The 57,671-nt window shown below is 37.1% G+C and carries 53 protein-coding genes and 2 pseudogenes (2 of these 55 only partly in view); 28 read left to right on the forward strand and 27 right to left on the reverse strand.

All coding sequences use genetic code 11. The annotated features are described in order from the left end of the window. Window positions 1-788, reverse strand: partial view of an ATP-binding protein gene (locus H4J41_RS14255; protein WP_182136843.1) — the 5' portion only. Its footprint begins 505 nt before the window's first position; the window shows 788 of its 1,293 coding nt (coding positions 1-788); the start codon lies at window positions 786-788; its stop codon lies off the left edge, out of view. Window positions 789-863: 75 nt separating this feature from the next. Next, window positions 864-1,580 (reverse strand): response regulator, encoded by a 717-nt coding sequence (locus tag H4J41_RS14260; RefSeq protein ID WP_146879497.1) that lies wholly within the window; start codon window positions 1,578-1,580, stop codon window positions 864-866. Window positions 1,581-1,971: 391 nt separating this feature from the next. Between H4J41_RS14260 and H4J41_RS14265 the strand changes: the two genes are divergently transcribed. The 4 genes from H4J41_RS14265 (at window position 1,972) to rlmA (ending at window position 5,541) form a co-directional block, all read left to right on the forward strand. Further along, a complete protein-coding gene (locus H4J41_RS14265; protein WP_182136844.1) occupies window positions 1,972-3,231 on the forward strand; it encodes an MFS transporter in 1,260 nt (419 codons plus the stop codon). Between the two features lie 116 nt (window positions 3,232-3,347). Next, window positions 3,348-3,629: a transposase gene (locus tag H4J41_RS14270; RefSeq protein ID WP_182136845.1), complete on the forward strand. Its 282-nt coding sequence runs from the start codon at window positions 3,348-3,350 to the stop codon at window positions 3,627-3,629. A 155-nt stretch (window positions 3,630-3,784) separates the two neighbouring features. Next, the gene (xthA, locus tag H4J41_RS14275; RefSeq protein WP_182136846.1) at window positions 3,785-4,594 is read left to right on the forward strand and encodes an exodeoxyribonuclease III; all 810 of its coding nucleotides are present in this window, start codon (window positions 3,785-3,787) and stop codon (window positions 4,592-4,594) included. 122 nt (window positions 4,595-4,716) lie between these two features. Then, entirely contained in the window at window positions 4,717-5,541 is an 825-nt protein-coding gene (rlmA, locus tag H4J41_RS14280; RefSeq protein ID WP_259364488.1) for a 23S rRNA (guanine(745)-N(1))-methyltransferase, read from the forward strand. A 79-nt stretch (window positions 5,542-5,620) separates the two neighbouring features. On the opposite strand, the gene yfbV is transcribed toward rlmA, so the two are convergent. Next, window positions 5,621-6,052, reverse strand: coding sequence for a terminus macrodomain insulation protein YfbV (gene yfbV, locus H4J41_RS14285; RefSeq protein WP_182136848.1), 432 nt, complete (start codon window positions 6,050-6,052; stop codon window positions 5,621-5,623). 671 nt (window positions 6,053-6,723) lie between these two features. Between yfbV and H4J41_RS14290 the strand changes: the two genes are divergently transcribed. From H4J41_RS14290 to H4J41_RS14310, 5 genes are all read left to right on the forward strand, one after another. Further along, the gene (locus tag H4J41_RS14290; protein WP_182136849.1) at window positions 6,724-7,104 is read left to right on the forward strand and encodes an ACT domain-containing protein; all 381 of its coding nucleotides are present in this window, start codon (window positions 6,724-6,726) and stop codon (window positions 7,102-7,104) included. 13 nt (window positions 7,105-7,117) lie between these two features. Further along, window positions 7,118-7,462 (forward strand): ArsC family reductase, encoded by a 345-nt coding sequence (locus H4J41_RS14295; protein ID WP_182136850.1) that lies wholly within the window; start codon window positions 7,118-7,120, stop codon window positions 7,460-7,462. 15 nt (window positions 7,463-7,477) lie between these two features. Continuing rightward, window positions 7,478-8,626, forward strand: coding sequence for a succinyl-diaminopimelate desuccinylase (gene dapE / locus H4J41_RS14300; protein ID WP_182136851.1), 1,149 nt, complete (start codon window positions 7,478-7,480; stop codon window positions 8,624-8,626). 1 nt (window position 8,627) lies between these two features. Continuing rightward, on the forward strand, window positions 8,628-9,305 hold the full coding sequence (locus H4J41_RS14305; RefSeq protein WP_182136852.1) for a M15 family metallopeptidase: 678 nt from the start codon (window positions 8,628-8,630) through the stop codon (window positions 9,303-9,305). Window positions 9,306-9,423: 118 nt separating this feature from the next. Beyond that, complete coding sequence (locus H4J41_RS14310; protein WP_182136853.1) at window positions 9,424-9,654, forward strand: hypothetical protein; 231 nt, start codon at window positions 9,424-9,426, stop codon at window positions 9,652-9,654. 51 nt (window positions 9,655-9,705) lie between these two features. On the opposite strand, the gene bamC is transcribed toward H4J41_RS14310, so the two are convergent. Continuing rightward, window positions 9,706-10,791, reverse strand: a complete 1,086-nt coding sequence (bamC, locus tag H4J41_RS14315; protein ID WP_182136854.1) for an outer membrane protein assembly factor BamC — start codon at window positions 10,789-10,791, stop codon at window positions 9,706-9,708. 561 nt (window positions 10,792-11,352) lie between these two features. Continuing rightward, on the reverse strand, window positions 11,353-11,592 hold the full coding sequence (locus H4J41_RS14320; RefSeq protein WP_182136855.1) for a CDGSH iron-sulfur domain-containing protein: 240 nt from the start codon (window positions 11,590-11,592) through the stop codon (window positions 11,353-11,355). 570 nt (window positions 11,593-12,162) lie between these two features. On the opposite strand from H4J41_RS14320, the gene H4J41_RS14325 reads away from it, so the two are divergent. Beyond that, complete coding sequence (locus H4J41_RS14325) at window positions 12,163-12,690, forward strand: glycine cleavage system protein R (protein WP_182136856.1); 528 nt, start codon at window positions 12,163-12,165, stop codon at window positions 12,688-12,690. Window positions 12,691-12,698: 8 nt separating this feature from the next. Next, on the forward strand, window positions 12,699-13,169 hold the full coding sequence (gene bcp, locus H4J41_RS14330) for a thioredoxin-dependent thiol peroxidase (protein ID WP_182136857.1): 471 nt from the start codon (window positions 12,699-12,701) through the stop codon (window positions 13,167-13,169). Window positions 13,170-13,329: 160 nt separating this feature from the next. On the opposite strand, the gene cobA is transcribed toward bcp, so the two are convergent. The 3 genes from cobA to H4J41_RS14345 all read right to left on the reverse strand — a co-directional run bounded on the left by cobA (window position 13,330) and on the right by H4J41_RS14345 (window position 15,948). Then, window positions 13,330-14,160: a uroporphyrinogen-III C-methyltransferase gene (gene cobA / locus H4J41_RS14335; protein ID WP_220460895.1), complete on the reverse strand. Its 831-nt coding sequence runs from the start codon at window positions 14,158-14,160 to the stop codon at window positions 13,330-13,332. Between the two features lie 484 nt (window positions 14,161-14,644). After that, a complete protein-coding gene (locus H4J41_RS14340) occupies window positions 14,645-15,718 on the reverse strand; it encodes an AI-2E family transporter (RefSeq protein WP_182136858.1) in 1,074 nt (357 codons plus the stop codon). Window positions 15,719-15,723: 5 nt separating this feature from the next. Further along, window positions 15,724-15,948, reverse strand: coding sequence for a sulfurtransferase TusA family protein (locus H4J41_RS14345; protein WP_182136859.1), 225 nt, complete (start codon window positions 15,946-15,948; stop codon window positions 15,724-15,726). Window positions 15,949-16,056: 108 nt separating this feature from the next. Here H4J41_RS14345 and H4J41_RS14350 point away from each other — a divergent pair, with 108 nt between their 5' ends. The 5 genes from H4J41_RS14350 (at window position 16,057) to H4J41_RS14370 (ending at window position 21,303) form a co-directional block, all read left to right on the forward strand. Then, window positions 16,057-16,659 (forward strand): hypothetical protein, encoded by a 603-nt coding sequence (locus H4J41_RS14350; RefSeq protein ID WP_182136860.1) that lies wholly within the window; start codon window positions 16,057-16,059, stop codon window positions 16,657-16,659. Between the two features lie 39 nt (window positions 16,660-16,698). Beyond that, the gene (locus tag H4J41_RS14355) at window positions 16,699-18,156 is read left to right on the forward strand and encodes a M48 family metalloprotease (protein WP_182136861.1); all 1,458 of its coding nucleotides are present in this window, start codon (window positions 16,699-16,701) and stop codon (window positions 18,154-18,156) included. Between the two features lie 57 nt (window positions 18,157-18,213). Further along, on the forward strand, window positions 18,214-18,564 hold the full coding sequence (gene arsC, locus H4J41_RS14360; protein WP_182136862.1) for an arsenate reductase (glutaredoxin): 351 nt from the start codon (window positions 18,214-18,216) through the stop codon (window positions 18,562-18,564). A gap of 2 nt (window positions 18,565-18,566) precedes the next feature. Beyond that, entirely contained in the window at window positions 18,567-18,959 is a 393-nt protein-coding gene (locus H4J41_RS14365) for a DUF2069 domain-containing protein (RefSeq protein ID WP_182136863.1), read from the forward strand. Between the two features lie 376 nt (window positions 18,960-19,335). Beyond that, on the forward strand, window positions 19,336-21,303 hold the full coding sequence (locus H4J41_RS14370) for a hypothetical protein (protein WP_182136864.1): 1,968 nt from the start codon (window positions 19,336-19,338) through the stop codon (window positions 21,301-21,303). A 427-nt stretch (window positions 21,304-21,730) separates the two neighbouring features. Here H4J41_RS14370 and H4J41_RS14375 read toward each other — a convergent pair whose 3' ends face one another. After that, window positions 21,731-22,084, reverse strand: coding sequence for an RNA-binding S4 domain-containing protein (locus H4J41_RS14375; RefSeq protein WP_182136865.1), 354 nt, complete (start codon window positions 22,082-22,084; stop codon window positions 21,731-21,733). Between the two features lie 722 nt (window positions 22,085-22,806). Here H4J41_RS14375 and H4J41_RS14380 point away from each other — a divergent pair. Together H4J41_RS14380 and H4J41_RS17845 are read left to right on the forward strand one after the other, a co-directional pair. Beyond that, window positions 22,807-23,691 carry a PEP-CTERM sorting domain-containing protein gene (locus H4J41_RS14380; protein WP_182136866.1) on the forward strand — a complete coding sequence of 295 codons (885 nt, stop codon included), beginning with the start codon at window positions 22,807-22,809 and terminating at the stop codon, window positions 23,689-23,691. Between the two features lie 127 nt (window positions 23,692-23,818). Continuing rightward, window positions 23,819-23,896 (forward strand): annotated as a pseudogene (locus H4J41_RS17845) (PEP-CTERM sorting domain-containing protein); the annotation flags it as partial. Window positions 23,897-23,979: 83 nt separating this feature from the next. On the opposite strand, the pseudogene H4J41_RS17850 reads toward H4J41_RS17845, so the two are convergent. The 3 genes and pseudogenes from H4J41_RS17850 to H4J41_RS14400 all read right to left on the reverse strand — a co-directional run. Continuing rightward, a pseudogene (locus tag H4J41_RS17850) lies at window positions 23,980-24,526 on the reverse strand (IS630 family transposase); the annotation flags it as partial. A 33-nt stretch (window positions 24,527-24,559) separates the two neighbouring features. After that, complete coding sequence (hda, locus tag H4J41_RS14395) at window positions 24,560-25,270, reverse strand: DnaA regulatory inactivator Hda (RefSeq protein ID WP_182136867.1); 711 nt, start codon at window positions 25,268-25,270, stop codon at window positions 24,560-24,562. Beyond that, a complete protein-coding gene (locus tag H4J41_RS14400; protein ID WP_182136868.1) occupies window positions 25,267-26,385 on the reverse strand; it encodes a DUF2066 domain-containing protein in 1,119 nt (372 codons plus the stop codon). Before H4J41_RS14400 ends, hda begins: the two co-directional genes overlap by 4 nt. 142 nt (window positions 26,386-26,527) lie before the next feature. Between H4J41_RS14400 and purM the strand changes: the two genes are divergently transcribed. The 3 genes from purM to H4J41_RS14415 are packed head-to-tail and all read left to right on the forward strand — an operon-like array spanning window position 26,528 to window position 29,000. Then, a complete protein-coding gene (gene purM, locus H4J41_RS14405) occupies window positions 26,528-27,574 on the forward strand; it encodes a phosphoribosylformylglycinamidine cyclo-ligase (RefSeq protein WP_182136869.1) in 1,047 nt (348 codons plus the stop codon). A gap of 3 nt (window positions 27,575-27,577) precedes the next feature. Next, window positions 27,578-28,225, forward strand: coding sequence for a phosphoribosylglycinamide formyltransferase (gene purN / locus H4J41_RS14410; protein ID WP_220460894.1), 648 nt, complete (start codon window positions 27,578-27,580; stop codon window positions 28,223-28,225). A 22-nt stretch (window positions 28,226-28,247) separates the two neighbouring features. Beyond that, complete coding sequence (locus tag H4J41_RS14415) at window positions 28,248-29,000, forward strand: DUF3108 domain-containing protein (protein ID WP_182136871.1); 753 nt, start codon at window positions 28,248-28,250, stop codon at window positions 28,998-29,000. A gap of 159 nt (window positions 29,001-29,159) precedes the next feature. Here the strand turns inward: H4J41_RS14415 and H4J41_RS14420 are convergent, their stop codons facing one another. Next, window positions 29,160-29,945 (reverse strand): class II glutamine amidotransferase, encoded by a 786-nt coding sequence (locus H4J41_RS14420; protein WP_182136872.1) that lies wholly within the window; start codon window positions 29,943-29,945, stop codon window positions 29,160-29,162. Window positions 29,946-30,295: 350 nt separating this feature from the next. Here H4J41_RS14420 and fadE point away from each other — a divergent pair, with 350 nt between their 5' ends. After that, window positions 30,296-32,713: an acyl-CoA dehydrogenase FadE gene (gene fadE / locus H4J41_RS14425; RefSeq protein WP_182136873.1), complete on the forward strand. Its 2,418-nt coding sequence runs from the start codon at window positions 30,296-30,298 to the stop codon at window positions 32,711-32,713. A 557-nt stretch (window positions 32,714-33,270) separates the two neighbouring features. Continuing rightward, window positions 33,271-34,323 (forward strand): aldo/keto reductase, encoded by a 1,053-nt coding sequence (locus H4J41_RS14430; protein ID WP_182136874.1) that lies wholly within the window; start codon window positions 33,271-33,273, stop codon window positions 34,321-34,323. Window positions 34,324-34,664: 341 nt separating this feature from the next. Here H4J41_RS14430 and H4J41_RS14435 read toward each other — a convergent pair whose 3' ends face one another. The 6 genes from H4J41_RS14435 to H4J41_RS14460 all read right to left on the reverse strand — a co-directional run bounded on the left by H4J41_RS14435 (window position 34,665) and on the right by H4J41_RS14460 (window position 40,192). Continuing rightward, the gene (locus H4J41_RS14435; protein ID WP_182136875.1) at window positions 34,665-36,485 is read right to left on the reverse strand and encodes an acyl-CoA dehydrogenase C-terminal domain-containing protein; all 1,821 of its coding nucleotides are present in this window, start codon (window positions 36,483-36,485) and stop codon (window positions 34,665-34,667) included. Between the two features lie 262 nt (window positions 36,486-36,747). Then, complete coding sequence (locus H4J41_RS14440) at window positions 36,748-37,275, reverse strand: hypothetical protein (protein WP_182136876.1); 528 nt, start codon at window positions 37,273-37,275, stop codon at window positions 36,748-36,750. Window positions 37,276-37,845: 570 nt separating this feature from the next. Continuing rightward, window positions 37,846-38,115 carry an Rcs stress response system protein RcsF gene (gene rcsF, locus H4J41_RS14445; RefSeq protein ID WP_182136877.1) on the reverse strand — a complete coding sequence of 90 codons (270 nt, stop codon included), beginning with the start codon at window positions 38,113-38,115 and terminating at the stop codon, window positions 37,846-37,848. 344 nt (window positions 38,116-38,459) lie between these two features. Further along, a complete protein-coding gene (locus H4J41_RS14450) occupies window positions 38,460-38,684 on the reverse strand; it encodes a hypothetical protein (RefSeq protein WP_182136878.1) in 225 nt (74 codons plus the stop codon). A 303-nt stretch (window positions 38,685-38,987) separates the two neighbouring features. Beyond that, on the reverse strand, window positions 38,988-39,527 hold the full coding sequence (locus H4J41_RS14455; RefSeq protein WP_182136879.1) for an isochorismatase family protein: 540 nt from the start codon (window positions 39,525-39,527) through the stop codon (window positions 38,988-38,990). 374 nt (window positions 39,528-39,901) lie between these two features. Next, window positions 39,902-40,192 carry a YkgJ family cysteine cluster protein gene (locus H4J41_RS14460; protein WP_182136880.1) on the reverse strand — a complete coding sequence of 97 codons (291 nt, stop codon included), beginning with the start codon at window positions 40,190-40,192 and terminating at the stop codon, window positions 39,902-39,904. Between the two features lie 468 nt (window positions 40,193-40,660). Here H4J41_RS14460 and msrA point away from each other — a divergent pair, with 468 nt between their 5' ends. Then, window positions 40,661-41,254: a peptide-methionine (S)-S-oxide reductase MsrA gene (gene msrA / locus H4J41_RS14465; RefSeq protein WP_182136881.1), complete on the forward strand. Its 594-nt coding sequence runs from the start codon at window positions 40,661-40,663 to the stop codon at window positions 41,252-41,254. A gap of 219 nt (window positions 41,255-41,473) precedes the next feature. Here the strand turns inward: msrA and H4J41_RS14470 are convergent, their stop codons facing one another. Continuing rightward, window positions 41,474-41,926, reverse strand: coding sequence for a DUF2127 domain-containing protein (locus H4J41_RS14470; RefSeq protein ID WP_182136882.1), 453 nt, complete (start codon window positions 41,924-41,926; stop codon window positions 41,474-41,476). 357 nt (window positions 41,927-42,283) lie between these two features. Next, window positions 42,284-42,406, reverse strand: a complete 123-nt coding sequence (locus H4J41_RS17640) for a hypothetical protein (RefSeq protein ID WP_259363343.1) — start codon at window positions 42,404-42,406, stop codon at window positions 42,284-42,286. 433 nt (window positions 42,407-42,839) lie between these two features. Here H4J41_RS17640 and H4J41_RS14475 point away from each other — a divergent pair, with 433 nt between their 5' ends. Continuing rightward, window positions 42,840-44,798, forward strand: coding sequence for a methyl-accepting chemotaxis protein (locus H4J41_RS14475; protein ID WP_182136883.1), 1,959 nt, complete (start codon window positions 42,840-42,842; stop codon window positions 44,796-44,798). Window positions 44,799-45,612: 814 nt separating this feature from the next. Here H4J41_RS14475 and H4J41_RS14480 read toward each other — a convergent pair. The 4 genes from H4J41_RS14480 to H4J41_RS14495 form a co-directional block, all read right to left on the reverse strand. Then, window positions 45,613-45,807, reverse strand: a complete 195-nt coding sequence (locus tag H4J41_RS14480; RefSeq protein ID WP_182136884.1) for a hypothetical protein — start codon at window positions 45,805-45,807, stop codon at window positions 45,613-45,615. A 128-nt stretch (window positions 45,808-45,935) separates the two neighbouring features. Next, the gene (locus H4J41_RS14485; RefSeq protein ID WP_182136885.1) at window positions 45,936-46,127 is read right to left on the reverse strand and encodes a hypothetical protein; all 192 of its coding nucleotides are present in this window, start codon (window positions 46,125-46,127) and stop codon (window positions 45,936-45,938) included. Window positions 46,128-46,269: 142 nt separating this feature from the next. After that, window positions 46,270-46,617: a hypothetical protein gene (locus H4J41_RS14490; RefSeq protein WP_182136886.1), complete on the reverse strand. Its 348-nt coding sequence runs from the start codon at window positions 46,615-46,617 to the stop codon at window positions 46,270-46,272. A gap of 123 nt (window positions 46,618-46,740) precedes the next feature. Further along, entirely contained in the window at window positions 46,741-47,175 is a 435-nt protein-coding gene (locus tag H4J41_RS14495; protein ID WP_182136887.1) for a hypothetical protein, read from the reverse strand. Window positions 47,176-47,305: 130 nt separating this feature from the next. Here H4J41_RS14495 and H4J41_RS14500 point away from each other — a divergent pair, with 130 nt between their 5' ends. Next, entirely contained in the window at window positions 47,306-48,205 is a 900-nt protein-coding gene (locus H4J41_RS14500; RefSeq protein ID WP_259364487.1) for an IS110 family transposase, read from the forward strand. 53 nt (window positions 48,206-48,258) lie between these two features. Here H4J41_RS14500 and H4J41_RS14505 read toward each other — a convergent pair whose 3' ends face one another. Together H4J41_RS14505 and H4J41_RS14510 are read right to left on the reverse strand one after the other, a co-directional pair. Then, on the reverse strand, window positions 48,259-49,032 hold the full coding sequence (locus tag H4J41_RS14505) for a rhamnogalacturonan acetylesterase (RefSeq protein WP_182136888.1): 774 nt from the start codon (window positions 49,030-49,032) through the stop codon (window positions 48,259-48,261). 32 nt (window positions 49,033-49,064) lie between these two features. Next, window positions 49,065-50,522, reverse strand: coding sequence for a polysaccharide lyase family 1 protein (locus H4J41_RS14510; protein WP_182136889.1), 1,458 nt, complete (start codon window positions 50,520-50,522; stop codon window positions 49,065-49,067). 226 nt (window positions 50,523-50,748) lie between these two features. On the opposite strand from H4J41_RS14510, the gene H4J41_RS14515 reads away from it, so the two are divergent. Together H4J41_RS14515 and H4J41_RS14520 are read left to right on the forward strand one after the other, a co-directional pair. Next, entirely contained in the window at window positions 50,749-53,685 is a 2,937-nt protein-coding gene (locus tag H4J41_RS14515; protein ID WP_182136890.1) for a TonB-dependent receptor, read from the forward strand. A 98-nt stretch (window positions 53,686-53,783) separates the two neighbouring features. Beyond that, a protein-coding gene (locus H4J41_RS14520) for a pectinesterase family protein (RefSeq protein WP_259364486.1) crosses the window boundary here: on the forward strand, window positions 53,784-57,671 show its 5' portion. The gene runs 3,357 nt beyond the window's last position; the window shows 3,888 of its 7,245 coding nt (coding positions 1-3,888); it begins with the start codon at window positions 53,784-53,786; the stop codon falls past the right edge of the window.

A 57,671-nucleotide genomic window follows, 5' to 3' on the forward strand; every position in this document is an offset into this window, starting at 1 on the left:
ATGAGTTGTTCTAACTCACAAACATCTTTACTAATGGCTTTGCGATATTTCTCTTGTTTGGCTTTATCATCGGTGCAGGCTAGCATTTCTAAGGCAAACTTAGTGCGAGCTAACGGTGTACGTAATTCATGTGCAACCGCAGTTGAGAGTTCTTTATGAGCATCGATTAAACGTTTAATACGACTGGCCATAGTATTAAACGCCGTAACCATAGGCGCTGCCATAGTCGATCTTGCTTCTGGTGCAACAACATCAAAACTTTCTTGACCAAACTCTATTGCCGTTTTTTGTAACTGATCCAAGTCTCGAGACAAAGGCCGTAACCAAAAAAACAATATACAGGCTAAGGTTGCCAGCAAAATAACACGAATGAGTGCCTCTAGCCTCGGGCGGGTTGGCATTTTAGCAGGCCCCAACACAATGACAGTGCCAGCATTATTGATCTGGTGATGAATTTCTACCGCGTTATTATCATAATAAATATGCGTGTTTTCTTCTTGGATGACGTCATGATTTTGATGGCTGATAGCTTTTACTTCTTGCGCTGACATTAATTTTAATGGCAGTTGCCACTGCTTGGCAGCTTTCGATAGTATTTCTTGCCATTGATCTTCTGGGTGCTTTTCTAAATAGTTAGATAGCGCCAACAGCATACTTTTATAACCAGTGTAAGACTCTATGTCTTGTTCAAGGTATGAACTCCATGCTTCATCAAGCATCCATGAGAATACGATGAATATAGAAATAATAAGGAAGTATAAGCTGAAGAATGAGCGACCAAGTTTCATAAAATGCCTAAAAAAAGGAAATAAATACTGATGAGTCGCTATAACAGCTCACCAGCTTACACACTAAAATAATAGTTAACTCCATGCATCTGGAACAAATAAATAGCCTTGTCCCCAAATGGTTTTAATACGAAAAGGTGTTTCATTACTATCGTGTAATTTTTTACGCAAGCGTGATATACGCACATCAACACTTCTATCCATGCCGTCGTATTCGCGACCAACAACCGCTTTATAAATATAATCACGATTCTGCACTTCGCCTGAACGACTAGCTAATAACCAGAGTAAGTCAAACTCTTGGCTAGTCAGGTCAACATTTTCGCCATGCAATGTCACTTGTCTAGAACCACGGCTAATATGCAGTTCACCACAATTAATTTTAGCATTTTCTTTACCATCCGTTGGCAACTGGCCACGACGCAATAGCGCATTGACACGGGCAAGCAGTACTCTTGGCTCAACAGGCTTAATCACGTAGTCATCCGCACCAATTTCCAAACCTAACACTTGGTCAAAGTCTGTGCCTTTGGCGGTTAGCATTAAAATTGGCCCTTTAAAGTTAGGACGTAAATCTTTACAAACAGCAAATCCATCTTTACCCGGTAGCATAATGTCTAAAATAATCAAATCAGGAACGAATTTATCAACTCGCTTTTCTACCGTATCGCCTCTAAACTCTTGCTTAACGTGATAACCTTCATTTTCTAAAAACTCAGTCACTAGATCCGACAACTGACGGTCATCCTCAACGAGTAATATCTTTTTAACTAACAATTCACTATCTGACATTAACTGCTCCTACTTTATTACGCTGTATTAACAGCATTTTCACGGCTGGTTGATGAACACGGTTAATGTTTACTCTAGCCAATAAATAACAACCATTGAAAATATGACTCATCACACAAGCATAAAATGTTTATTATTAATTAACAACACTATGTACAAGGTGTTACGGCAATAGTACAACTTATTACCCTGAAATTACAATTAATTACACTAGGACTAACAAGGCGATTTTTATGATACTTTGCTCATAAAAGTGCTTCTCGTCACTATTGATGCGTTGAGATAATTAGACGGTGCGTTAAGAAAAATAGAAACTTTTTACTTAGTTATCAAGCTAACTTATTATATAATCAATAGGCATTATCCCCACTGTATTATATAAACATTCGTTATGACGATTCACGCTGCTAAAGTTAAAATACCTGCAAAAAACACCTTAATGACTGAACAGTTAAAGGCAAAGAAAATCTTGTTTTCTGTCATGCTGGTGGTGCTGTTTAGTAGTGCCGGCATTGCCTTACCTTATCCTGTATTAGCACCTCTTTTTCTTAATGAAGTTAGCCCTTTGACCACTTTTGCTGATTTACCCAGTAAAATATTACTCGGCATTATACTGGCGATATACCCTTTAGGAGTTATTCTAGGAAGCTCAGTTTTAGGTGCTGCTTCAGGTATTTATGGTCGCAAAAAAACCTTAATCATCACCTTGATTTTAACTGCTGTTAGTTATGTGTTATCGGCTTTAGCGGTTATGGCTGAAAGTTTTTTACTGCTCATTTTAGCGCGTTTTGTTACAGGCATTTTTTCAGGTAATATCAGCATAGCCAAAGCGATAGCGGTAGATTTATCGCCCACGCTAGATAAAACCCACACCTTTAGTCTGGTAAACGCCACCAGCTATTTAGGCTGGTTGCTCGGCCCTTTAGCCGGTGGATTACTGGCAATATACGGTTTAGACACCGTATTCTACTTCGCCGCCGGCGCGATAGTTATTGCCCTGATCAGCGTTGCTTATGTATTACCTGCTGGCAATAGTAACTCCAGTCAGCCAAAGATAAAATTTTCGCAACTTTTTAGTAAACAAAACTCATTTGCCTTACTCGCTAATAAAAAAATTAGACGTATCTTTTTAATTTATTTATTAGCAACACTTGGCCTAAATGCCTATTACGAATTTTACCCCGTTTGGTTGGTGGAAAACTTTGACTTCACTAGCCCCGACATTGGTTATATAACAGTTGTTTTAACCTTATTTATGACCATAACCAGTGTGTTTTTTGTTAAGCAATTAAAATACTTATTGGGGCTTAAATTGGGTGCCATTGTTGGCATGATGTTAATGGCATTGTTGTTTAGCTTACACCTTGTCTTATCAGCAACCAGTGTTTGGCCTATTTATGCCGTAATAGGCATCGCCATCGCTATTTTTAATGGTTTATTACCGGTTTATATTTCCGAGCAATATGCTGATATTGAACAAGGGCAACTTATGGGCTTAATTACCACCACCTTCAGTTTAGCTAATATGCTGATGGCGCTTATTGGTAGTGTATTAGCCTTATTTGGCGCACACTGGGCCATATTATTTGGTGCCTTGTTACTTATCATTGCCTCCATCGACTTTCACTTTAGTCAAGAAGATATTCGCTAGCTCATTTCGCGCTAAAATTATTAGTTACTTACGCACTAACCCCATTGTAAATTGATGATTGGACTTCCCTTAGTTGATTAGACTCCAAACTAGTTTCATTTTAACTTCAACCAGAGGTGTTTATAAGTAAAGGCAAACGATATACCGAAGAATTTAAAATTGGAGCAGTTAATCAAACGAATGAACGTGGTTATTCAGTTGCTGAAGTATATAAGCAGTTAGGTATTGCTACTAAAACGTTATATCACTGGCGAAGTCAATTATCGGATAAAACTAAATCGGTTAAAGCTCCAGATGATGAATATGAACCTTTATCCAAAAGTCTAACCGTTACAAGCTGCACTTACCTTCAAGATAATACGAAACAGCGTTGCCAAGCTATCTTAATTAGTTTCTAATACTACCCATCTTCAATTTCGGTTATGAAAAATAATTTATCAAAGCGCACTTGATTATGCCTATAACTATTTTAGTCTGCTCAAAATAACAACTTAGTATGCCGATAAATAAACAAAGCCAATTAACCCACTGTTATACAAGTATATATATAATTATGAAAATCATCTCTTTTAATATTAACGGCCTGCGCGCTCGTTTGCATCAGTTACAAGCTATTATCGATAAACATCAACCCGATATTATTGGCCTACAAGAAATTAAAGTTCATGATGAAGTATTCCCACTCGCTGATGTTGAAGCGATGGGCTATCACGTTTATTTTCATGGTCAAAAGGCGCATTATGGTGTTGCTATGCTGTGCAAAAAATCCGCAGACGTGGTCACTAAAGGCTTTCCAACCGATGATGACGAAGCGCAAAAGCGCATGATCATGGTGCAAACAACTGATGAGAATGGTGAAAAAGTCACCGTATTAAATGGTTATTTTCCACAAGGTGAAAATATTGCCCATGAAACAAAATATCCTTACAAACGTCAATTTTATAAAGATTTAATGCAATACTTAAATGAGCACCATACCCCTGATGAAAATATTGTGGTGATCGGTGATATTAATATTTCACCTGCTGATTTAGACATAGGTATCGGTGAGCCAAATAAAAAACGCTGGTTAAAAACGGGTAAATGTAGCTTCCAACCAGAAGAAAGACAATGGTTAGCCACCTTAATGGATTGGGGCTTTACTGATACTTTTAGGTCATTACACCCAACTCGTGAAGAAAGATATTCATGGTTTGATTATCGCTCGCGTGGCTTTGATGATAATCGTGGTTTACGTATTGATGTTGTCTTAGCAACCAAAAAGTTTGCTAGCCGCTGTATTGAATCAGATATTGATTATGAACTTAGGGCCATAGAAAAGCCGTCTGATCATGCACCCATTTGGTCTACGTTCAGTAAATAAAGCTTTCCAAGTAACATACTAATTTTAATTTTAATTTTAAAATCAAAATTATTCTGTTAACACCATACTTGTAAAAAGGGGCTAGTCCCCTTTTTTGTTAAAAATAGACATTAATGATCCCTATGACTGCAACCCACTATGCTTGCCCTATATGTAGTTTTCCTCTGCAAAATCAAGAAAAGCTGTTTCGCTGTGAGAATAATCATAGCTTTGATCGCGCGAAAGAAAATTACTTAAATTTATTGCCCGTGCAATTTAAGCATTCAAAAAATCCTGGTGATAACAAGGCGATGGTCAATGCTAGGCGAGCATTTTTAGAACAAGGTTATTATCAACCCTTGGTTGATAGACTCGTCGCTTTATACCAAGAAAAAGTGCTTACTGATGCTAACAAGCCAACTATTGTGCTCGATGCCGGTTGTGGTGAAGGCTTTTATACTCATCAACACAAAAATACTGAAAATACTGTTTATGGTGTTGATATTGCAAAAGAAGCAATAAAAAAAGCTGGCAAAAAATATCCACAATGTCACTTTAGTGTCGCGACGTTATCAAAATTGCCTTTTAGTGATAGTCTATTTTCTTGGATTATATCGGTTTATGCGCCTATTTTAGAAAAAGAGTTTACGCGCGTATTATCAGCCGGTGGTTTTTTGTTAACGGTTACGCCAGCAAAACAGCATTTGATGCAATTAAAGCAGCATATTTATCATGACGCTAAAGAACATGATGAAGAAAAATTGCCCATTGAACATTTAACACTGGTGCACCAAGAAAATATATCTTATCAAATGCACTTAAAAACGGGTCAAGACACGCTAAATTTATTGGCTATGACACCCTTTGCTTTTAAAGCCAGTAAGGAAGCCAAAGAAAGCTTATTAAGTCAGCATGACTTTATCTGTCAGGCTGACTTTCTGATCAGGCTTTATCAAAAATCGAACTAAAAAAATGCGCTACAGATTAACTGTATCGCATTATTAGTCATAACCTTTCCAGATCAACTTTACTTATAAGCCTAGAGAATTAAGAGGTTTTATAGCTATTTTTAAAGCTTAAGCTTAATAAGTGAGCCAAGTCTAAATAACGTGGACGTTGAGTTGACAACTTGATATCACCACCGCTTTGGTTAACACGCGCAACACTTTCTTTGTACCAATTAGCTAACGCAGGCGGAAGAAATTTATCGGCTTTAATCCCCATAAAAATCAACGCTTGTAATGGAAAACTCATAATACAAAGTGTATATAATAGCGCTTGAGGTAAGGCAGCCATAGAGCCAAAATACAACTGTAAGATTAAACAAAACACTGCTAAGCCGGGCATCACTTTACACACCAAACGGCTCACTTTAACCGCATGATACTCCATAAAGTATTCACCAAGTTCAACGCGTGAGGGCCATAAATTCATGTACTTTCGGCCAAGCAAAATAATTTCTAATATAGATAACTTCATAAGCGATACCCTACAACAGCGGTTGATTAAAAGATAGTACCTTTTTATATACGATGGTATTAAGTAAAATGACCACAGTTGATGACATTTTATTGCACTGCATCAAAATTCTGCAGTAATTCCTAGTATTTATGAGGCTATAGCGGGTGTATTGGTTGACGATATAGCCTACCCCATTACATTGGTTGTAATTTCAACACACTTGTAGTCTTCCAACAGTATAATCAGTAATTACAAAGATCTGCCCTATAAATAAGTAGATCTTTAGCTGTTTTACGCCTTAATACGACATTTTAACAACTTATCTATGACTTTTAACACAGATTATTAGCTGGTATTTTTTAACCAGTAAAATAAATAAATAAATAACAACAACTTAACCAATTAAACAATAGTTATGCACAATGATATCCACAACTTATGTGGATATCATTAAACGTACAATATTATAATTTATACAATTAATTCGCTTTATATACTCAAATAGACTTAGAAATACACTAGTTTGATAGCAATAATCAATTTAATGCGCAGTAAATACAGGTTAACCAGTTTACTTAAACATAATATTTAGTTATTACATTCAAACCCGCGCGAGTATAAGCCCTAGAGTTAAACGCTATTAAACGCTATAGTGTCGACATTAGCATTTAAACAAGCGAAGTCGATTTATGAGTAACTTTACCCTACGGCGCTTATCTGAAACGTTTGCTATTCATAGTTTACGACGTGAGAGCTCAATACCCGACGTGGTATTTAATGCCCCGATATTTTTTTTAGCAAAAACCTATGACGAAATTTCAATTGTTATTCCAGAGCATATAGAAATTGACAGTGAAGAAGTCGAACTTGGCTGGCAAGCATTTGAAGTTGTTGGTCCACTCAACTTTACCTTAACCGGTATAATGTCAAATATATCAACAGTGCTAGCAAATGAAAAAATCAGTATTTTTGCCATTTCTACTTTTGACACTGACTACGTTTTAGTAAAATCAGATAAGTTTGCCGCCGCTAAAGCCGCGTTAATAAAACATAATTACCAAGTGATATAATTCAGGAAATAAAATGACAATACTTTATGGCATTAAAAACTGCGATAGCGTAAAAAAAGCAAAAAAATGGTTAGAGCAACAAAATATCCCTTATCAATTCCACGACTTTCGTAGCGATGGCCTCAGCCCACAATTGCTAGAGGAGTTTATAAAGTCTGCCGATTTGACTCTGCTATTAAATAAACGCAGTACTAGCTTTCGTAATTTAACTGACGAGATTAAAAACAACCTCACTGACGACGTGATGACCGAGATTATTTTAGCGCAACCCACGCTAATTAAACGACCACTACTTAAACACAACCAAGCATTTTTGGTTGGCTTTAAAGATAGTCAATATCAAGAAATTTTGCTTTAGGTAAATAGTATTCTCATGATAAAACATAACAATTGCACCATTTCATTAGCACAAGCACTGATTGAACGCCCTTCTGTTACCCCTGAAGATTTTGGCTGCCAAGAACTCATGTCTGAGCGTTTAGCCAAGTTAGGTTTTAATAATGAAAGCATGGTATTTGAAGATACCACTAACTTATGGTCTCGAAGAGGCAGTTCAGGGCCAGTATTTTGTTTTGCTGGCCACACCGATGTTGTGCCAGCGGGCAATTTAGAAAGCTGGAACACACCGCCATTTGATCCCGTTATTATTGACGGTATGCTTTATGGCCGCGGGGCCTCTGATATGAAAGGCAGTTTAGCGGCGATGATAGTAGCAACCGAACGATTTGTTGCTGACTATCCTAAACACCATGGCTCTATCGCATTTTTGATCACCAGTGATGAAGAAGGCCCTTTTATTAATGGCACAACACGTGTTATTGATACGCTTGAAGCCCGTAATGAAAAAATTGACTATTGTATTGTTGGTGAGCCTTCTAGTAGCAATAAATTAGGCGACGTGGTTAAAAATGGTCGTCGTGGTTCAATTTCTGGCGAATTACACATTCATGGTAAACAAGGCCACGTGGCTTATCCTGATCACGTTATTAATCCCATTCATAAGGCCATGCCGGTTTTAGCCGAGTTAAGTGAAATGCATTGGGATAATGGTAATGAATATTTTCCGCCAACGAGTTTTCAAGTGTCGAATATTCAATCTGGCACTGGCGCTACCAATGTCGTACCGGGACATTTAACCGCATTATTCAATTTACGTTATAGCACTGAATTAACAGCCGAAATGATCGTTGATAAAGTTGAAGCCTTATTAACTCGGCATCAATTAAACTTTGAAATTAACTGGATATTTAACGGCCAGCCATTCATTACAGAACCAGGTACATTGGTTGATTCTGTTGTACAAGCAATTGAAACTTGCTGCAATATAACCACCGAGCTTTCTACCAGTGGCGGCACTTCAGATGGACGATTCATTGCACCTACTGGCGCACAGCTTGTTGAGCTTGGTCCTTGTAATGCTACTATTCATCAAGTTAATGAATGTGTTGCGGTACAAGATTTGATTTTATTAACCGATGTCTACTATCAAACCTTGGTTAATGTTTTAGCCAACGATAAGTAAAATGACAGAACTTGAGTTAATATTGACCGGGAAAACTGAAAGTCATATTCATTGGCTAGCCCCTAATGTTGGTATTCATACTGAAATGTTGTCGGCATTCAAACAACTACAGCTGGCCGCAAAAGCTGCGGGTATAGAGTTGAGCATTGCCAGTGGCTTTCGCAGTTTTGACCGACAACTCATGATTTGGCAAAATAAGTTTTCTGGTAAAACAGCTATTAAAGATGGCTCAAATCAAATTTTAGCGGTTAAACAACTCAGTGACGCTGAAAAAATACACGCCATTATGTTATTCTCTGCGCTGCCGGGAGCCAGCCGCCATCATTGGGGCTGTGAAATTGACGTTTATGCGAAAAATTTATTACCCGCAGAGCAGTCTTTAGCATTAGAGCCATGGGAATACCAAGCTTCAGGGCACTTCTATCCCTTAACCGTTTGGCTAGCTGAACATGCGAAAACGTATGGTTTCTTTTTACCTTACGATAAGTTTCGTGGCGGTGTTGCCCAAGAGCCATGGCATCTTTCATACTTGCCATTATCTAAACACTACCAACAGGCTTATACTGAAGCACTTTTAGCAGAAGTATTATTAAATAGCGAGATTCAAGGTAAAACCTTACTGCTCGCGTTGTTACCTGAGCTTTATCAACGTTATATTCTCAATGTAGCCGATGCTTAACTCGTATTAGCTATTTACTATTAAGCGTTTTTTGAAACTAACATTAAAGGTTTAATTATGAGTATGATTGAGCCTATTGTAGACATTTTATTTACACATTTAAGCGGAGCGTTATTTTATGACCAGTATATTAAATGAAGATTGGGTTGCCCCAACCATCGTTATTATTGCATTCGTTATTTTAATTGGTAATTTAAGTACTTTTCAAAAAAGTGCAAAAACACCTTTACGTAAGAAAGGGTTAAACGATTTAAAAGAAACCGTACCAAGAACGCAAAAGTCGCCTCATAAAATGGCAACCGTTAGTAAGACTAATGATATTACCCATAAAATAAAAAACTCCGATTAACGGAGTTTTTTTATTGTTCTATAAGTAACAGCAGTTGCTATTATTCGACTATTAAAAAACGTCTTTAAATGACAAGCCCGCTTCCATTACCTTAAATATTTTCTCTAAAGTTGCCTCAGATAACGCTGTACCATCGGCATCATATAAAGTAACAACAGATTTTTCCGCCATTTTCTCTAGCTGAAATTGATACTTACCATTAGGTAGATCTATAACCTGTATACTGTCTCCCCAAATGCTATCCCACAAACTAGATTCAGGTTTTACGTAATCAACATAATAAATTTTAGTGGTTTCATTAAGGTCGGTAATGCTAAAACCATGATCTTCAAAAAACAAAGGTAAGTTAGACCAAAATAGCTCTATATCCATTTCTACAATATAGGCCGGTTCCCCAGAAGCATTCTCACCTAAACTAACAAAGGTTTGATTAGCACGTAATAAGCGATTTTCTTGTTGTTTTAAACGATATTGAAAATCAACTTGCGCTATAACTTCATTAAGCATATTCATTTCAGCACGTTGTTGATCAATAATATCGATAACTTTACTGCCACCTGCTGCATCTGTTTTCAGGTAATCAAGTAATTCAACAACTAACGCGACACTTCGACCATGAGATTTACTTTCAAGTGTGTAGCGGTAACGAATACTTTCTGATATTGCTATTGATTTAAAAGGCCAAGTGCCTGTTTCTACTTCTTTGTTATACCAATCTGACTCAAAAACTAAACCTTCATCGTCTACTTGTTTTAATTCAACATTGTCTGTGGTTAACTGGCCTTTTAAGGCTTTTAAAATAAAACCTTTTAGATCATCGTCATCAATTACTTGGTCAAACCATACCTTTGCTGCAGCAGAAGTGCTCTCTGTGCGTGTTGACGCCGCGATAGGTAAAACTAGTGATGGTGCACGTACATCTACATCACCACCAACCGGACCTTCATGGTTTATTTCGTCACTAACAAAAAAGGTATCAACTTGTTTAGGTTTATCTAATCCTGCAGGTATTTTTAACGCTGTTGCTTCTTTTTGTTGCGCGTATTCAAAATCGCCTACCGCTTGCTTATTATTTACAGTACCGCAGCTAGCAACAGCGACACTTAATAATGAAAAATAAAATATCTTGCGATTCATTAACACTCCCGAGGATACAAATCTGAATCTTTCTAATTTAATTTTGCTTGTTTAGTTTTATTAATACTCATTGGTATAAGTATTATTTTTAGTCCTTACGACAAACTAAGAAGTTCACATCGTAAAGTTCAAGCAATACATCAATAACGTCGTTTTGATTACTGAATCCGGGCTAAGTTCCCCAAAATCATCTGATTTATTTAAAAGCCGCCAAATTCATGGCAATAGCGCTAAATTGAGCAGCGCACCATGGTACTTGCCTGAAAATACAAACACAAGATATTGCCGCATATTTATCATAAAAAATAGTAAAATAGTGACGTATGTTGATGGTTACTGGTTTGCACTTCTGATCTAAAAAGAGTAACAGTGTCTGCGTTATACTTGTTATCTTGCTAACGGCATTATTACGGTTAACGACATTAAAAATATTAAGTAACTATTAATGATCCCTATATTCGATTATATGCTTCATCATTATAAAAGGCCCTTAAATAAAAAAAGTTGATTACAAAGCAAAGCGCAAATAACCAACTATTCAAAGTGTGACTATCGTTAGTATTAATTACTCTTATGGCTACCGTCACACATAGGCTGATTTTCGGTTAATTTACAGCCACAAAAAAAGACTTTACCCGATTCTTTTGCCGTATATTTTACCGGTGTAAATTCAGAGCCTTTATGTGAACCATCACAAAAAGGTTGTTTGTCACTTTTGCCACATGCACACCAAAAATAATTTTTTTCTGCCTCAACTTCAACGCCATAAGGGGTATTTGAAGCACGTTCTGGTTTACTCATAATATATTCTCCATGATTTATTCTTCAAAATTTAAAAAATTCAGTTAGAGTATCAATTCAGTTTGGTCATAATATACCAAGTACCAAGCAACCATGTCTCCTGCATAAGCGGGTAGGTTCTTTCACATTATCGTAAATTCGACTGCATGTACATTAGTTAGCTTCACCTGTTATTTTAACCGTGAAAAATCTAATTTCTTTAAAGTGGAACAGCTATATCGCCAACCAACTTTACCCTACTCAGCCTAACACTTTAGATAAAGCTATTATCATTTCATCGGATATTGCTCTCAGCGCTTTAAGCACATAATTTATTAAAACAGGACGAGCACTGGCAAAATAAAATCAATATAAAATCAATATAAAAAATAGTTATACACGCCTAATTAACCCTGATCATTACAGCATTTTCTCTTTATATTGCTCGCATTCTTTTAGGACAACTATCCTTATCCTATGTCAATAAATCTAGTTTTTTCAAAGGGCAAAATAAACACTAAGTATGCTGTTAGCTTTAGTCCCCTAACATGCGTTACAATAGCGTTTTTAGCATGATGGCTAGGTTTATTGATGAGCGAATATTTAGTATTAACGGCAATGGGGCCAGATCGCACAGGCAGTGTCAGTGACTTAACCAAATTAGCCAGCGAGTGTGGCTGTAATATCTTAGACAGTAGAATGGCAATATTTGGCCTAGAGTTCACCTTAATTATGCTGCTTACCGGTAGCAACAAAGCTATTCATCAATTAGAAAGTAAATTACCGGCTGTCGCCCATGAACTTGAGTTAATCACTATGATGAAAAGAACCTCAGGTTATCGAGAGCAAGATTATGTTCATCATTACCAAGTTGATTATGCAGGTATCGATCAACCCGGTATTTTAAAGGCTGTTACGGCATTCTTTGCGACGCGTAATATCGATATATCGTCATTAAAATCTGAAATTGATCAGAAAAATAATCACACGAGTGCCGCCATATTAATCGCGCTGATGGAAGAAACCAGTATCGAACAACTTGAAAACGACTTCTTGCAGTTGTGTGAACAATTTGATGTGCAGGGTTGCATAAAAAAAATTCAATCAAACTTATTGTAGAGGCTTAAATGAAAACATTAATTGCCGGTGATAACGCGCCACTTTTCACCTTAAAAGATGAAAATGACCAAGACATTAAACTCGCAGAATATATTGGTAAAAAACAAGTATTGGTTTATTTTTACCCTAAAGCGATGACACCGGGCTGCACGGTGCAAGCACAAGGTCTACGTGACCATAAGGCCGAGTTAGATAAATTAAATACTCAAGTGTTTGGTATTAGTCCTGATGAACCAAAAAAACTGGCCAAATTTTGTCTGCGTGATGAACTCAACTTTAGCCTATTATCAGACCCTGATCATAGTGTTGCTGATGCCTTTGGTGTGTGGGGTTTAAAGAAATTTATGGGCCGTGAATATGATGGCATTCACCGTTTGAGTTTTTTGATTGGCTTAGATGGAAAAATTAGCCATGTTTTTAACAAGTTCAAAACTAAAGATCATCATCAAGTCGTTCTTGATTTATTAAACAAGCTATAATTTTTAAATTCTAGCGGCTCAAACAAGCGAATAAATAGCAAAAAAGGCTTAACAACAAACTTGTTAAGCCTTTTTAATATCAATAAATTAACTGCCCTTTCATGGCTTATCTCATTAATCTACCGTCTTTAATCAGTGTTAATATGCTCAAAATATCAACTTAGCTTTGCTCTGCTGATAAGGGTAACTGTTGCTGATAGTTTTTTGCATCTAAAAAACCTGGTGTTGTTAACGCGATATCGGTTAACTGGTTAACAACATCGCCAATAACGATTAAAGTAGGCGGTGTAACTTTATGCTCTGCCGCTAAATCAGCAAGTGAAGATAATTTACCACGAAAAATTTGTTGTTCCGGTTGAGTGCCTTTGCGTATCAGCGCTGCCGGTGTATTTTTGTCACGGCCATGCTTAATTAATTGCTCAGTAATACTAGGCAAGGTGTTAATGCCCATATAAAACACCACGGTTTGACTACTACAACTCAAGCTTTGCCAAGGTAAATTAAGTTGGCCGTCATTTTGGGTATGGCCGGTAATAAAGGTACAGCCTTGCGCTACACCTCTGTGTGTTAAAGGAATGCCCGCATAAGTTGTGCAACCTGATGCCGCCGTAATACCCGGACAAAGATGACAGCTAATACCATTTTTTAATAAAAACTCAGCTTCTTCACCACCGCGACCAAATATAAACGGGTCGCCACCTTTTAAGCGTAATACTTTTCGACCTTGTTGTGCATATGTCACCAACAATTCATTAATTTTATCTTGTGGCACACAATGCTTTGCTTGTTCTTTACCGACATATAAACGTTCACAATTTGGCGGTAAAAGCGCCATAATTTCATCACTGACTAAACGATCATAAATGGCAACGTCTGCCTGCTCAATAAAACGTAAGGCACGAATAGTTAATAATTCTGCGTCACCTGGGCCTGAGCCAACCAGTGCTACTTCACCAGGTTGTAAAGTGGACTTTCTATTTATGTTATTCAAAACATTGCTACTCAATTTATTTTCATTAGATAACGGTGTTATTTATAGCGCACCTTATCGACCCTTATTCTATTATAATATAAAAATCATCAGGCTTATAAATTTTATTTTAATAACTTAGCGTTAATTAACCTAAGTTATTTTATTTACAATAAGAAAAAATCACGCTGCATTAGCTTACAACTAACGTAAAAAAAGCATTTATACTGAAATTAATCAAAATATTACAACTACGATAAGTTAAAGAGCTTAACAAAAGTGTTCTCAATTAATCACCCGCCTTAAAACGCTCTAACGAGTAAAAAGTAAAGGGTGGCATTCATATTCAAAGGTGAGGAGAAAAATAAATATACAATTGATGTGAAAGGTCAACACGCATCATTAAATGTTGAACCACTCCATTAAGCTAAAAGCTACGTTAAAGTCAAAGTCAAAGTCAAAAACTAAAGCCTAAACAACTAGGCTTTAATAAATGAATAAAGAGCTAACTGGCTTTTATCACCTCATGCTGAGTCGTTGTTGACCAAGCATTCAGCACGGCTTTAACAAGCGTTGCTAATGGAATAGCGAAAAATACGCCCCAGAAACCCCATAAGCCACCAAATAATATCACGGCAATAATAATCGTTACTGGGTGAAGGTTTACCGCTTCAGAAAAAAGCAAAGGCACCAGCAAGTTGCCATCAAGCGCTTGGATAATGCCGTACGCTATCATCACATAACCAAATTCAGCACTGGTACCAAATTGGAACAAAGCAACGAGCAAAACAGGCAATGTAACAATCGTCGCGCCAACATAAGGCACAAGTACCGATAATCCCACTAATACCCCAAGTAATACCGGATAATTAAGTCCTAAAGCAATAAAAGCTATGGTTGATGCTGTGCCAATAATAATAATTTCAATCAATTTACCACGAATATAATTCATGATTTGCTGATTCATTTCTATACCTACTTGTTTTGCCATACGACGATCTTTTGGCAGAAATTGGCGTAAGCTAGTAAAGAGCACGTTTTTATCTTTCAGAAAGAAAAACACCATTAATGGCACTAAAATAAGATAAATCAACAAGGCGACAACATTAGAAATTGAATTAAGCGATGCTTTGAGCGCCATTTGTCCCCATTCAATTAGCTTATCATTAACTAAGGTTATTACATGGGCAATTTGTTCATTACTGACCAAGTCTGGGTATTGTGCTGGTAATGCGAGTAAATAAGTTTGTCCTTGCCCGAGCATTTGCGGCACTTCTTGCAGTAAATTGCTACTTTGCTGCCAAATAACCGGCATCAGTCCCAATATGCCAATTAAGGTTAAACCAACAAAAACAGACACAACAATAATCACGGCCAGTACCCGAGATAATCCCAGCTGCGAGAGTTTATTCACTGGTAAGTCTAATAAAAACGCTATGGCAACAGCAACAAATACCGGCATTAATAAACTACTGAAAAAATAAACAAACAAAAAAGTACAAATTAAAATAACCATTAAGGTTACCGCACTCGGGTCCGAGAAATTTCTTTTGTACCAATCGCTAAACAGAGAAACCATAATATTTACTTTTCCATTCTTATTATTAATTCAACAATATATTTATCAATATTACGCTGTTCGAAATAAAACCCTTGTTTTGTCAACAATTTAGGAATATCTTTTTTAGAACCATTATCGTAAATGCGTATCAAACAACTATCAATCGGTGTTAACTTTCTGAGTAACAAGCGTAAATTTACCAAGGGTACTGGGCATTTATCTTGTGTCGCATCGTATTCGTAAATCATAAATATAAATATGCACAGTGCTTTAGTTTGATTATCTAATTTGCGACAATTGATTACAATGGCATTTGTAAATTCTTTTAGTGTATTCTAATAATTTAAAGAGGTTAAATGAGCGAGCTTTCTAATAATCCCAGTCTTAAAGAAATCAACACCTACAAAAAAAAGATAAACTGGGGTGACATACCGACTATTTATCAGTTAGCAACAAATTCAATTAGTGATATTGATGGCATGTTAACGCATGGTTTTGATAATGCATTTAAACAGTTACTAGACAAACGTAACTGGAATATCAATATGGTAGATCAGCAAAACGATATTATGGGTAAAGTCACAACAGGTAAGCCAAAAATTTCGCTTTATCATCACATGAATGAACAACATTATGAATTACATTGTTACCCCATAATTAATAATGAACGTGTGCTGCAAGCGCAATTTAACAATACGCTTTGCCCATTTGTCACCTGGAGACCTGAAACGATGCAAATGTTGTTTAGATTGAACTCATTGATTCCTTTTATTGTCTACACCTTTCAAAAGGGCGATGTCGCAGATTATGCCCTTATTCGTTATGCCAACAAACGTGTTAAAGAGTTGATATTATTACTACAACAATCGTTTGATATTACTGATATCGAAGGCTATACAATCGCTGAGTTTTGTCAAGAAATTCACCGTAAGCATTCACAATCTCAGCATAATGCATAAATATAGTGTTGATAAACCTGACAATATGGAAAATTAAATTTGTTTAAATTAAAGCCACTCATTATTTCACTTGCCTTAATCTCATCAATTACCAGCAGTGCATTTGCCGCAAAGAGTGAGACTAATAAAAATAAACTGCCCGAAATTGGCTCAGCAGGTGTCAGTGTATTATCTATCGAAAAAGAGCGTCAAATTGGCGGTGAAATGATGCGTCAAATCCGGGCGTCTCAACCGATATTAAATGACCCCGTATTAACAGAATATATTAATGACTTAGGCAACCGCATGGTGCGAAACGCCAAAGACGTAAACTATAGTTTTGAATTTTTTGTTATACGTAACCAAGAGTTAAATGCCTTTGCTTTTTTTGGTGGCCATATTGCCATTCATAGTGGCCTGATAACCACCGCTAGCACCGAAAGTGAACTCGCCTCAGTGGTTGCTCACGAAATATCACATGTGACCCAACGACACTTGGCAAGACGATTAGAAGCACAAAACAAATCACAACCTTTGACCATGGCCGGTATGATCTCAGGCGTATTACTTACCTTGATAAACCCTACCGTTGGTATGGCTGCACTGAGTACTACAATGGCAGCGTCACAACAAGCAGGAATAAATTATACCCGCGGCAACGAGCAAGAAGCCGATAGAGTGGGCATTATGCTGCTCGCTAATAGTGGTTTTAATCCCCAAGGTGCCCCTGATTTTTTTGCCACTATGGCAGAAAAATACCGTTACACCTCGAAGCCGCCAGCCATGTTGTTAACTCATCCTTTGCCTGAGTCTAGAATTTCAGACGCCAGAATAAGGGCGCAAAATTACTCACCACGCCCCTTAGCTCCCAGTTTAGAATTTGAGTTAGCTAAAGCCCGCATTATGGCAAGATATGAAGGAAACGCGAAAGATAATATTATTAACTTTCAGCAAAGTTTAGATAAAAAGCGCTATGCTATAGAGGCTGCAGCACAATATGGTCTTGCACTTTCTCAATATGAAAATAAAAATTATCAAAGCGCTATTAGCCAACTTGAAACATTGTTGCGCAACGACAAAAAAAACCTATTTTATGTTGATGCCCTAGCCGATGGTTATATTGCCGTAAAAGCTTTTGACAAAGCTATTACCATGCTTAGCGAGTTAAATCTTTTAATGCCGAACAACCAAGTAGTGACATTGAACTACGCGAACGTTTTAAATGAGGCTGAACAATACAGTAAGGCAGAAACGCTATTACAAGATTTCTTAGTGCTGAACCCAAAAAACTTTATTGCCAATGATTTATTATCAGAAGTGTATAGAAAACAAGATAAAAAAGCGCTTATGCACGCTACTAAAGCCGAGGTTTATGCCCTATTAGGTGCTTATCCAAAAGCGGTTGATGAGTTACAAACCGCTTACAACTTTGTTGAGGAGAACCCATTACTACAAAAACGTATGAAGGGCCGCATATTACAATTGCAAGAACAACAAGAAAAGCTTAAGCGCTTATAAAAATCAGTTAAAATACCACTAAATTTAATTTGTCTAACAACAATCTAAGAGAAAAACATGTTAACGATTTATCACAACCCTCGTTGCTCAAAAAGCCGACAAACATTAGCACTTATTGAAGAACAAAAACATGATGTCACTATTGTTGAATATTTAAAAACCCCGCTTAGTATTACAAAAATTGAACAGCTATTATTATTACTTAAGCTATCACCACGGGAAATGATGCGAACAAAAGAAGCTGAATTTAAAGAGCAAAACTTGGCCTATGCTGATGATGCCACTTTAATCGCGGCTATGGCTAACACACCTAAACTCATTGAGCGCCCTATTGTTACTGATAACACCCGTGCTATTATTGGTCGTCCACCAGAAAATGTACTTTCGCTAATGCAGGCTAATGATTAAAAATGACCAATAAAAAACGTTTATCTACGACTACACTCAAGCAGATCACTCTGTTTGGCTACTTCTCATTGCTTTTTTACATGCCATTTTGGCTGATTATCATGAGTGATGACACCGCGCTATCAGTACCTTTAACGTTAGTCATGTTTGTCCTACCTTTATTGTTTCCATTAAAAGGCCTAGTACAAGGCAACCCTTATACATACGCATGGTCAAACTTTATCGTTATGATTTATTTTCTGCATAGTTTAACCACATTATGGGTTTCAGCTGATGAAAAATTATGGGCCTTGGGCGAATTCTTCTTTGCCGCCGTTATGTTTATTGGTGGTAGTTATTATGCAAAATACCGTGGCCAAGAACTGGGGTTAAGCATTCGTAAAAAGAAAGAATAGTGTCACTGCCTCTCATATTCAGTAAGTCACCACTACGAACTTAATACCGAGAAACTTAATACCAAGAAACTTAATACCGAAAAAATAAATGCCTAGACAGTTAAGAACTAGGCATTTTTCATCAACACCCCATCACTCATTAATACTAAACAAGGGCATACCTACACGGGTGCTATTTTTTGTTCTCCTCCTGTAAATTAGTACTACGGCTTTAAAACCCTCGAAGCTATAAACACATTCCTTTCTTTACTCTAAAACTAAAATTGTTTAAAAATAGGTCAGCAGATTAGCATTGCAACCCATTAGCATTTTTTATACAGTTAATTCACCCTAAACAGGTCTTTTAATTTAACTCAGCATTTAAACAGAGGCACGGATGAATAATATTGGCATTAATCAAAGAGGTTTTTCAAACAAAGTAAGCACACTTGCGTTGACTTTAGTTGTATTGATTGTACAAGGATGTGGTGGTAGTGGTGGCTCTAACGCCAAAGAGAGTAAACCTAGTGATGATTTCATCCCTGTTGTTACTCAAACCGGCATAGTAGCATTTGATAACGCCAGTAAAACTGCACAACCGATTGAGTTATTTCTTTACTATCCTGACGATACGCTGAGCAATATTAGTTGGCAACAAACTACAGGCAGTGAGCTTGTTTTTCATGCCGAACATTCCAAGGGTATTGCCTTTACACCATCTGCGGCAGGCGAATATAGTTTTCAAGTCAGCTTTATCCGCAATGGCGTAAGTGAAACCTTATCGCATACCGTTATTACTTCAGAGGAACGCAGCCAAATATCAGCAAGACTAGGTCATGCAGCATTGGAGGGTAGTGATGTTTCTTTAAGAGCCAGCATTGAAAATGCCGCATTAACAAACAACAGCATTGTATGGCAACAAATCTCTGGCCCAACGGTGACTTTTAGTGACGTAACTGAGGGACAGAGTGCAGTTTTTTTCAAGGCGCCTGCGGTTAGCGCTGACAGCTTGCTAACCTTTACGGTTAGTGCTTCAGATGGCGCAACAGAGCAACAAGATACTATTGCCATATTAGTTGAAAATGCAGCAACTATTAGCAGTGATGATAATACGGCTTACGATTCACGATTAGCCACCGTATTTCCTTTTAATGCAAACTCACCTTATGCCGATGTTTTAGTTAACTGTGTTTATAGTAATAGTATTGATTTTCGCACTAGCTGTCGCTTTGATGAATTACCGCTAATAGCACAAGATACTACCACACCGACTATTGACGACATTATGGACCGCGTTGTGGTTTCTCATCAATGGATGGGGCAAAGGTTTAAAGAGTTTTTACAACACTCAGATCAGCAAGACGATTTTAAAAACTTGCTTCGTGCCACCACAGCCATTGTTATTTCATATGACATACGCCCTTCATATTATTGGGTAGTGACCGGTGCTATTCATCTTGATCCTGAGAACCTTTGGTTAACACCCGATGAAAGAGATACCATTAATCAAGCCCCCGACTTTCGTGCCTCATTCGGCAATGAGCTAAATTTTGTTATGCCATGGCGCTATGTTAAAAATAATAACTACGCAAGCTTTTACTATCCAGAAAATTTGCGAGAAACTCGTGACGCGAGCGAGGGTGTTTTTGATTTAGCGTCATTGATGTATCACGAACTCGCACACGCTAATGATTTTTTTTCACAAAGTACTTGGGCAGACTTAGACCGAAATGATCGCGTACTAGACGCCGCCGATAAAATATTAAAATCAACCGGCATACAATCTGATATGTTGAGCACTTCACTGCCGCTCAATGGTACACAAATGTATCGTTTAGCACAGGTACGTTATCATGGTGAAACGGCGACCAGCGGCGAAAAAAATTACAATCCAAGTGACGTTACTGGCTTTTTTAGCCCTGAACATGCCCCGCAATTTTACAATTACACTAGTAAACGCGAAGACTACGCCATGTTGTTCGATGGTTTTATGATGAAAGCACGTTACAATATTGACAGAGATGTTGCAGTAACTAGCCAACCTCAAAATTCAGGAGAGCAATACATAGTGACTTGGGGGCAACGTGGGCGTATCGGAGACGTTAATATTAAACCCAGAGTTGACTATGTTACTCGCCGTATATTGCCTGAGTTTACTTCAGCCTCCAATATTATTAACAATTTAGCCGCACCAATAGCGATGGTATCAGGGAAAACATGGGCAGAAAATTTAGCGATTAGTCCTGAGGTAAATCAAGCTAATAAAATAGTGCTTGATAGTTTCCAGTTAACTAATTCAAAAGCTAACAGATTCAATGCTAACGGCCCAATGTTTTATGAAAAGCCAATCCCTAAACGTAACTAGCATCAACATAACTAGGCTTAAATGTAGCTGAAGCTAAGAAAAAGCGGGATCGCCCAATGTAAACTTAGCTAGGTTCGAGCATAATTAATTGTAAAGATTAACGAATAATGAGAATACTTTTACACTATCAGTGAATTAAGTCAATAATTCTCAATGACTATGTAAAATATTTTAGATTCTGAATCAACAAATACAGTGACTTTAAATGGTCACTTTTGCCATTTTCAGGACCTAATTTACATCTGTATTCATCACAAAAAAAAGACCACTTTGCTACCAAAGTGGTCGTTCACGTAGTTTTATTGGTCTAATTTCTTGGTGCGCAAAGCTAAAAGTCGTTCGTACCATATTTCACATTGGGCTTGTGATAAGTTCTACCACTTTACAGAACTTTCTATAGGGTAATAGGCCCTAAAATTTTGGCCTTTTAGCTTTTAATTGATGGCTTAGTGGCAGTTTCTGATGAAATAATCCGTGCTTTACTTTTAGCTCTTTTTTTCTTTTTTGAATTTTTATTAGCTAAAACTACTGTACTAATAAACTCTGCTGATTTTTTGCTGGGATTAAAAGCAATCTCAATAATTTTACCGTTACATTCGATAATATCTCCGCGGCGAATTTTTTTACGCTTTTGAACTACAACTTCTTTATTTACTAAAACATTACCTTCACTGATCATGGTTTTAGCTTCGCCGCCACCGTCAACCATATTGGCAATTTTGAGTAAGTTACAAAGTTCTATAGGTTCAACACAAATATCGATAATTGAGTGTTTTGACATGAAATACGCCTAATGATTTAAAATAATAATATTGTTAATATTCTAACATATATTTGGATAAAACTTGTATTAAGGATACTTTATAATGCTGAGCTAGCATAGACGGTAAATACTTGATGCATTTAGCATTTTATCAAACGTTGCGCAAAGCTTCGGTATTCACTGATTAAATTGTGACATCTATGGTCACTTTATGGCACCAACTTGTCGTTAGGACATCTTTTGAAATAGCGAATTTTTAAAGCAAAACTAAAAATTAATACAACCGCGACCCATTCACCCCTGACTCACCTCAAGGATCACGACGCGCATTCGCCAAGGGCAGAACCGCAGGCATTACTATAATAAGAAAGAGCCCCCCTGTAGCCAAACTTTTGAATTGAGGAATATGTCACACCAGAAATTATGCCAATACAGTAGATTACAGGGTGGCTGTTGATCTTCAGGCAATATTGTCCGAAATACAAATTAATAAGTGCGGACAGTGAAGCCTAAAAAGAATTTTTTGGATAAAATCCATAAGACTATGAAGTTGGACAAGTAGTTTATAATCCTAGACTCTTTGGAATACAGCTTTTAATCTTCATTATGTCAGCTTTTTTTACAGATATAACTTTAAGCTAAATTCAACAAACCTCAACTGATTAATAATTAACCAGATTATATTTGTGGTAAGTATTATGCATACATTCTAAAGCGATTATTCACTTAGAGCACAGATCATGAAAAAAATAATATTTCCCACCGCATTTCTGGCTTTAATAGCTAACGGGATAAGTTATGCAGGCCTTATGGAGGTTGTTAGTAACGGTAATTGTAGCGTATCATCAGTTCAAATTACCAATATCACAGCAATCGCTCCTGCCGGGTCAAATATGGTGACGAAACCCATCGATGCCACTTCTTGTGTGGGGTATATCACCTCGCCTGATAATGATTGGGGAAATGGACCGAATCCCAATATAGGTGCCCTTTACGATGGATTACTGAATGAGCAAGAAAGTAAAGCAAAACGCGGGGATTCGTATTTTCTACCCGGAGATACTTTTCTGACAAACCCGAATGATTCGATGGTAGATCTGAATGGTAACGGCGATGCAACTGATCCTGGCTGGATTCGTTTAGGGGGTATGGAAGCAGGTAAAGCTTTTGAATACAACCCTGTAAACGGTTACGACCTCGAAGAAGTGCTTGATATATCCTTCAATTTAAATGGAACTTGGTCATTAGCAGTGGATCCTTTAGCTATAGAGTTCGCAACATTAGCATTAGGAAGACCAAGCATTTTTGATCATTTGGTTTTTGTAATGAAGGGGCCAAATACAAATAGTAATGGCGTTAATCAGTGGGGTGAATGGGTTATTCATGACTTCAATTTCTACGATCTGATTGACGATGGTTTATCTATAAGCTTGGGTGATACGGCATATGCTTTTGGAGGTACATGGGATGCAAGTAACATTTTTGATAGACATGACATGTCTCACGTGAGCATTTGGGCTCATGATCCACCAACAGCCGCCTCTGCTGTCCCTGAACCATCAACACTTGCCATTTTCGCTATGGGTTTTATCGGGTTATTGTTACGCAAGATAAACAAAAACTAATACATTAAGTGCAAGTTTATCAAGCATCACACGTGATGGTGTTTTTTAATTTCCAAATTATGCCACTAGGGTAATGTAATCTGTATCAAAATAGGAAGTATTTTCAAAGGCTTTCTCTGTTGATGTCTCAGAACCTTCAACACTTATTATTTTTGTATTAGGAACGATTGGCTTAGCATCACATCGATTTAAGAGACAATCTTAAATCGATGTGATTATTGATGTTTTTTTTCTGGTAATTAGTTATTGGTTTTACTGTAAAAAATCGACATATATACCCATCACACTTCAAGATGCAGAATTTAGCACCTGAAAATTATCATTAATTCTACTGCCTAAAATATCACTTATTTTAGGCGGTGTTTGACTAAAAAACTCATCAATTTTATCTCTGAACTCATTTGCGGTTGCAAAATATTTATTATTTCTGATATGCTCATTTATTACTTTCCATAGCCACTCTATTGGGTTTAAATTGGTGCTGTAAAGCAAAAGATAATGAAGTTCAACATTAAACTCATTCGCTTTATCTTTAACAACATGTGCTCGGTGATAGCCAGCGTCATCTAAAATCAAGTGAATGCGTTTATCACTGCCATTATGTGCGCGTAATTCAGTGAAAAATGTTAGATAGTTTCACTATTTACTTTTTCATAACCCATAACTTGAGATGAGATGACGCTAAATTATTTAAATCAATAGCGCCAACAAGGTTTAATCGTGTTCGACTAACGGTGGTTCCAATCGCTTTATCATGCCCTTTTTTTATTCAGCCGCAACTTACTTTCGTCGCTTGGGTTGGATGCATAGCATCCATGAACAATATAGGCTCATCAACTACTTGCGATTTCAATAAATCACCAATGATTTAAAATAAGACATCTTTAATAAAGGGAATAGTGATACGACGCTGCTCTCTGATTGATGCCTGATCAAGCTGTTCTAATGCGGCAATTAAGCTGGTCATATCGCGTGATAAGCGATTAATTAAAAACCTTGCCACGTCATCATTCATGGTTAAACCCCGTTGTTGTGCACGGTATTGCAAGGCAAATGACTTCTCTTTATCTGATAAGGGTTTTAATTGTTCCGTTAAGCCCCAGCTTAGCCGAGAGACCAAATCAGGCAAAGTAATATTTAACTGGGCAGCGCTTTGATCACCGGTAATAATCAGGCATTTGTTTTGCTCAACCATACGGTTATATAAATCAAATACGCCTTGTTGCCAGATATTATTACCCGCGATCAATTGAATATCGTCTAAACAGACTAAATCAATATTTTCTAAACCGTCAAGTACATCAACCGAAAGTTGAGTAAGCTCAGAGAACGACAAACACAACGAGGTTATGCCTAATGTGTCGGCATAGGCACAACTGGCGTGTAACAAGTGACTTTTACCAACATCGGTTAAACCAAACAAAAATAAACTGTGTACTTGTTTGTTTTCATCACCTATATGATCGAGAAAGTGCGTTAACTGTTGCACCACCATTTGGTTGCTCTCACTTTTAAAACTCGCGAAAGTTTCATCGTCAGGTAATTGCACAGACAGAGTGAGTTGCGAAACTTTCTTCACTTTTTACCCCAATTAAATACCGGTACTTGTTCTGTGCCCTCAGGCGCAGCGAGGGGGTCAACATAACGATTGAGCTGTTCACTCAATTTTAATGAAGCAAGCAAAGCTTGTTGTGAGCCAATTAACGACAATTTAAAGCGCCGATTAGTACCTTTCGCACTGACCAATTGAACTGATTGCACAGCAGACAATTCTGCAAGAAAATCTGACACAGCTATCAAGTCTACTAATGAGGCGATATTGGCAACATCTATTTCAAACTCGTGACTGTTAGTTGTTGATAAGGCATATTGCTGATAAATAATATCGGTAATATCAGACAAAGCAGCACTTAATAATTCATCAACGTTATTACCTAAGTATTGTTCGCTAAACATTTGTACGTGCTCATTTTGCGGATCAGTCATTAAACTCCAGTCTACTGCTAAACTATTGACTTGGCACTGAGGACAATCTAAAAGATCATTTTGGGCGGCAACTAAGCTTGAGTTTGAGACTCTAATCACCACCACAGCTTCTGCCATATAACGCGCAGACGCTTGTGCTACTGGTTTTGAAAAACGGCCCCAAACATCAGTTAATGTCAAAGCATTAAGGTCAGTTAAGTCCATTATGGGCATAACTAATGGTAAACCACGCAACTGGGAAAAATCATCAATAACGCGGGGTAACAACGAATTCGATGTTGCAGAAATTATCTTACGTTTAAAGCCATCTTCCTCAACCAACCAGACCATCACTTGTGGTCTTAATTGCCCCCAAATCGGCAAGTCACTGGCTTTAAACAATTGATTGATCTTGGCTTCGTTAAAGGAAACATTGAGCAATACTTTGTTATTAGTGCGAATATATTGATATTGCGTAACATACATGCTGTAGTTATTTATTGCCTGGGTAATAAGCGGATGATCAATGTCATTACCGCCAACCTTGACTAAAATTGCCCGCAAGGCATTTTTAAGTGCTTGATTACGATCGCCATTTGATTGTGACGCTACAGCCACTTTTGCGCTGTACAAGTTTTCGACCTCGATAGCGCTAATTTTAAGCGGTAATACAAGGCATAAGAATATCAGATAATTTCTGAACATATTTAGCATTAACATGTGTTTCATAATGAAGATCTTATCATAATGTTGCTGATTTTTATCACTTATAAAAAATAAATTATTTTAAAGATTTTCAGCACGTCTTTGCGCTGATAGAATGTGCGCCTTTATCATACAAGCAAACTAACAACATAATTGAGGTTTCCCCGTGAGCGAAGAAAAACAGTCTTTAAATTATAAAGATGCTGGCGTTGATATAGATGCAGGTAATGCCCTAGTTGAAAATATTAAAGGTGCCGTAAAACGCACTACTCGTCCAGAAGTTATGGGGGGGCTAGGTGGTTTTGGCTCTGTCTGTCAACTTCCTACTGGTTATAAAGAGCCTGTACTTGTTGCCGGAACGGATGGCGTTGGTACAAAATTGCGTTTAGCAATAGATTTAAAAAAACATGACACAGTCGGTATCGACTTAGTGGCTATGTGTGTAAACGATTTAATCGTGCAAGGTGCTGAGCCACTATTCTTCCTTGACTATTATGCTACAGCAAAACTTGATGTTGACGTTGCTTCAGCCGTTGTGGAAGGTATCGCAGAAGGTTGTGTACAAGCGGGTTGTGCATTAGTCGGTGGTGAAACCGCTGAAATGCCAGGCATGTACCACAAAGGCGACTACGATATCGCTGGTTTTTGTGTGGGTGTAGCTGAAAAGTCACGTTTAATTGATGGCACTAAAGTAGCCGCAGGTGATCAACTTGTTGCGCTTGGCTCTTCTGGTGCTCACTCAAATGGTTTCTCTTTGGTACGTAAAGTATTAGAAGTAAATAACACCAACACCGATGACTTACTTGATGGAAAACCATTAGCTGAGCATCTTTTAGCGCCAACAAAAATTTATGTTAAATCAGTTTTAGAACTGCTTAAGCATGTTGATGTGCACGCCTTGTCACATATTACTGGTGGCGGCTTTTGGGAAAACATTCCACGTGTTTTACCAGAGAGCGCTCAAGCCATTGTTGACGGCAATAGCTGGCAATGGCCAGCCATCTTTAATTGGTTGCAAGAAAATGGCAATATCAGTGAACATGAAATGTATCGCACATTTAACTGTGGCGTTGGTATGATCCTCGTAGTACCTGCTGAGCAATTAGCACAAAGCATCGACATTCTTAACGCGCAAGGTGAAAACGCTTGGCATATTGGTGAAATTGCTGATCTTCAAGCAGGCCAAGAACAAGTTATTATCAACAAAGGTTAATCATTGATGCGAAGCCGAATTGTAGTACTTATTTCCGGCGGCGGTACAAACTTACAAGCGATTATTGATGCTTGTAAGCAAGACAACTATGGTGGCGAAATCGTCGCCGTAGTGTCTAACAAAGCTGACGCCTATGGTTTAACGCGAGCACAAGATGCTAACATAGCAACCTCTGTGCTTTCACACAAAGACTTTGATAGCCGAGAAAGTTACGATAGTGCCTTGGTCGCCGAAATTAACAATTATCAGCCTGATTTAATTGTGCTAGCCGGTTTTATGCGTATTTTAACCGCTAAATTTGTGCAAAAATTTCAAGGTCGCTTGATCAATATCCACCCTTCTCTATTACCTAAATATCAAGGTTTACATACCCATCAACGCGCCATTGACGCCGGTGATATTGAACACGGTGTTAGTGTACATTTTGTAACTGAAGAACTTGATGGTGGTCCGGTAATTTTACAAGCAAAAGTCCCTGTTTTTCCAGAAGACAACGCCGATGAACTTGCTCAGCGTGTACATCAACAAGAACATCGTATTTATCCTATGGTGGTTAATTGGTGTTGTACTAAGCGCGTAACTATGGCAGAAGAATATGCATTATTTGATGGTGTAATTTTACCTATTTCGGGGTATGCTAGCGAAGAATAGTATTTAATTTAGAGAGTTTACCATGTTGAAATCATTACCTTATATTCCTTTGCTTTTGTCTAGTCTCAGCTTTAACGTCATGGCAGCAGACAAAGAAAATAGTGTAGTGATCCCTGCATTTAACGCTCAATATACTATTTTGCGAAACAACAAAGCTGTTGGTGAAGCCACACGTAAGTTAAGCTATTTAAATAATGGCTTAGCGAAATACAGTTATCAGACAGAAATTGAATGGTTAATTTTCTCAGATAGTCGTGCAGAAACCTCTATTGTTAAGCTTGAAGGCTATAAAGTAACGCCAACAAGTTATGAATACAAACGTGAAGGTACTGGCTCTGACAAATATTATAAATGGCGTTATGACACAGCAAATAATAGCGCTATTGATGAGAAAAAACAGCAAACAAAAAGTATAGACTTCCCTGAGAACATTCAAGACTCGCTCAGTTACCATCTGCAGCTTCGTCTCAATATGATCACTAATCCCGAACAAGAGCATTTTGTTTACCCTGTGATTAAAACGTCAGGTTCAATCAAAAATTACGTTTATCAATACGACGGTGAAGAAGAGCTAATGTTACCTTATGGCTTGGTAAAAACCATTAGACTTAAACGTGAAATTGTTGAGAAAAAGCGTATCACCTACGCTTGGTTTGCACCCGAGTTAGATTATCTGTTAGTCAAACTTTATCAAATTAAAGCGGATGTTGAGCAATTTGAAGTACAACTAAAGTCAGTAACCAACAGCGATGCAGCGACCGCTTCAAGCAAATAATTAAACCTCAGTAAACTTTTAATAATTTTCAATCAGTTATCGTAAAGTGATTAAATAAAAGTATAAAAGTAACTGAATTAAAAATTATTAAATTAAAGGTGGTTAAATTAAAAGTGACTCAGTTAAAAGCCACTTTGCTTAACCACTTTTAAGCTTTCATTAGTCTTGTTTACTTTCAAAAATCAACTGGCCTTTACAAAATAGTAAACCTTCGCCTACTTGCATTTTTTGCCATGTTTCATCGTCAGTTAATGGTTGAGTCGCGATAACAGTAACAATATCATTTTCGGTAGTTTCTTGATCAAAATTCACCACCATTTCTGCATCAATCAAACTCGCTTTACCAAAAGGCGCACGTCGAGTTAGCCAATGTAAATTATTGGTACAATACACCAATAAAAAATCACCATCGGTTAACAATAAATTGAATACACCCAACTTATTGATTTGCTTACATAGCCCAATAATATAATGAAATAATACTTCAGCATTAGGCTGATCACCGTCAAACTCTTGTAACAGTTGATCTAATATCCAACAAAAAGCTTGTTCGCTATCGGTTTCTCCAATAGGTAAATGATACTTTGTCGCTAACGTAGATTTAAAATCAGCTAATTGGCCATTGTGCGCGTAAGTCCAATTTTTACCCCACATAGGGCGAACAAATGGGTGGGTATTAACCAAAGATACATTGCCAGAGTTTGCCTGTCGTATATGACAGATCACTGTTTCACTTTTGATCGGGTAATCAGTCACCAACTGAGCAATAGGTGAATGTGCACTCGGTAGCGGGTCTTTAAAGCTGCGACACCCCTTGCCTTCATAAAAAGTAATACCCCAGCCATCTTTATGTGGCCCAGTATTACCGCCTCGCTGCATTAAACCACTAAAACTAAAACAAATATCCGTAGGTACATTGGCACTCATGGCCATTAATTCACACATAAAATAAAACCAATAAAAACAAAAATTGATGAAACTAACACCAAAAAAGTACCGTGTTAATCGTTGAGGTATAATTAAGAAAAAATAAAAATAATCTATTATGTAAACTCAAATTAATCGAGCTTATTTGTCCATTTTACTTTGTTATAGGCAGTAATTAATACTGTTTTAATTCTTTACAGCAAATAATCCTAGTAAAGGGCGTTAGTAATGATAAATAATTTGAAATTATCTAGCAGACGAATTAAGCTTAAACTATTACGCTGGTCTGACCTTAAGCTCTGGTCTGACTATAAACTTTGGCCTGACTTTACCAACGTTGGCCAAAATATCAACATTAAGGGAAATATGTGGACTACTTAACTTGGATACTCATTGCTATAGCATTATGCGGGTTTATGGCTTATTCACGCGCCTCACTCTCAACATTTACCATAGCATTTACCTTACTGATGATCGTCGGAACTTTTTTCCACGTGATCGCTTTCTTCGGTTGGCTAATTTTTGTCATTATTGCCCTGCCATTAAATATTGCTGATGTGCGAAAGCAGTATATTTCTAGTCCATTGCTCGCTATTTTTCGAGGCATTATGCCCGAAATGTCAAAAACTGAGCAAGAAGCTATTGACGCCGGCACTACCTGGTTCGAAGCGGAACTATTTCGCGGCACGCCCGACTGGAAAAAACTTCATAACTACCCTAAACCAAGATTAAGCGCAGAAGAACAAGCGTTTTTAGATGGTCCAGTAGAAGAAGTTTGTCGCATGACTGATGATTGGCAAACAACCCATGAACTTGCCGATTTAACACCCGAAGTATGGCAATATCTTAAAGATAATAAATTTTTCGCGATGATCATTAAAAAGCAATACGGTGGTCTAGAATTTTGCGCCTATGCTCAATCTTGTGTCTTACAAAAGCTTTCCAGTGTCAGTACCGTTTTATCATCTACCGTTGGCGTACCTAATTCACTCGGTCCGGGTGAATTATTGCAACATTATGGCACCCAAGAGCAACAAGATTATTATTTACCGCGACTAGTTAAAGGCGATGAAATTCCTTGTTTTGCCTTAACGAGCCCAGAAGCGGGTTCTGATGCGGGTGCGATTCCTGATTTCGGCATTGTTTGTCGTGGTGAGTTCGAGGGTAAAGAAGTGCTTGGCATGCGTTTAACATGGGATAAGCGATACATCACCTTAGCCCCTGTTGCGACGGTATTAGGTTTAGCATTTAAATTACAAGACCCTGATCACCTGTTAGGTGAAGAAGAAAACTTAGGCATTACCTGTGCATTAATACCAACAGATATCGAAGGTGTTATTACCGGTCGTCGTCATTTTCCACTCAACGTGCCGTTTCAAAATGGTCCAACCCAAGGCAATGACGTTTTTGTGCCATTAAGTTTCATCATAGGCGGTCCTGAAATGGCAGGACAAGGCTGGCGTATGCTGGTTGAATGTTTATCTGTGGGCCGCGCCATTACCTTGCCTTCAAATAGTACCGGCGGTATCAAGTCGTTAGCATTAGCAACGGGCGCTTACAGTCGTATTCGTCGCCAATTTAAAATAGCTATCGGTAAAATGGAAGGTGTCGAAGAACCATTAGCACGCATAGGTGGTAATGCCTACTTAATGGATGCAGTAACGACTATGTCGACAGGCGCAATTGATATGGGCGAAAAACCCAGTGTGGTTTCTGCGATTGTTAAATATCACCTGACCGAAAAAATGCGCACATGTGTCGCTGATGCTATGGATATTCATGGTGGCAAGGGTATTTGTATGGGCCCTAGTAATTATCTTGCCCGTGCCTACCAAGGTGCCCCTGTTGCTATTACTGTTGAGGGTGCAAATATACTGACTCGCAGTATGATTATTTATGGTCAAGGTGCTATTCGCTGCCATCCTTATGTGTTGGCTGAATTATCGGCGGCAAATAATGAAGATAAAACACAAGCACTGAATGATTTTGATCATGCCTTATTTGGTCATATTGGCTTTGCGATTAGTAATATTTGCCGCAGTGTGTGGTTTTCTTTTACCGGCAGTTATGCCCTTAGCGCACCTTTTAACGATGAAACTAGACGTTATTACCAACTAATGACCCGTTTTAGCTCAAACTTAGCCATGCTATCTGACATTGCTATGTTAACGTTAGGCGGAGATTTAAAACGTAAAGAGCGTATTTCAGCACGACTGGGGGATATTTTAAGCTATTTATACTTAGCGTCTGCCACCCTTAAACGTTACAACGATGAAGGTCGCCAAAGCGCTGACTTACCCCTAGTACAATGGGCCTTAGAAGACAGTCTATACAATATTCAACAGGCGATTGACGCACTCATTAACAACTTCCCTAATCGGATAGTGGCGAAAGTATTGCGACTGATCATTTTACCGCTCGGCTGCTGGTTGAAAAAACCGTCAGATATAACCGATCATAAAGTGGCGGCCTTACTACAGTACCCTAATGAAACGCGTACACGCTTAGGAAAAGGTCAATACCTTACGCGTGAACCCGGCAATATTTTAGGGCAATTAGAACAAACGCTTGAAGATATCATTGCTTGTGAACCTATTTTTGAGAAAATTTGTCGTGAACTTGGTCAGCGCCTGCCATTTTATCAACTTGATCTTGTTGCTGCAAAAGGCTTAGCGGCGAATATTATCACTGAAAAAGAAGCCGCATTACTCACCGCGACAGAAATTTCGCGCAAAGCGACCATTGATGTCGATGACTTTGATTCTGACTACTTAAAAGCGGGTTAGTTTTTAAGTAAAAATCATGGTTATAAAGCCCCTTACTGCCAACAGCAATAAGGGGCTTTTTTTTGTTCAACAATTGATTAAGTTAATGTCAGCCTACATCAGTGCTAAATTTCAATTTCAACCATCAATTTCAACCAATAGTACAAGGAGAATATTGGCCATTATTATTGCCATAAAGCGCTAATAAAAATGCCACTAACGCTTTGTGCTGTTTGAAAAAACAGTTAAATTAACTGATTAAGTTTAAGCGCTAAATAGCGAAGCTTGTCTGAATTAACTAGGTAACAAAACATCAACACATTAATTACCCAGTAAGAGTATGCCAGAAATTTTTTGCTACTATTTATGCTAGCCTCCTACCTATGATTTACTCTAGTATTGATAATCTAGTATTGGTAATATTAGCCATTGAAAATAGCCATACAGGCACAAGCCTTTATTAACAACTTCCCCTTGAGCTTGTGCCATAAAATGACTTTTAATTTTAACCGTGACACAGCACTATAAATTTTACATTTAGCATTCGATATTTAAACAAAGTATAAAAGGTGAACAAAATGAAATATGTTCGATTAGGCAGTAGCTCATTAGAGGTGTCACCTGCTTGTTTAGGCAGTATGACCTGGGGATTACAAAACAATCAAAGCGATGCTAATGCCCAACTCGATTATGCGCAATCACAAGGTATCAACTTTGTTGATACGGCTGAAATGTACGCTGTACCACCTAGTGCAGAAACTTATGGCAAAACTGAGGAAATAATTGGTCATTGGCTTGGTGCTAATCCATCACGTCGTAAAAACATTGTGTTAGCATCAAAAATTGCCGGTCCCGGATTCTCCTACATTCGTGATGGCAGTAATATATCAGGTGCCAGTGTTATTGCCGCCGTTGAAGCATCATTAAAACGCTTACAAACCGATTATATCGATCTTTACCAGTTACACTGGCCTAACCGTCAGTCTCCTCACTTTGGTCGGCACTGGCCAAATGGCATTAACTATCCACAGGTTAATGTTGAACAACAAAATGAAGAAATGTTAGACATATTACAAGGCTTAGATAGTTGCGTTAAAGCGGGTAAAATTCGTTATTGCGGACTATCAGATGATACACCTTGGGGCATTAACCAGTACTTACGTTTAAGTGCTGAGCATAACTTGCCGCGTATAGTATCAATACAAAATGAATTTAGTTTGTTACATACAAAAGATTGGCCGTATTTAATTGAAAATTGTGTCAATGAAGATATCGCCTATTTACCTTGGTCGCCACTGGCAACAGGGTTACTGACCGGTAAATACCTCAATGGCCAACGCCCAGCAGGTAGTCGCTTTACCTTTATGCAACGCAATGGTCTTTTTAGAGATACAGTAAATACTTCAGCCGCAGTACAAGCCTACGTCGACCTTGCCAAAAAACATCATATTTCGCCAGCCCATTTGGCTTTAGCTTGGTGTAAGCAAGTACATGGTGTAACTTCAACCATTATTGGCGCAACCAATATGCAACAATTGACAGAAAATATTGCGGCTTTTAAGCAGCCACTGACCCCTGATGTACTGGAAGATATTAAGCAGGTATTGCAACGGTTTCCATCACCGTTTTAGCCAGAGATATATTTAGCTATGCCTGTCCTTTAGCATTGCTAAACATATGCATAGTAAAAAAGAGTAATCTTTAGCTGCTGGATTAATTTTCACAGCAGCTTTTTCTATTTTTCAACCGCAGACTTCAGCCATATCATATAGAAAAACCATACAAACCTCTGAAGTGCATAGCTAGATACACTAAAAAATAAAAAATTCACAACACAACTGACGTTTGCTGACAGAATCAAAAAAGGCCATATTTCTAATGAAATATGGCCTTTTTATTTTATTATCTAGGTTAAATTTTACATAAAAACCTAGACAAAAAAATCAGCAAAAATATTGCTAAAACTCATTGCTTACAAGAAAGATAATAACTCTTCATCTAACTGCATTAAGGTTTTAGGATCAGCCATCATAGTTACCGCTAATGACTTAGTACGTGGTAATAAGCGTTCAAAGTAAAATTCAGCAGTTTTAATTTTTGCACGATAAAAATCTCTGTTTTCAACATCAGTCGCTAATTTTTCATACGCAGCTTGCGCCATTTGCGCCCAAAAATAAGCCATAACGATGTAACCTGAGTACATTAAAAAGTCTACTGAAGCAGAACCAATAACGTCACGATCTTTTTTAGCTTTAAGGCCTAGGCGAATAGTATATTGTTGCCATTTTGCTACCGATGTACTTAACGGCCAGATAAACTTGTTCATTTGACGCTTATGTGGATTGCTCGATATCATACTGTGATCTTTACAGAAAATCAGTATCTCTTTAGCAAAAGTATTTAACGATTTACCACGAGTCATTAGCACTTTACGGCCTAATAAATCTAGCGCTTGAATGCCGGTTGTGCCTTCATAAAGCGTTGATATACGGGTATCACGAACAATTTGCTCCATGCCCCATTCTTTAATGAAACCATGACCACCAAAAATTTGTAGACCATGATTAGCACTTTCCTGTCCAAGCTCAGTTAAAAAGGCTTTTAAAATGGGCGTGATAAAACCTAAACGATTATCGGCTTTTTTACGGTCTTCTTCAGTTTTAGCATTATCTATATCATCAACAATTTTTGCGGTGTAATAGATCATCGCACGACCGCCTTCACTAATCGCTTTTTGGGTCATTAGCATTTTGCGTACGTCAGGATGACAAATAATAGGATCAGCGACTTTATCGGCATGTTTTGTACCGGTTAATGAACGCATAGACAAACGCTCTTTCGCGTAAATCAATGAGTTCTGATAAGCCAATTCAGCGGCACAAACACCTTGTAATGCCGTGCCAACACGTGCGGTATTCATAAAGGTGAACATACATTCTAAGCCTTTATTTTCAGGGCCAATTAACACCCCTTTGGCATTATCAAAATTAAGTACTGCTGTTGATGAGCCTTTAATACCCATTTTATGTTCTATAGAACCACAAGAAACATTGTTGAACTCACCAATAACGCCTTGCTCATCAGTTTGCATTTTAGGCACAATAAAGAGTGAAATACCCTTAGTACCTGCGGGCGCACCCGGTACTCTTGCTAATACAATATGAATAATATTATCGGTTAAGTCATGTTCACCGGCTGAGATAAAAATCTTAGTGCCGGTAAGCTTATAGGTACCATCACCATTTGGCTCAGCTTTGGTTTTAACTTGGCCTAAATCTGTACCACATTGCGGTTCAGTTAAACACATAGTGCCGGTCCACGACCCTTCAATAAGGCGTGTAAGGTAAAGTGCTTTTTGCTCATCAGTACCATGAGTATCAATAGTATTCATCGCACCATGACTCAAGCCCGGATACATGGCCCAAGACCAGTTAGCTGTGCCCATCAATTCAGACATTACCATGCCTAGTGATGACGGTAAGCCCTGGCCACCGTGCTCAACAGCATGTGACAAACTAGGCCAACCACCTTCAACAAATTTCTGATAAGCTTCTTTAAAGCCTTTAGGGGTTGTTACAACACCATTATCAAAAGTACAACCTTCTTCATCACCGCTTTGGTTAATAGGTAGCAGTTCATTTTCACTAAATTTTGCACACTCTTCTAAGATAGCATCTACCAAATCAGGCGTTGCTTCTTCAAATTCAGGATACTTTTTGTAATGATCGTAATACTTGAATACATCTTCAAACAAAAATTTGATGTCTGCTATCGGTGCTTTATAACTTAGCATGCTTAACTCCTAACACTTTTAATAATAATTTTTTGCATTACTGCACAAGTGATATCGAGTATACACAGATCCAACCACTGGTCCAACCACTATTTTATTTTTTACTAAAATAAACAGCTTAATTACAATATAAATCTTTTAAAACATATTGTTATTGGTGAAACATACATTATGCAACATATGATTTCAGACAATAAATAAGTAATAATTAAAGTAATAGTGAGTAAAAAGCTTATTACGAACAAAAAATTAAATGAATTTTCTAATCTTCAATAAGCCAATCAAGGTAACATTGCATAAACAGTTGCCAGAATTGCTGACCACCCGAAATTTCAATCAATTGCTGCTGTAGCCGCTGCAATATGACTTCATCAATAACACTACTGGGGTCTGGAAAAAATTGTGCTTGGGTTTGTTGACCATGATCAAACAGCAACTGCATACAAGCGATATAACTCACTAAACTCGTTGCTACTAGCTCTACTTCCCAACCTGCTTCAGCTAAAAAACCAGTATAAACGGGTAATTCTGCTTGATTGGTGTCAACAAAATACGGATCACCTAACTCGGTATCTCGGGCAAAAACCTGCCATGAGGTTTGCCAACAGCCTTTTTCTTCGCCAGATAAGTCTTCACTGGTTGCCGATTGACCTAATTCACTCATGCCAAAGCCAAGCTGTGCCTCATTTAATTCGTTTTGAGTTGCTACCTGCTTAAATCCTTGTGGGCCAAAAAAAACCTCTTGGTTAGCTGAGGTATTTAAAATACTCATCAGTTTTTTATCTGTCATATTTACCTAATACATTTATAAAATTTTGAGAACGTGAAAAATCATACCAATTTCATTAATTAGCTGGTCTACTTTATACGCAGTAAAAATGGCCAAATATAAGGCATTTATTTTAATAACTAGTGGTTCTAATTATTAAATAAATAACGCAGTAATTGGTTATTTTAACCAGTAAAAATTATCAGATAATTAATCAGATTGGTATTGTACGCTACTCAAAGCAAGCGTATGTCAAATTAATTAACCTTTAAGCTATTAAACACCAAAGATGTATTGCTCAAATATTGTAATTAACGCCGTTTGTAGTATATCTATTGGTTTTAGCGCCACTGTCGACAATAAGTCATATAATCTAGGATACGACTAACCGTAAGCCTCAAGACAATTGAGTCAGTAAAAAAGTTTCAAGCTTAACTAAAGAGTAGAACTTATACCGCCAACTTGACGGGCTAAAGCTAAACTTACCCGTTCGGAGGTGCGAACTGCACCGGTATAATGAAAGGTATAACAACAAACATGGTAACTTTTATTACCAGATATTTTTATGGTGTTAAATTAATAAGATGTGAATTAATAAGAAATATTGTACGCCATCCCCTTACATTTTGTATAAATATGGCAGCTAGCCATATTGCTATTGACTAAGCAAGAATCAAACACTAAAGCATTACCACCCAACTTTTGAGTTTTAATCTCTAACGATGAAATTAATGTATTTTTGTCAGGCTTGTGATCCCTAAAATCTAGTTGGCAATAGTCAGACTCAACATAGCCAACCTGCGCTGCGCCTAATCCCCATACTTCATTGTAGGTATATCGTTTAACCGCATTTTTACGCATATGGTTTTCTATTTAATTGACCAGGTAAGTATCTGCATTAGAATTTACTCGCACTGAAGAACAACCCGCAATCGCTAAAACAGTAATAATAAAAGTCAGTTTCATGTTATTTCCCTGTTTCATGTCATTTCCCTATTAAACTTAATAACCTTATTAATGGCGCTATTAATAACTAAAATTGATTAGCTAATTGAACGCCTAATTGAACGCCTAATTGATAAAACAGCTTAACTGCCATCAAAATAAACGCGACAGAAACACAATATAAAATGCGTTGAACTTACCCGTTAAAATGCTACAAAGTTAACGGGCCATTATGGGTAGCCTGCTCTTAAATTTTGACATTATATGGTGGTTTTAAGCTCTTTATTGACGACTATGTCGTTTTTTAGCATTAAAACAATTAAGTACACTAAGTTTAAAGGCGGAGTAATACACAAGGCTACACCTATTATTGTTGCTATCTTAGGGTTCGAGGTTTTACGTTTACCTAAGTAATAACTTAAACCACCTACGATAAACATTGAGTAAAATATTAATTCACCCACAAATGTTATATTAATATTCAAGAAATTTTTCCTTTTACTAAGACCTATTCAAGAGGCTTTATAACTAAGTAAAATGTAGATGAGTAAAAATAACTCACCGCATATTGTCAAAGCAGAACATAGTGTTAACTAGTTCGCTTTCAAAATGTAAGTCTGAGCTTATTATAAAAGCACAATAATTCAAAACATTAACTAAAGTATAGGTACGGAAAATCGACAAGGTGCTAGTTTTCAAAGCCCTTTACAGTAATATATTAAAGTAAAAAAGCTGATTTTGTATTTTCATAAGCTAACTATAAAGCTAAATTACTTTTTCAAATTCACTCATCTAATTAAAGCTAAAATCTCTTTAAACTCATCAGCACGACAATCTTTAACAAGTTCATATAAGCACATTTCTAAGCCTGAAATATCTATACCTCTGTTATCGAGTTTATTTATTGCTAAGTGTTTATTGGCTAGAGTGCGAGAAGACACACAGTCACTAACAAGTTGCACTTTGTAGCCCAACTGTTGCAAGTGTAGCGCTGTTTGATAAACACAAATATGGGCTTCAATACCACAAATAAGCCAGCTATCAATATTAGCTGCTTTAACTTGCTCGATAAACAAAGGCGTTTCACAAGCATCAAAAGTAAACTTAAGCGTTGGCGTTTGCTCGGCTAATAAAGCGCTAAGTTCAGCAACTGTCGCACCAAGTTTTACTGGATTTTGTTCGAGCCAAATAATGGGTAAACCAAGTGCCTGTGCACCTTTAATCAGCTTGCCACAATTAGCAACTACCACCTCACTATCATAAACCATGCGGGCAAGTTTACCCTGAACATCAATAACAATAAGCCCTGTACTCTCTTTTTTTAACATATGACTCCACCTTAAACTGAAACCTTATCGCACTAAAAATTTGAAACCAATAAAATGCTTAACAACTATTAACCATAATACTCGTGTGAGTAATATCGAATTAAAAGCAACATTTGGCAAGATAAAATAGGTGTACCGTTAACCGCTAACCCATTCATAAAATTATAAACAACAGTATTTAAAAGTAACAAAAGGAGTCTGAAAATTCATCTTTTTAGATAAAATATCCAACGCAAGGCCTGATAAAGTTGATGCTAATTTTTCAGCTTACTGCAATCATAACGAGGAAAGGAAGGAAGGCCAAAAGCGATGTTTTGTCCTTTTAAAAGCGTCAATTTAGCGTGAAAGGTTAACTGTTCTGATATTAATAAATACTACAGCTTCTCATTTCTTTCATCTATACATTCATATGAGCCCATCTCAAATTCACGACAAACCCATGGTCTGTTTTCATAGATTGAACACATTAATGTATCTCGATTAAGGGCTGAACATTTACCATCATCTAAGCGCCGCATTGATTCATGCCCATACGCATCAACATATATATGGTGATGTGGCACACCAGTATCTGAAATAATTCTAACTTCTAAACTACAACAACATGCCTGACAGTTTGAACATAAGATTTCAGGCACCGGCAAATTTTTTACTTTAATATTCATAAACAACAATAATAAGCTCAACAGCCGACAGGATACGCTATAGTGATAGGGTTCTCGAGCTAATAATACCAAGGCTCAAATAATAGCGAATAAAATAGTTAGCTAAAGTGCCGCGCTGAGTGAGAACAACCCATTATACTTTTATGTTTGAGTGCTTAAGCTACTTTAAAATACACAATATTCACCACTAAAACAGGTAAAACATACGCCAAAAATTGAATCCCGGCTTGTTGGTGTTTACTGACTCATTTGTCTACTGCTTTACTGAAAACCTCTCGTGATAGCGATAAAGCGCTAGGGGAAATAAATAGAAAATATTCAACATGTTGGCAACCTTTACTTTAAAACTCATCGCTATTAAGCCTGTTGAATTTAACCATAAGTGAAATGATTTTTATTAACAGCAGGTCTTTAATTATATCTACATAACTATTTATTGATTCACCACATCGATGCGAGATTTTTATTATGAAAAAAATATTAGGATTAGTTTTATCAATATCGGTGCTTTTTTATGCATCATTCGCCAACGCAGATAAAGCCATTTTAGCGGGTGGTTGTTTCTGGTGTATGGAATCTGATTTTGAAAAATTACCGGGCGTTACAGATGTTGTCTCAGGCTTTACGGGCGGTAAGATAAAAAATCCAACTTATCAAGGTGACCATCGAGGCCATTATGAAGCAGTAGAAATAACCTACGACCCAGAAAAAGTGAGCTACCAAGATATACTAGATCACTATTGGGTAAATATTGACCCTTTTGATGCAAGAGGTCAATTTTGTGATAAAGGGCCAAGCTACCTAAGTGCCATTTTTGTTGCTAACGAGCAAGAAAGAACATTAGCTGAACAATCAAAAAAAGCAGTTATAGCAGCGTTTCCTAATCAAACCGTAGTTACACCTATATTAACCACTAGTACTTTTTATCTTATTAAAGGTAATGAAAGCTACCATCAAGATTTTTATAAAAATAGCCCAATACGATATAACGCTTATCGTTGGGGCTGTGGTCGAGATCAACGTTTAAAAGAGATTTGGGGTAATAGAGCAACGCATGATTAATAAAGATGATCTTGCTGATTGTAAAGTAACACATACTACCAAAAGTATTACCTACAGCACAGAAAATGCAAGGATTAGGCTTAGGCTCAACAAACATGACTAACATTTACCAGTTAATATTAGTCATGTTTAACGGCACAAGCTGCACAATTTCCGTTCAAAAAATTGAAGAGCCGCTTTTAACAAATCAGTTGGCAAGAACAGAGCAATATTCGCTAACTAATCTTCTTTGCGTTTGGTTTTTATTACGCTATACATGTATACAACGATGATGCTATTTATTAAAAGCAATGAAAAACTAAGAAGGCTATAAGTTACAACAAATTTGTAAAGCTCAAAAGGCAAATAAATCGCACCACTAATTAAAGCCAGCCATTCAGTCCACTTAAGGCCATGCCATAAACCATATGCTTCAACAAATCGAATGATTGAGTACAAAAGTGCCCCAAAAGCAACAAGAACAAGATTAGAATTATTCAACTCACCAATAGTACTTATAAATATACTGGGATAATGACTCGCAGGATTAAGATGTAAGTGAGTCAATATTCTCTCGAATAATTGTGGAATATTCTCCCCAGTAAACTCATGAAGACCAAGTCCAATGCCTAGTGCTAACAAGCCTTTTAATGCTTCAAATATTGCAATCGGCTTTAACCCTTTTTGATTCATATACTTTAAATTCCAGTTCTAAATACGCCAAAAAAAGTAAATAACTATGAGGCCTAATCCCCTGATAATAGTCTAAATAATGCTTGATTAAAATTGTCTAGCGAAACCTAGTTAACTGTTACGCATTCTTGTATGTTTTCTCGTTAATAGTTTTACCAACCAAGCATTTCAGGATCTGTTTCGTTACGAAATTTATCTGATAATTTAGCAAGTAAAATTTCATCAACAAGCCCTTCCCTGCGAATTAACATAAGTTGTATCTGTGCTTTTGACCTACTATGCCCATCAAAAAGTATCGCCATCTGCTTATCTCTATTTTGAAGTAATTTATATAATAAAAGGTACCGGTTATGAACATTATTTTTTTGATCTAAAATTACGTCTTGTGATTCTCCCAGCACCATATATAACTAAAGTGCAGTATTTTTCAATTGCCTTATCCTTAAGCTCAGTGAACACTTTCCAATCTGATTCTTTCATAGTCACTTCCTATTTCCAAGTCAACCAAATGAACAATACCTTACTAAACATCAATAAAATAGTTGGCTAAAATGTTGAATTAAATAAAAACAGCCAACTCATTATTATTTTCATCACATCCTCGGTTTAATATTGTATTTGCCTGTTGCCCCACTAAGGAGCTAAAAATTTCTTGCTAATATATTGAAGCACAAAAACCACAAACTGTTATTTGTCGTTCTTGACTAGCTTGTATGGCAAACACTTGGGTCGCCAAGTACGTTAAAGGTTTTGAAGTGGAATGAGTAAATTTAAAAAACGATCGCCACTTAATTGCTCACCATGAATTTAAGCGGTTGAATCGAAATAAATAAACGTCTGCAAAAAGGATCTTGGTCTCAGCGCCACTCTCAGTTATATTATGGCTACATTTACGATTATTTAACGACTTTTTATGAATATTCGCTCTAAACTAACGTTGAGTTTTGCCGCTACGGTTATTTTGCCTATTATTGCTATTGCGATTGTCAGCATATCAATGACGATCTCTAAGTCTTCAACTAGCTTTGTAGAACGCACTCAGGATGAGTTAAGACAAGTAGACAACGGCTTTCAACTCTTCTTTCAACAAATCAAAGCTAACGTAAAATTTTTAGCTCAAAATAAATTGACAGCCCAACTCCCTGAGAATACTCATACTTATATTGACTCTGATCATATGATGGAGCCAAAAAATGACTCTGTCGAAGAATTAGATTTATATAAACTATATGAAGATTTTGGTTCATCACACCCTGATTTACTTTACGTATACACAGGCACCAAAGAAGGTGGCTTTGTTCAATATCCATTAGAAGTGCTTGGAGGTTATGATCCAAGACAACGTCCTTGGTATAAACAGGCACTAGCCTCTCCCAACGCTCCAATTATTACTGAAGCATATCAAGATGTCATAGGAAAACCTGTAGTAACTTCTGCGTTAGTAGTCAAAAATAAGCAAGGTGATATTATAGGCGTACAAGGTCTAGATGTTACCCTTTCAACATTAACGGATATATTAAGTAATACAAAACTAGGTGAAAGTGGCTATCTCATTCTTATTGATGAGTCAGGAACCGTATTAGCTGATGCCAAAACCCCAGAGAATAACTTCAAAAATATTAAAGATCTTTCATCATCATTATTTTCTATATTACAAAAAAGTCCAAATAAAGATCATTTTTCTACCGAGCATTTAGGGGAAGATGTTGATGTTGCCAGTTATTATTCAAAAGAATTAAAGTGGCGTTTTGTTGGCGTCATCCATAGCGATGAAATTTTAGCGCCTGCATTTAGTATGAGCCAGACCATTACCGTGATTGCCTTGATCATGGTGACATTATTTATTGCCATGGGATTTTGGTTAGCCAATCGTATTGTTCAACCCATTAACCGTGTGGCTGAAGGTTTACGTGATATTGCACAAGGTGATGGAAATTTAACTAAGCGACTAGAGATTATTGGTCAAGATGAAGTCAGTGAATTGGCTCAATGGTTTAATCAATTCTTAGACTCGATTAATCAGCTTGTTGTTGATATTAAAACCTGTGCATCAACATTAAATGTCGCGGCTAATGAATCGGGTATACAAATCGCTGATGTAAAAGCAGTCAGCCATAAACAAGAAAAATCAATAGATAATGTGAATAACCTTATCGCAACAATGACAGATATCGCACATCAAACCTCAAACGACTGTCAAGAAAGTTCAACGACTATTATGAAAACTGAAGAATACTCAAAAAAGGGAATTTCGTTAATTTCTGTCACGGTAAGTGAAGTGAGTTCGTTAAATAAATCGTTAAGTGAATCATCTCAATCGATGAAGTCACTTGAACTGGAAAGTGAGAATATTACTAAAATATTAGATGTTATCAGAAGCATTGCAGAACAAACTAATCTGTTAGCACTTAATGCGGCTATTGAAGCGGCAAGAGCTGGTGAGCAAGGGCGAGGTTTTGCTGTGGTCGCAGATGAAGTAAGAACATTAGCGCAACGCTCGCGAGGCGCTACCGAAGAAATTGATGCTGTATTGATGAACTTGCTAGATAAAACACGTGTTGTTTCTCAACAGATGGCCGTGAATGTCGAACAATCGAAGCAAACTATCGAAAAAATTGAACAAGCGAATCAATCATTTAACGAAATCAGTTCTTTGGTTGGACAAATGAAGGAAAATATCTCACGTATTACTCAAGCCGCAGATCAACAGCGCAGTTCATCGGACTTGATCAATGACGATATTAGTGGCATTAATCAATCGGCAAAAGGTATTGTTAATACTGCTGATACATTGGCCGATGGATCGAATGACTTACTTATTTTATCCAAAGATTTAACAAATTTAGTTGGCCGCTTTAAAGTCAATAATTAACACCTGATATTAGTATTAGTATTAAATAACGAACCCGTATATATTAACTATGAATACGACCCTGTAACAAATTTTGTTACAGGGTCTAGCCAACGGTTATTTACCCTACTTGAAAGGCTTATAATTGCTCCGCACTATGAAGTTGCATAGTAAAAATTATAAGTAATACCCCCATATACCAACAATACCTGAACCACTAAACCCTGCAGCTATTACCAAAGGTTTTACAATAAACAAGTGTGCTAAAAATACAGGAACAATTAACCATGCAACCATTTTATAGTTTGGAGATAGTTTGATTTTTTTATCACACTTTGGACATGTTTTAGGATTACCAAATTTATTTAGTGCTTTAGAGAAAAAGTGTCATTTATAACTACAGTGAGGGCATTTCATATACTGTCCTTAGTAATCTAACGTTAACAGCAGGCGCGCGCTTTTCGCATCGCTTGGCTCACCTGGTTAGGAATTTTTGTACTTTATTTATTAGTACTACTACGAATACACCCTAACAGCTTCGTTAACCTGCCACCGGGCACACGAACGAACTCAAATGCCAGGGCGTACTTTGGTTAGACACTGATATTAAAAGTTGTCTTTAAGATCCATGATAAGACACCACTAAAGAGAGAAAAATGTAATTGCCCTTTTGTTCGCGTTGATTCCCATGCTTTAAATTGATCATCTTTCATTTGATTTAACTTCCATGTTTGAATGACACCAGCGCCCTAATAAGAGGCAAATAATTATTGGCTAAATAAGCGACGAAGGAGCAAATAGCCAACTTTTTTTGTCCTTTTAAACAACTTATATTTTAATTATCAGCAGGTTCCTGAGTTGATTGCTTTTTACTCAACAAGCTAATCAACTGGACTTGAGATTCAGCTATGGACTTCTGAGATCCTGCAATATCTGTAATACGGTTTAGTAATTTGACAGCAAAGACGATAATTCCAACTACAATTGCGAGTTGAAAAATAATGGCTAAAAAAGCTACTCCTGCGAACATATACGATCCTTATATAGTGAATGAAACCTAACGCTTACTTAAGCGGAAAAATATAGTTGACTAAAATGTTAAACGGAGTGAAAACAGCCAACTGGATTTTACCGTTTGAAGTTCTTGTTAGTAGTATTTTAACCCACCGAACTTTCTTTTTTGGCAGCACGATTTTTAATTATACCTAAAGATAAGAATACTATAGATGAAATTAAAAACACTCCAGAACCAAAAAAATCTTGTTCAATAACATTATAAATTAAACCTAAAAACATAATAAAAGATGCACTTAGATAATATTTAGATTTAGATGATGACTTACTTTCCATTAATACTTCCCTGAAATTGATAACCGATATTTTTTGATGCAACTAATGGCCAAATAATGACCAAACAATGACCAAATAACAGTTGGTTAAAATAAGCGACGCTGGAGCAAAAACCAACTGTTTTTTGTCCTTGTTTAATTGCTTATGTATGTACTGCACTAGCATCTGATTTTTGAAACCTAACTGTATGATACAAAGAAACAATACCAGATAAAACCCACCAAGCGATTAATGCTATTCGCCAACCTCCAGCATCAAATGGACTATCCATTTGATAGTAAAGGGCAAGTAACCCAGACGCTAAAATAAGAATTGATACAACTCTAGATTTCCATTTGAACAAGCAAAACGCAAGAACTAAAAGTATTAAAACATCAATAAACAATGTGAAATTGAAGAATACAAAACCAACATTAAAAGCAGCAATAACAACTAAGTTGGCAGCAATACTTTTAATTGAATTCTGAATTTCGTTTGAGCTATCACTCATTTAAATATCACCACACCTGACTACATACATAATGCTAAACTAAGTGGAAAAATACAGTTGGCTATAATGCGCAAAGCGCAGCCAACTGTAATTTTTCCGTTTGAGTGCTTTGTTATATGCGATTTATAAGCCCCATAACCAACCTATTTGAAAAGTAAACTGAGGGCTTGAGTAATCACCTGAACCAAAAGTTAAACCTGGCTCCATAAAAAAACCACCTTTTTTTAAGGTTGCAGAAAAACCCACATATTTCCATTTATCAGATTTAAACTTATTTTTTTCAATATCAGAGTATCCACTTATAATCTGGGCTGAATGAAAAAAAGAATCATTGTTTTGGTAAAAATTATAACCAACTTCAATTCCACTAATTTTATCTCCCCAGTAACCACCTGAAATTTGTAAAGGAACACCTAACTCATCGCTCTTAATAACAAAGTTAGCGCCCGCAGGAGAACCTAAAGACAAACCGAATAAAGTTGAATCTTCAGCTAAAGCTGAAAAAGAATATAGTATTAAAAGACTAACGCATGTGATTTTTTTGTATTTGTGAAGCATAACATTTCCTTGTTGGTGGTGATTAGCATAGACACAATGATTCCCCACGAGGTGCTAGCCTCCTATCGTGGGTTAGCTTAAAAAGCCAGTGCCATAATTAGTGTGTCAAACAACTAAAGCGGAGGCTAGCATGAATAACCATAGCATAATTTTTATTGGATTAGATACTAATAAAACATTTACACAACTGGCTGTTTTAAAAGACGAACGTGGTGCTAAACCTGAGTCGTTAGGGAAAATAAATACTAACAAATCAGCCTTTATTAAACTCGCCAGACAGCTACAATCTACATACCCAAAAGCAACGCTACACTTTATTTATGAAGCCGGTCCCTGCGGCTACTGGATTTATAGACTACTTACAAGTTTAGGCCATTGTTGCTACATCATCGCACCTTCTCTTATACCCAAAAAACCTGGTGATAAAGTTAAAACTGACAAACGTGATGCAGCCAAACTTTCCAAACTATTTAAAGCTGAAGAGCTGACAACAATCGATGTACCTGAAGCCAAAGATAAAGCCATACGCGATTTACCACGTGCTCGTGAAACCGCAATGAACGATTTAAAGAACGCAAAGTTTCAACTTACAGGACTGTTTTTAAGAAACAACATCAAATGTGACGTTAAAGATAATTGGTCAAATCAACATTTACGCTGGTTAACTGAGTTAGTGTTGCCTCATACAAGCCAACAAATTGTTTTACAAGAAATGATACAAACCATCACCGAGCGCACAAAACGGGTGGCGCGGTTAGTGAATGAACTTGAACACCAAGTGAAACAATGGCGCTACTACCCTCTCGTAAAAGCTATTCAAGCCGTGCGTGGCGTAAGAATGTTAGTGGCTGTGGGGACGATTGCCGAATTAGGGGATCTAAGACGTTTCGATCATCCTAGAAAATTAATGGCATATCTTGGGTTAGTCCCCAGTGAACATTCAAGCGGCGATAAACGTAAGTTAGGTAAAATCACAAAATGTGGGAGACCCTGTAACAGATTTTGTTACAGGGTCCAAGTAAAAGATTGACCACGGCTTTTGTATTCCTGTAGTTCTATCCAATTTCTTTTCTCGCTATCAAATCAATGATAATAACTTAATTTTAAATGTTTTGAGTCAACTGCTCTTAACTTATCATATAGAGGATGGTCTATTTCTTTCAATTCAGTTAATACTAATTGCGCTACTTCCCTTGCTCCTAATTGGTTCAGGTGAGTATTATCTTTAACACCATGTGGATAGTTCGGATGTAAATTAGGGAGAATATGCATAAAACGTAGTGCTGAGTTTTCATCACCGAGTTGTTGAAAATACTGCTGAGTTATCTTCTCCATATCAATAAAAACAACTTGAGTATCTTTCGCCACATCTCTTACTAAATCAGCATAAACCGGATGCGTATCCTTAATGGTGCCATTTTCATCAAAATATCGTCGAGTAATTGGTGTCATTAATATTACGTGCGCTTTTTTCGCGCGTACATCCATAATAAAAAGCGTTAAATTCGCACTAAACTCATGTGGTGGCGTATACCGATCAACTTTGTATTTCGATTGATCATTATGTCCAAATTCAATAATCACATAGTCGTCTGGTTTTAGTTCAACAAGAATTTTTTGCCATCGCCCTTCTGCTATAAAGCTTTTAGTACTGCGCCCATTTTTAGCTCTATTTTCGACAATAACACTTTCATTGAAAAAATAACTAAATGGCATGCCCCAACCAGTTTCTGGATAATCTTTCACCTCTTTAATTGACATGGTTGAGTCCCCTGCCATAAAAATTTGAGTTACTTCGCTGGCATTGGTAGCAAAAGTGCAACATAAGCTAGCGACAAAAATAATAAAGTTATACATATTAATTCCTTTATATAAACAAACTACTACTGTTACTCAGTTAACGAGTCTAAATAATCATTAAGTAAGTTATTATCCGTATTGGTTAACGAAGATTCCTTGTGTTTTAAAAACCATTGTTTTGCCCATTGATCATCGACACCATCGTGGTTTTCATCAACAAGTACGGGAAATTTAGTGAACTGCTCTTCATACGAAAGCCAGCTCGTCATGTCCTCATTTTCATGATTAATTAAGGCTTTACTCTTTGATTTCCCTTGAAGTTGTAGATAGATAATTCTATCGACACTATCAACAAAATGACCATGGGCATTTTTACTCGCGCCAATCTCATTATTTTCAATAGCCATGTTGAATATCTCTTTAGCTGGTAATATAGGTAAGTAAATATGTTTATTTGTATCGAAGGGGGTCAAAATAGTTGCACTAAGCCAAGGACTAGTTTTTTTTGAAGGTGTTCTTTTCGCTTTTTCTTGTTTTCGATAATTAACGCCACGCCAATTTTCTTTACTTAAATTAGCATTGTTTTCATAGAAGTTGTCTGCAATATACGCTTGATTATTTTGAATTAATGGCGAATACCAAATATCAGCAATTTGCGTAATTTTACTCACTAAACCAGGCTTATAAAAATTATTCATCAAATTAAAGCGACCGTTCTCAGAGCCATAAACGTTGTTGTGCCCCCAGTTAAAAAATATATTATCTATAATTTCAACAAATTCATCGGCTTGTGGGTAGTGAGGTTTTAAACGATAACCATTAATACGCGGAGTTCTACTAGCATGGTTAGCAACAATATTATGGATAAATGAAGCATTTGCCCCACCCCAGATACCACCATAGCCATGTTTTCCTTTAGGATGAATAGAATCATTTAAGCTGTTGGCAATGATAGAGTTTTGCAAAGTAAAATTGCGGTTATTATAAAAACTACCAGTTTCATCTACTGACCAACTTAATGAACAATGATCAATGATCACGTATTCACTGTTGCGAACTGATAAAGCGTCATCGGCATAACCAAATGTCCCTAAACGAAAACGTAAATAACGAATAACAATATGCTTAGCTCCGGAAACCGTTATAGGAGCACCTGCTAATGTAATACCACCGGGAGAACTCTGCCCGGCAATGGTTAAATAATCTCCCGATATTTTTAGTGGTCCCGCTAGTTTAATCACACCTGATACTGAAAATACAACTGTACGCGGATGCTTTTGCTTAATAGCATAGCGTAATGTGCCTATAGCCGGATTAACTAGGTCATCAGCTAAACTATTCACAATATACAGCTTACCATTTATACCACCTTGGCTGTATTTACCAAATCCTTTCGCATCAGAAAATGCAAGTGTGGGCAGAGTATCATAAGCTTTAACAGCTACCGATAAGCTTAACGCGCCCCCAACACTGACTATGCTTAGCCAGCATGCAAATAAGTATTTGACGTTTGCTAAGCTTGTATTAGAAAAAAAATTATAAAACATAAATACCTAATGATGAGTTGACTTAAATTATGATTAATCAAACCGGAAAAATCATGATAAATTTAATTTTCAGAAATGCTACTTATTATCGCTTTAAATAATGAGTTGACATCTCCAATAATTTGATGATACCTTTTTGTGCCACCGGTGGCAACAATTATTAAGTTCGCTATCGGCATAAATATAAGAATCGATAACAACTATAATAAGCTTTGAAGGGAATACTATGAAAAGCATGCAATTAACGACATTATCTGTCGCAATAGCCCTAGCTCTTCCTGTTTTTGCCGCAGGCGCTGCTGAAACAGTATCAGAAACACCTACGGTAAAAACAACCATTGAAAAAAACACAAAAAAACACAAACTCAAAGATACAGAAGAAATTGAGGTAGTCACAGTTACCGGTGTTCACTTAGCTGATTTAAAAGCACGTACGTTAGAGCGCGAAAGTGATTCTTATAGCTCAGTGATTGCTACTGATGATCTAGGTAATTTTGTTGATCAGAATGTTGCAGAATCTTTACGTCGCTTACCTGGTGTAACACTTGAACGCAGCGAAGGCGAAGGTACACATGTTTCTATTCGTGGTTTAGGACCAAATTTTGTTTCCGTAACCATGAACGGAAATGAAATGGCAGGTGCAGATGATAGTCGCGCTGTTGGTTTAGCCGGGATCACCGGTGATTCACTCGGTTCAATTGAGGTATTTAAAACCTTAACACCTGAAATGAATCTAAACTCTATCGGAGGCATGGTCAATGTAAAAGCTATTTCTGCGTATGACAAAGGAAAAGAAAGCCTCAAATTTAAAGTACAAAACTCTTATCAAGTATTAAGCGAACAACATTCGCCTAAATTTAGTGTTGATGGTACTGAGTTTTTTCTTGATAAAAAAATTGGTATCGGATTTTCTGGTGGATTTGAAAACCGTAAAACGCATGTAGAAGAAAGCCGACAACATGACACCGCCCCTATGACCTTAAGACAAGCTGACATAGGATATGTGGATGGTTCAGTTCAAACAGTAACTGCTTATGGAGATCAAATAATAGCTCCTAGTCAATTTGAACGAAGACTTGAAGATGCAGGTCGTGAACGTACTACCGCTAATCTTAATTTAGAATTTAGACCTAACGACACTAGCCAGTACTATATTCGAGGCAACTATTCTAAATATGCTGATAACGATATTGCACTACGTGAAAAATTTGATTTCGCTGATGCTGGTGGCATAGGAAGTGGTGAAACTGCCTATGTTAGTGCTGCTACAAAAGAATTTATCGTTACTGATATTGATGTACAAAACCAATTTTTTATCCAAGAAGGCGATAATGTTACTAAAACCTTCAGTATTGGTGGTAAAAATTTCTTGGGTGATGCAACCATACTAGATTATGCATATGCACATTCAGAGTCAGTAAGTGAAATTAATGATGGTCATAGAACCCAATTTCGTGAACGAGATCTTATCGTTCTTGGTCAAGGTCTTAGAGATCGTATTAATGCGAAAGTACTAACAGCTGAACAAGCCGCAGAAATATCAGGCCTTGATATTGCGGTATTCGACGGTGCTAACAATAGCGATGTTCAAGGTGATGCAAGTTCTTTAAGCAACTTCGAATTAGATAATATTTTCCTTGAAGATAGTAATCGCATTGATGAACTGGACAGTTTTAAAATAAATTTACGTCAAAATTTTTATTATGATCATTTAAGTTATATCAAAATAGGTGGAGCTTCGAGTAAACGAGTTCATACCAGAGGTAAAGATCGCTGGAGTTTTATTCCTAAAGATGGTGACTGTCAAGGTAATGAAGAATGCCTTGCAGTACAAACATCTTCTTTGGCAGATTACACAAACGAAATCCCAGTAACTGGTAATTTCGTTTATCCACTACCAGTACGAGATGAAGTTGAATATATTACTTCAGTTTCGAAAAGTTTAGCTGAATCAGCAACTGGAGGTGGTGTTGCATTTGAAAGCACAAGTGAAGATTATCAAATCAATGAAGATACTTATGCACTCTATGCGATGGCAGAAATACCATTTAGTGACGAACTTACGCTAATAACAGGTGTTCGTTATGCTCATACTGAATTTTCTTCTACCGGTTTTTTATCAATTAACAATGATAAATTTAATTTTGGTGGCAATAGCAGTTTAGATATTTCAATTCCTTTGCCACAGGCAAAAATCACTTACAGTGAATACTATCCTAGTGCCCATTTACGCTATGAACCAACTGAAGACCTGTTAATCCGTGCTTCGCTCTGGACAAGTTATACCAGACCGTCGTTTAGTCAAGCACGCGCCTTTGCTAAATTTGATAGTCGTATTGTGTTATGTGACCCTAGTACAGGCGAATGTGACGACGAGGCAAATGGTGCCAGTGCCATTGATTTACAAGGTTATATTCTTGGTGAAGATAATGGTTTGAAAGTGGGTAATCCTAATCTGGTCGCAATGAGTTCAACTAACTTTGATACTTCTATTGGTTGGTATCCGTCAGAAAATTTATTTTTAGAAGCCTCTTTTTTCCACAAGAATATTGATAACTTCATTTATGACGCAGTTGGCATCAGGCAAGCCCTCAACGAATTACCTTTAACGCTACCAGTAGACCACGTTAGCGCCTTTGCTATTCCTCAAGATTTAATACTGAACTCGACTTCAATCACACTTAACGGTGATAAAGCTAAAGTTACCGGTGTTGAACTTAGCTACAACCAATTTTTTGACAATGGTTTATTTATTCAATCTAACGCTACCTTCTTAACTAGTGAGGCTAATGTCGACGAGAAAATACGTGCTGAAAAAATACAAATGCCGAGCCAAGCAGATACCACATTTAATTTATCTTTAGGTTGGGAGAATGATGACTTTTCGACACGTATAATTGGTAATTATCGTTCTGAACTATTAGATGCTATTGCCTCTGAACCATCATTTGACCGTTATATTGATGCTATAACCACTATCGACTTTAAAGTGAAATATGACGTTAACAAGCAAATATCAATATATTTTGATGCGGTCAATATTACCGATGAAGTGGATCTTGAATATATAGATGGAAATTCATTATCTGGCGGTAATGTCGTTTTTAAACAAGAATCTTACGGCGCTACTTATCAATTGGGTCTTACGTATAAATTTTATTAACCATGATGAAAAGAAAATATAAATAAAATCATGTTGATATTAATTATTAAGGTGTGTCTTAGCAATTGGACATACTAAATCGTCCTCAGGAGGGATGTATGAACAATAAAAATAAAATAACCGCAAGCATACTTACAACACTTGTTTTAGCAGGTTGTGGTGCAGAAAGCACAGTTAATGTTGTAGAAGATCCATTACCCCCTATTGTAGGTCAGTTTATTGATGCACCAGTTGCAGGTCTTGGCTATCGTATAAATAGAGAAGCAAGTGGTATCACAGATTCTATAACCGGTGTTACTGATAGCAATGGTAACTTCGAATACTTCAGAGGTGATTCAATTACTTTCTTTATTGGTGATATAGAATTTCCTGCAACATCGGGCCGTAATTTCATCACACCCATGCAAATTTTTGGCACCGATACCGTTTTTAATCAACGTGTTGTTAACACAATAAGATTACTGCAAACATTAGACAGTGATGGCAATCCAACCAACGGTATTTCTATTAGCCCAGAAGCAACTGATGCAGTAACAATGACCTTAGCTGAAGATGAATCTATCGATGATTTCTTTAATCGAAGTGATGAAGCTTTTGCTACTGAATTAGAAGCATGGTTACCTAATGCAGGGACTGTTAATACGGCTATTATTGATAAAAGTACGGCTATTGAGAATTTTGTTAATTATATCGATAATGAATTAAGTGTTAACCAACCGAACGCTTTTGATCCTTTAAAATTTTCAGGTACTATAAATCGAGCATTTGTCTCCCCTACAAGTATTATCACCGAAACGTTTGTATTTACACCTACTGATGGAACCGAAGATTCAAGTGGTCAATACAGCCAGCTTGACAGTGAAACTGTCATTGCTAGTGGTAGCTATGAATTTTCTTTTGGGAATCGCCATTTAACATTAACGCAACCAGTTGAAGGTGGAGATAACATCATCACCCGATTTACTGGCCGGTCTTATAATACCGAAACAGAAGTTTATGGCTTATGTATTACTAATGGTTCAGCCTCTCTTGCTGAAGATGCACAGAATTGTGATAACAACGAAACTGCTGCTAATAATTCTTTGGTAATGAGTGCTAATAATCTTGAAGCAGAGCTAGTACGCTTAACCGAGTTACCTGCTGAAGAAACACGTGAATTAGTAGAAGAGTTTGCCACTGATAAAGATTCTTTTTATACTTCTGGTTACAAGAAAGTTAGTGGTGGCGACACGCCTCTTTATTTTAAAACAGGTGGAACACCTGTTTTAGAGAATAATGAAATCGCGATAAATGGTGCACGTTTTACTATTGGTAATAATGATCCTGCTACAATAACAAGTGGTAATAATACAGTTGAAAATATTGATAGTGGCCATCAATATAACTTAAGTCAGGGCTTTACCATTAGCTTTGATGTTCTCTCTCATGGGGGTGGTGGCGCAGGTGCGGGTTCATTATCTCTTTATGCTGATAATAATACGTCCAGTGAAGGTAATTCAGTTCACGGGGCTTCATCTAAGTTTTTAAGTCTACCAATAAGTAACGTAAACTTCATTGGGGGTACAACTTTTAGTTACACTTATAATCCTACTGAAGCTGCAGCAGCGAAAGAACTTGATCCTGAAGTTCGAGTATTAAATCCTTTTGTACAAAATTCATTTTTACAAATTCGTACTGACAGTGCCGGTGTTATTACTATCGATAATTTAGTCGTTGATACTGTTGCCGGTTTTGGTATACCTAATGACGCTGTAAATGCACCTGAGCCAGAGCCAGAACCTGAGCCAGAACCGCAACCAGAAATAATCCCTAATGTCTTTTTACCTTTCATTGCCGATTTCACTCAAACAGATACGGCGAGCTTGTTTACCGCTGAGTACCAATCAACAACAGGTAACGCAGGTGTTACAGGTACAGATATCCCAATGTATGATAAAACAGGTGGTACGGTAACTGTTACTACTTCAGGCATTGAATTAGATGGGGGCCGTTTTACCATTGGTAATACTACACCAGATGTTGATACTACTGATGCGGATACAGCTGGCACCGGTATTTTCGATTTAAGTCGTCCTTACAATGTTGTGCTAGATATTATTGCTATAGGCGGAACGGAAACGAAAAAATTCCAAATTTATGTCGATAACAATACTTCAAGTAGCTCTAAATCAATGCATGGCGGGGCTTCTAAATTTTATAGTGTAGACATTAATACCTTAACACCGAATTCTACCTTAAAGGTTCCAGGATTATTAGCGACTAAAAACTCATTTTTACAAATTCGTACAGAAACCGATGGTATCGTTGAATTCAATAACTTACACATTGAATACGTAAACGAAAATGTATTACTAGAAGAAGACTTTACCGGTAGTACCGCTGAAACCTTCTTCACTACTGAGTATAAGTCATTACCTGGAGACAGTACTGCACCATTATATAATGTTACCGGTGGTGGTAGTACTATGATGTTTGCCAATGACCAACTTACATTAAGTGGTAGCCGTTTTACTATAGGTGACGCTAACCCCGGTACTGATACTGCTGATGGCGATCTACCTCAAGGTACACTTAATTTAAGCCGACCTTATAAAGTTTTTGTTGATATTGTAGCCATTGACAGCATTAGTACTATGACAAAAGATTTCCAAATCTATGTTGATAACAACACGAGTAGTAGTTCTAAATCTCACCTTGGTGGCGATTCTAAATTTTTTAAATCTGATCTTGCTAACTTAGTTGTTGGTCAAACCTTAGAAGTTGAAGGTTTACTTGCAACTGAGGCTTCATTTTTACAATTCCGTACTGAAGGAGGCGCCATTGTCACGATAGATAATATACGTATCGAATATCTTGATAATAAAATAATTCACAGTGATGGTTTTGAAACCACCTCGGAAGCCTTCTTTACTGCAGAATACATGTCACTACCTGCTGATGAAACGGTTCCTCTTTATAAAAAAACGGGGGGGGGTGTCACCGTTGTTGACGGTCAATTACAACTTGATAGCGGTCGTTTTTCTATCGGTAATACCACTCCTGATGTTGAGACCACAGCTGCTGATTTAATCACTACAGGTGTGTTTGATTTTTCTCAACCTTACAACATCGTTTTTGATTTAATCTCAGCTGAAGAACCTACTGATGATAAAGGAAACAGTTTCCAAGTTTACATCGACAACAATACGTCAAGTAGCTCAAAATCGATTCATAGTGGTGACTCTAAGTTTTATAGTACTAAAATTGCAGAGTTGACTCCGGGTGAAGTGACTATTGAAGGCTTCATTGGGTCGCCAACATCTTTCTTACAATTACGTACAGAAAGTGGCGGTATTGTCGTCATCGATAATTTACGTATTGAATACCTAGAAGATCCTGAAGATACAACCTTTACCTGTTCAAAAGCGCCTGAGTTATATTTCTGTGATGATTTTACTAGCGGTAACCTAAATAACTGGAATATTTTAGCATCTACAGAGGCTTCAACTGCGCTTGGTGACTTTGACGTATTAACACTTGAAGATGGCAATAACGTTATGCGTTATACCGCAGGTGGCGCTGGTGGCGAGCTGGTTTTAGCAACAGATGCTGCAATGGCTAATGTTCCTGATAGCGGTAATTATTTTGTTGAAGCAACAATTCGTCCACGCCAAAACAGTACTACCGCTAACAAGCAATTGTACTTAATGGCACGTTATGACAGTGTTGGTAATTGGTTTGGTGGTGGTTTAAACCTTCAAAACTCTTCAAGTAGCACACAAGTTGAAGTAGCAATCTCAACAAACGGTTCTATCAGCCGTCCTGTACAAAAGAAATCACCGTTATTATTAGGTGAAAAAGACGGTACTGCAGATGGTGTTTGGTATACGACTCGCTTTGAAATGATTGATGGTGACTTAACTCTATACTTAAACGGCGAAAAAATGGGTTCAACAACTGATTCAACCTATACAACTAAAGGTCTTATTGGGCTTTTCACCAATAAC

Origin of the sequence: Colwellia sp. MB3u-45 (genome assembly GCF_014077005.1) — a bacterium.
Classification (GTDB): Bacteria; Pseudomonadota; Gammaproteobacteria; order Enterobacterales; family Alteromonadaceae; genus Cognaticolwellia.

What these genes read in the sequence shown, in the direction of transcription:
- H4J41_RS14260 (WP_146879497.1), bottom strand. Translation starts at nt 1,580, where the DNA reads ATGTCAGATAGTGAATTGTTAGTTAAAAAGATATTACTCGTTGAGGAT.
- H4J41_RS14265 (WP_182136844.1), top strand. Translation starts at nt 1,972, where the DNA reads ATGACGATTCACGCTGCTAAAGTTAAAATACCTGCAAAAAACACCTTA.
- xthA (WP_182136846.1), top strand. Translation starts at nt 3,785, where the DNA reads ATGAAAATCATCTCTTTTAATATTAACGGCCTGCGCGCTCGTTTGCAT.
- rlmA (WP_259364488.1), top strand. Translation starts at nt 4,717, where the DNA reads ATGACTGCAACCCACTATGCTTGCCCTATATGTAGTTTTCCTCTGCAA.
- yfbV (WP_182136848.1), bottom strand. Translation starts at nt 6,052, where the DNA reads ATGAAGTTATCTATATTAGAAATTATTTTGCTTGGCCGAAAGTACATG.
- H4J41_RS14290 (WP_182136849.1), top strand. Translation starts at nt 6,724, where the DNA reads ATGAGTAACTTTACCCTACGGCGCTTATCTGAAACGTTTGCTATTCAT.
- H4J41_RS14295 (WP_182136850.1), top strand. Translation starts at nt 7,118, where the DNA reads ATGACAATACTTTATGGCATTAAAAACTGCGATAGCGTAAAAAAAGCA.
- dapE (WP_182136851.1), top strand. Translation starts at nt 7,478, where the DNA reads ATGATAAAACATAACAATTGCACCATTTCATTAGCACAAGCACTGATT.
- H4J41_RS14305 (WP_182136852.1), top strand. Translation starts at nt 8,628, where the DNA reads ATGACAGAACTTGAGTTAATATTGACCGGGAAAACTGAAAGTCATATT.
- H4J41_RS14310 (WP_182136853.1), top strand. Translation starts at nt 9,424, where the DNA reads ATGACCAGTATATTAAATGAAGATTGGGTTGCCCCAACCATCGTTATT.
- bamC (WP_182136854.1), bottom strand. Translation starts at nt 10,791, where the DNA reads ATGAATCGCAAGATATTTTATTTTTCATTATTAAGTGTCGCTGTTGCT.
- H4J41_RS14320 (WP_182136855.1), bottom strand. Translation starts at nt 11,592, where the DNA reads ATGAGTAAACCAGAACGTGCTTCAAATACCCCTTATGGCGTTGAAGTT.
- H4J41_RS14325 (WP_182136856.1), top strand. Translation starts at nt 12,163, where the DNA reads ATGAGCGAATATTTAGTATTAACGGCAATGGGGCCAGATCGCACAGGC.
- bcp (WP_182136857.1), top strand. Translation starts at nt 12,699, where the DNA reads ATGAAAACATTAATTGCCGGTGATAACGCGCCACTTTTCACCTTAAAA.
- H4J41_RS14340 (WP_182136858.1), bottom strand. Translation starts at nt 15,718, where the DNA reads ATGGTTTCTCTGTTTAGCGATTGGTACAAAAGAAATTTCTCGGACCCG.
- H4J41_RS14345 (WP_182136859.1), bottom strand. Translation starts at nt 15,948, where the DNA reads ATGATTTACGAATACGATGCGACACAAGATAAATGCCCAGTACCCTTG.
- H4J41_RS14350 (WP_182136860.1), top strand. Translation starts at nt 16,057, where the DNA reads ATGAGCGAGCTTTCTAATAATCCCAGTCTTAAAGAAATCAACACCTAC.
- arsC (WP_182136862.1), top strand. Translation starts at nt 18,214, where the DNA reads ATGTTAACGATTTATCACAACCCTCGTTGCTCAAAAAGCCGACAAACA.
- H4J41_RS14365 (WP_182136863.1), top strand. Translation starts at nt 18,567, where the DNA reads ATGACCAATAAAAAACGTTTATCTACGACTACACTCAAGCAGATCACT.
- H4J41_RS14370 (WP_182136864.1), top strand. Translation starts at nt 19,336, where the DNA reads ATGAATAATATTGGCATTAATCAAAGAGGTTTTTCAAACAAAGTAAGC.
- H4J41_RS14375 (WP_182136865.1), bottom strand. Translation starts at nt 22,084, where the DNA reads ATGTCAAAACACTCAATTATCGATATTTGTGTTGAACCTATAGAACTT.
- H4J41_RS14380 (WP_182136866.1), top strand. Translation starts at nt 22,807, where the DNA reads ATGAAAAAAATAATATTTCCCACCGCATTTCTGGCTTTAATAGCTAAC.
- H4J41_RS14400 (WP_182136868.1), bottom strand. Translation starts at nt 26,385, where the DNA reads ATGAAACACATGTTAATGCTAAATATGTTCAGAAATTATCTGATATTC.
- H4J41_RS14415 (WP_182136871.1), top strand. Translation starts at nt 28,248, where the DNA reads ATGTTGAAATCATTACCTTATATTCCTTTGCTTTTGTCTAGTCTCAGC.
- H4J41_RS14420 (WP_182136872.1), bottom strand. Translation starts at nt 29,945, where the DNA reads ATGTGTGAATTAATGGCCATGAGTGCCAATGTACCTACGGATATTTGT.
- H4J41_RS14430 (WP_182136874.1), top strand. Translation starts at nt 33,271, where the DNA reads ATGAAATATGTTCGATTAGGCAGTAGCTCATTAGAGGTGTCACCTGCT.
- H4J41_RS14435 (WP_182136875.1), bottom strand. Translation starts at nt 36,485, where the DNA reads ATGCTAAGTTATAAAGCACCGATAGCAGACATCAAATTTTTGTTTGAA.
- H4J41_RS14440 (WP_182136876.1), bottom strand. Translation starts at nt 37,275, where the DNA reads ATGACAGATAAAAAACTGATGAGTATTTTAAATACCTCAGCTAACCAA.
- rcsF (WP_182136877.1), bottom strand. Translation starts at nt 38,115, where the DNA reads ATGCGTAAAAATGCGGTTAAACGATATACCTACAATGAAGTATGGGGA.
- H4J41_RS14455 (WP_182136879.1), bottom strand. Translation starts at nt 39,527, where the DNA reads ATGTTAAAAAAAGAGAGTACAGGGCTTATTGTTATTGATGTTCAGGGT.
- H4J41_RS14460 (WP_182136880.1), bottom strand. Translation starts at nt 40,192, where the DNA reads ATGAATATTAAAGTAAAAAATTTGCCGGTGCCTGAAATCTTATGTTCA.
- msrA (WP_182136881.1), top strand. Translation starts at nt 40,661, where the DNA reads ATGAAAAAAATATTAGGATTAGTTTTATCAATATCGGTGCTTTTTTAT.
- H4J41_RS14470 (WP_182136882.1), bottom strand. Translation starts at nt 41,926, where the DNA reads ATGAATCAAAAAGGGTTAAAGCCGATTGCAATATTTGAAGCATTAAAA.
- H4J41_RS17640 (WP_259363343.1), bottom strand. Translation starts at nt 42,406, where the DNA reads ATGAAAGAATCAGATTGGAAAGTGTTCACTGAGCTTAAGGATAAGGCA.
- H4J41_RS14475 (WP_182136883.1), top strand. Translation starts at nt 42,840, where the DNA reads ATGAATATTCGCTCTAAACTAACGTTGAGTTTTGCCGCTACGGTTATT.
- H4J41_RS14480 (WP_182136884.1), bottom strand. Translation starts at nt 45,807, where the DNA reads ATGTTCGCAGGAGTAGCTTTTTTAGCCATTATTTTTCAACTCGCAATT.
- H4J41_RS14485 (WP_182136885.1), bottom strand. Translation starts at nt 46,127, where the DNA reads ATGGAAAGTAAGTCATCATCTAAATCTAAATATTATCTAAGTGCATCT.
- H4J41_RS14490 (WP_182136886.1), bottom strand. Translation starts at nt 46,617, where the DNA reads ATGAGTGATAGCTCAAACGAAATTCAGAATTCAATTAAAAGTATTGCT.
- H4J41_RS14495 (WP_182136887.1), bottom strand. Translation starts at nt 47,175, where the DNA reads ATGCTTCACAAATACAAAAAAATCACATGCGTTAGTCTTTTAATACTA.
- H4J41_RS14500 (WP_259364487.1), top strand. Translation starts at nt 47,306, where the DNA reads ATGAATAACCATAGCATAATTTTTATTGGATTAGATACTAATAAAACA.
- H4J41_RS14505 (WP_182136888.1), bottom strand. Translation starts at nt 49,032, where the DNA reads ATGTATAACTTTATTATTTTTGTCGCTAGCTTATGTTGCACTTTTGCT.
- H4J41_RS14510 (WP_182136889.1), bottom strand. Translation starts at nt 50,522, where the DNA reads ATGTTTTATAATTTTTTTTCTAATACAAGCTTAGCAAACGTCAAATAC.
- H4J41_RS14515 (WP_182136890.1), top strand. Translation starts at nt 50,749, where the DNA reads ATGAAAAGCATGCAATTAACGACATTATCTGTCGCAATAGCCCTAGCT.